Origin of the sequence: Geobacillus sp. LEMMY01 (assembly GCF_002042905.1) — a bacterium.
Lineage (GTDB): Bacteria > Bacillota > Bacilli > Bacillales > Anoxybacillaceae > Geobacillus > Geobacillus proteiniphilus.
This window is the reverse complement of the sequence record NZ_MVKA01000007.1, coordinates 57,000-113,029: the sequence shown is the minus strand read 5'-3', so window position 1 is coordinate 113,029 and position 56,030 is coordinate 57,000. Positions and strand designations below refer to the sequence as shown.

58 protein-coding genes, 1 pseudogene and 4 riboswitches (2 of these 63 cut by a window edge) are annotated in these 56,030 nt (G+C 54.7%); of the genes and pseudogenes, 27 read left to right on the top strand and 32 right to left on the bottom strand.

Annotated elements, in window-relative coordinates; translation table 11 throughout:
* From B1A75_RS05265 to menC, 6 genes are all read left to right on the top strand, one after another.
* Position 1 carries a 1-nt sliver of a VC0807 family protein gene (locus tag B1A75_RS05265; RefSeq protein ID WP_303048385.1) on the top strand. It extends 560 nt beyond the left edge of the window, so only 1 of the gene's 561 nt is visible here; the start codon falls outside the window, past its left edge; the stop codon is cut by the window's left edge — 1 of its three bases falls inside, at position 1.
* A gap of 533 nt (positions 2–534) precedes the next feature.
* Complete coding sequence (locus B1A75_RS05255; RefSeq protein ID WP_079935865.1) at positions 535–1,278, top strand: threonine/serine exporter family protein; 744 nt, start codon at positions 535–537, stop codon at positions 1,276–1,278.
* Positions 1,279–1,290: 12 nt separating this feature from the next.
* Positions 1,291–1,716 (top strand): threonine/serine exporter family protein, encoded by a 426-nt coding sequence (locus tag B1A75_RS05250; protein WP_042382592.1) that lies wholly within the window; start codon positions 1,291–1,293, stop codon positions 1,714–1,716.
* Between the two features lie 116 nt (positions 1,717–1,832).
* Complete coding sequence (locus B1A75_RS05245) at positions 1,833–3,002, top strand: M20 peptidase aminoacylase family protein (protein WP_042382593.1); 1,170 nt, start codon at positions 1,833–1,835, stop codon at positions 3,000–3,002.
* The gene (locus B1A75_RS05240) at positions 2,977–3,816 is read left to right on the top strand and encodes a GNAT family N-acetyltransferase (RefSeq protein WP_042382595.1); all 840 of its coding nucleotides are present in this window, start codon (positions 2,977–2,979) and stop codon (positions 3,814–3,816) included. Before B1A75_RS05245 ends, B1A75_RS05240 begins: the two co-directional genes overlap by 26 nt.
* The gene (gene menC / locus B1A75_RS05235) at positions 3,813–4,940 is read left to right on the top strand and encodes an o-succinylbenzoate synthase (protein ID WP_042382598.1); all 1,128 of its coding nucleotides are present in this window, start codon (positions 3,813–3,815) and stop codon (positions 4,938–4,940) included. Before B1A75_RS05240 ends, menC begins: the two co-directional genes overlap by 4 nt.
* A 189-nt stretch (positions 4,941–5,129) precedes the next feature.
* Here the strand turns inward: menC and B1A75_RS05230 are convergent, their stop codons facing one another.
* Together B1A75_RS05230 and B1A75_RS05225 are read right to left on the bottom strand one after the other, a co-directional pair.
* Positions 5,130–6,665: a solute symporter family protein gene (locus B1A75_RS05230; RefSeq protein ID WP_042382600.1), complete on the bottom strand. Its 1,536-nt coding sequence runs from the start codon at positions 6,663–6,665 to the stop codon at positions 5,130–5,132.
* Positions 6,665–7,006: a DUF485 domain-containing protein gene (locus tag B1A75_RS05225; protein ID WP_042382602.1), complete on the bottom strand. Its 342-nt coding sequence runs from the start codon at positions 7,004–7,006 to the stop codon at positions 6,665–6,667. Before B1A75_RS05225 ends, B1A75_RS05230 begins: the two co-directional genes overlap by 1 nt.
* A 322-nt stretch (positions 7,007–7,328) precedes the next feature.
* On the opposite strand from B1A75_RS05225, the gene bcaP reads away from it, so the two are divergent.
* Genes bcaP through B1A75_RS05210 form a run of 3 tightly spaced genes read left to right on the top strand, consistent with a single transcriptional unit; the run spans position 7,329 to position 10,078 of the window.
* Complete coding sequence (gene bcaP, locus B1A75_RS05220) at positions 7,329–8,744, top strand: branched-chain amino acid transporter BcaP (RefSeq protein WP_074042989.1); 1,416 nt, start codon at positions 7,329–7,331, stop codon at positions 8,742–8,744.
* Entirely contained in the window at positions 8,741–8,995 is a 255-nt protein-coding gene (locus B1A75_RS05215) for a hypothetical protein (protein WP_042382606.1), read from the top strand. The genes bcaP and B1A75_RS05215 overlap by 4 nt, the downstream gene beginning before the upstream one ends.
* Before the next feature lie 39 nt (positions 8,996–9,034).
* Complete coding sequence (locus B1A75_RS05210; RefSeq protein WP_239691173.1) at positions 9,035–10,078, top strand: anti-sigma factor domain-containing protein; 1,044 nt, start codon at positions 9,035–9,037, stop codon at positions 10,076–10,078.
* 12 nt (positions 10,079–10,090) lie between these two features.
* Here the strand turns inward: B1A75_RS05210 and B1A75_RS05205 are convergent, their stop codons facing one another.
* The gene (locus B1A75_RS05205; RefSeq protein WP_074042987.1) at positions 10,091–10,291 is read right to left on the bottom strand and encodes an alpha/beta-type small acid-soluble spore protein; all 201 of its coding nucleotides are present in this window, start codon (positions 10,289–10,291) and stop codon (positions 10,091–10,093) included.
* Positions 10,292–10,567: 276 nt separating this feature from the next.
* Here B1A75_RS05205 and B1A75_RS05200 point away from each other — a divergent pair, with 276 nt between their 5' ends.
* The 4 genes from B1A75_RS05200 to B1A75_RS19790 all read left to right on the top strand — a co-directional run bounded on the left by B1A75_RS05200 (position 10,568) and on the right by B1A75_RS19790 (position 12,496).
* A complete protein-coding gene (locus tag B1A75_RS05200; protein WP_042381302.1) occupies positions 10,568–11,815 on the top strand; it encodes an MFS transporter in 1,248 nt (415 codons plus the stop codon).
* A 216-nt stretch (positions 11,816–12,031) separates the two neighbouring features.
* Entirely contained in the window at positions 12,032–12,187 is a 156-nt protein-coding gene (locus B1A75_RS19800; RefSeq protein WP_013523245.1) for a hypothetical protein, read from the top strand.
* Positions 12,184–12,351 (top strand): hypothetical protein, encoded by a 168-nt coding sequence (locus tag B1A75_RS19795; RefSeq protein WP_011230441.1) that lies wholly within the window; start codon positions 12,184–12,186, stop codon positions 12,349–12,351. The genes B1A75_RS19800 and B1A75_RS19795 overlap by 4 nt, the downstream gene beginning before the upstream one ends.
* The gene (locus B1A75_RS19790; RefSeq protein ID WP_167367364.1) at positions 12,344–12,496 is read left to right on the top strand and encodes a hypothetical protein; all 153 of its coding nucleotides are present in this window, start codon (positions 12,344–12,346) and stop codon (positions 12,494–12,496) included. The genes B1A75_RS19795 and B1A75_RS19790 overlap by 8 nt, the downstream gene beginning before the upstream one ends.
* A 79-nt stretch (positions 12,497–12,575) precedes the next feature.
* Here the strand turns inward: B1A75_RS19790 and B1A75_RS05190 are convergent, their stop codons facing one another.
* A complete protein-coding gene (locus B1A75_RS05190; RefSeq protein ID WP_079935860.1) occupies positions 12,576–14,348 on the bottom strand; it encodes a B12-binding domain-containing radical SAM protein in 1,773 nt (590 codons plus the stop codon).
* Positions 14,349–14,792: 444 nt separating this feature from the next.
* On the opposite strand from B1A75_RS05190, the gene B1A75_RS05180 reads away from it, so the two are divergent.
* Positions 14,793–17,009: a PAS domain-containing sensor histidine kinase gene (locus tag B1A75_RS05180; RefSeq protein WP_074042984.1), complete on the top strand. Its 2,217-nt coding sequence runs from the start codon at positions 14,793–14,795 to the stop codon at positions 17,007–17,009.
* Positions 16,999–17,490 (top strand): annotated as a pseudogene (locus tag B1A75_RS05175) (methylated-DNA--[protein]-cysteine S-methyltransferase); the annotation flags it as partial. The gene B1A75_RS05180 and the pseudogene B1A75_RS05175, both read left to right, overlap by 11 nt.
* Before the next feature lie 174 nt (positions 17,491–17,664).
* On the opposite strand, the gene B1A75_RS05170 reads toward B1A75_RS05175, so the two are convergent.
* The 6 genes from B1A75_RS05170 to B1A75_RS05145 form a co-directional block, all read right to left on the bottom strand.
* On the bottom strand, positions 17,665–18,678 hold the full coding sequence (locus B1A75_RS05170) for an ABC transporter permease (protein WP_074042983.1): 1,014 nt from the start codon (positions 18,676–18,678) through the stop codon (positions 17,665–17,667).
* A complete protein-coding gene (locus B1A75_RS05165; RefSeq protein ID WP_079935859.1) occupies positions 18,620–20,170 on the bottom strand; it encodes a sugar ABC transporter ATP-binding protein in 1,551 nt (516 codons plus the stop codon). Before B1A75_RS05165 ends, B1A75_RS05170 begins: the two co-directional genes overlap by 59 nt.
* Complete coding sequence (locus B1A75_RS05160; RefSeq protein WP_074042981.1) at positions 20,167–21,327, bottom strand: sugar ABC transporter substrate-binding protein; 1,161 nt, start codon at positions 21,325–21,327, stop codon at positions 20,167–20,169. The genes B1A75_RS05165 and B1A75_RS05160 overlap by 4 nt, the downstream gene beginning before the upstream one ends.
* A complete protein-coding gene (gene mtnA / locus B1A75_RS05155; protein ID WP_079935864.1) occupies positions 21,314–22,381 on the bottom strand; it encodes an S-methyl-5-thioribose-1-phosphate isomerase in 1,068 nt (355 codons plus the stop codon). Before mtnA ends, B1A75_RS05160 begins: the two co-directional genes overlap by 14 nt.
* Before the next feature lie 81 nt (positions 22,382–22,462).
* Positions 22,463–23,653 carry an S-methyl-5-thioribose kinase gene (gene mtnK / locus B1A75_RS05150; protein ID WP_074042980.1) on the bottom strand — a complete coding sequence of 397 codons (1,191 nt, stop codon included), beginning with the start codon at positions 23,651–23,653 and terminating at the stop codon, positions 22,463–22,465.
* A 139-nt stretch (positions 23,654–23,792) separates the two neighbouring features.
* Positions 23,793–23,961: riboswitch (SAM riboswitch) on the bottom strand.
* A 94-nt stretch (positions 23,962–24,055) separates the two neighbouring features.
* Positions 24,056–24,868, bottom strand: a complete 813-nt coding sequence (locus tag B1A75_RS05145; protein WP_079935858.1) for a carbon-nitrogen family hydrolase — start codon at positions 24,866–24,868, stop codon at positions 24,056–24,058.
* Between the two features lie 97 nt (positions 24,869–24,965).
* On the opposite strand from B1A75_RS05145, the gene B1A75_RS05140 reads away from it, so the two are divergent.
* The 5 genes from B1A75_RS05140 (at position 24,966) to B1A75_RS05120 (ending at position 29,524) form a co-directional block, all read left to right on the top strand.
* On the top strand, positions 24,966–26,153 hold the full coding sequence (locus tag B1A75_RS05140) for a pyridoxal phosphate-dependent aminotransferase (protein ID WP_074043010.1): 1,188 nt from the start codon (positions 24,966–24,968) through the stop codon (positions 26,151–26,153).
* Between the two features lie 84 nt (positions 26,154–26,237).
* A riboswitch (SAM riboswitch) is annotated at positions 26,238–26,346 on the top strand.
* A gap of 71 nt (positions 26,347–26,417) precedes the next feature.
* Complete coding sequence (mtnW, locus tag B1A75_RS05135; RefSeq protein WP_079935857.1) at positions 26,418–27,659, top strand: 2,3-diketo-5-methylthiopentyl-1-phosphate enolase; 1,242 nt, start codon at positions 26,418–26,420, stop codon at positions 27,657–27,659.
* A complete protein-coding gene (gene mtnX / locus B1A75_RS05130) occupies positions 27,656–28,318 on the top strand; it encodes a 2-hydroxy-3-keto-5-methylthiopentenyl-1-phosphate phosphatase (RefSeq protein ID WP_074042977.1) in 663 nt (220 codons plus the stop codon). Before mtnW ends, mtnX begins: the two co-directional genes overlap by 4 nt.
* Positions 28,315–28,947, top strand: a complete 633-nt coding sequence (locus B1A75_RS05125; protein WP_074042976.1) for a methylthioribulose 1-phosphate dehydratase — start codon at positions 28,315–28,317, stop codon at positions 28,945–28,947. The genes mtnX and B1A75_RS05125 overlap by 4 nt, the downstream gene beginning before the upstream one ends.
* A 34-nt stretch (positions 28,948–28,981) precedes the next feature.
* Positions 28,982–29,524, top strand: a complete 543-nt coding sequence (locus B1A75_RS05120; protein ID WP_074042975.1) for a 1,2-dihydroxy-3-keto-5-methylthiopentene dioxygenase — start codon at positions 28,982–28,984, stop codon at positions 29,522–29,524.
* 45 nt (positions 29,525–29,569) lie between these two features.
* Here the strand turns inward: B1A75_RS05120 and B1A75_RS05115 are convergent, their stop codons facing one another.
* Positions 29,570–30,304, bottom strand: a complete 735-nt coding sequence (locus B1A75_RS05115; RefSeq protein WP_074042974.1) for a ZIP family metal transporter — start codon at positions 30,302–30,304, stop codon at positions 29,570–29,572.
* A 219-nt stretch (positions 30,305–30,523) separates the two neighbouring features.
* Between B1A75_RS05115 and B1A75_RS05110 the strand changes: the two genes are divergently transcribed.
* Positions 30,524–30,973, top strand: a complete 450-nt coding sequence (locus B1A75_RS05110) for a MarR family winged helix-turn-helix transcriptional regulator (protein ID WP_074042973.1) — start codon at positions 30,524–30,526, stop codon at positions 30,971–30,973.
* 87 nt (positions 30,974–31,060) lie between these two features.
* Entirely contained in the window at positions 31,061–31,627 is a 567-nt protein-coding gene (locus tag B1A75_RS05105; protein ID WP_074042972.1) for a phosphate propanoyltransferase, read from the top strand.
* 61 nt (positions 31,628–31,688) lie between these two features.
* Here B1A75_RS05105 and B1A75_RS05100 read toward each other — a convergent pair whose 3' ends face one another.
* From B1A75_RS05100 to B1A75_RS05090, 3 genes are all read right to left on the bottom strand, one after another.
* Positions 31,689–32,237, bottom strand: coding sequence for a short-chain dehydrogenase (locus B1A75_RS05100; RefSeq protein ID WP_074042971.1), 549 nt, complete (start codon positions 32,235–32,237; stop codon positions 31,689–31,691).
* A 19-nt stretch (positions 32,238–32,256) separates the two neighbouring features.
* Positions 32,257–34,278, bottom strand: a complete 2,022-nt coding sequence (locus B1A75_RS05095; RefSeq protein ID WP_079935856.1) for a S9 family peptidase — start codon at positions 34,276–34,278, stop codon at positions 32,257–32,259.
* 118 nt (positions 34,279–34,396) lie between these two features.
* Positions 34,397–35,821, bottom strand: coding sequence for an amino acid permease (locus B1A75_RS05090; protein WP_079935855.1), 1,425 nt, complete (start codon positions 35,819–35,821; stop codon positions 34,397–34,399).
* A gap of 76 nt (positions 35,822–35,897) precedes the next feature.
* A riboswitch (Lysine riboswitch) is annotated at positions 35,898–36,077 on the bottom strand.
* Positions 36,078–36,401: 324 nt separating this feature from the next.
* Here B1A75_RS05090 and B1A75_RS05085 point away from each other — a divergent pair.
* The 5 genes from B1A75_RS05085 to B1A75_RS05065 all read left to right on the top strand — a co-directional run bounded on the left by B1A75_RS05085 (position 36,402) and on the right by B1A75_RS05065 (position 41,252).
* On the top strand, positions 36,402–38,096 hold the full coding sequence (locus B1A75_RS05085) for a M3 family oligoendopeptidase (protein ID WP_079935854.1): 1,695 nt from the start codon (positions 36,402–36,404) through the stop codon (positions 38,094–38,096).
* A gap of 90 nt (positions 38,097–38,186) precedes the next feature.
* Positions 38,187–38,705, top strand: a complete 519-nt coding sequence (locus tag B1A75_RS05080; protein ID WP_079935853.1) for a GNAT family N-acetyltransferase — start codon at positions 38,187–38,189, stop codon at positions 38,703–38,705.
* A 131-nt stretch (positions 38,706–38,836) separates the two neighbouring features.
* On the top strand, positions 38,837–39,565 hold the full coding sequence (locus tag B1A75_RS05075) for an ABC transporter ATP-binding protein (protein ID WP_079935852.1): 729 nt from the start codon (positions 38,837–38,839) through the stop codon (positions 39,563–39,565).
* Positions 39,562–40,587: an ABC transporter permease gene (locus B1A75_RS05070; RefSeq protein WP_079935851.1), complete on the top strand. Its 1,026-nt coding sequence runs from the start codon at positions 39,562–39,564 to the stop codon at positions 40,585–40,587. Before B1A75_RS05075 ends, B1A75_RS05070 begins: the two co-directional genes overlap by 4 nt.
* Before the next feature lie 11 nt (positions 40,588–40,598).
* Complete coding sequence (locus B1A75_RS05065) at positions 40,599–41,252, top strand: TetR/AcrR family transcriptional regulator (protein WP_079935850.1); 654 nt, start codon at positions 40,599–40,601, stop codon at positions 41,250–41,252.
* Positions 41,253–41,279: 27 nt separating this feature from the next.
* Here B1A75_RS05065 and hepT read toward each other — a convergent pair whose 3' ends face one another.
* The 18 genes from hepT to B1A75_RS04975 all read right to left on the bottom strand — a co-directional run.
* Entirely contained in the window at positions 41,280–41,612 is a 333-nt protein-coding gene (gene hepT, locus B1A75_RS05060; RefSeq protein WP_074042966.1) for a type VII toxin-antitoxin system HepT family RNase toxin, read from the bottom strand.
* Between the two features lie 154 nt (positions 41,613–41,766).
* The gene (locus B1A75_RS05055) at positions 41,767–42,822 is read right to left on the bottom strand and encodes an RNA-guided endonuclease TnpB family protein (protein WP_079935849.1); all 1,056 of its coding nucleotides are present in this window, start codon (positions 42,820–42,822) and stop codon (positions 41,767–41,769) included.
* A 165-nt stretch (positions 42,823–42,987) separates the two neighbouring features.
* Positions 42,988–44,082 (bottom strand): GerMN domain-containing protein, encoded by a 1,095-nt coding sequence (locus B1A75_RS05050; protein ID WP_079935848.1) that lies wholly within the window; start codon positions 44,080–44,082, stop codon positions 42,988–42,990.
* On the bottom strand, positions 44,060–44,605 hold the full coding sequence (sigX, locus tag B1A75_RS05045; protein ID WP_074043951.1) for an RNA polymerase sigma factor SigX: 546 nt from the start codon (positions 44,603–44,605) through the stop codon (positions 44,060–44,062). Before sigX ends, B1A75_RS05050 begins: the two co-directional genes overlap by 23 nt.
* 113 nt (positions 44,606–44,718) lie before the next feature.
* Positions 44,719–45,435, bottom strand: a complete 717-nt coding sequence (locus tag B1A75_RS05040; RefSeq protein ID WP_074043950.1) for an AIR synthase related protein — start codon at positions 45,433–45,435, stop codon at positions 44,719–44,721.
* A complete protein-coding gene (locus B1A75_RS05035) occupies positions 45,428–45,916 on the bottom strand; it encodes an ECF transporter S component (RefSeq protein WP_074043949.1) in 489 nt (162 codons plus the stop codon). The genes B1A75_RS05040 and B1A75_RS05035 overlap by 8 nt, the downstream gene beginning before the upstream one ends.
* Positions 45,913–46,491, bottom strand: a complete 579-nt coding sequence (locus B1A75_RS05030) for a cob(I)yrinic acid a,c-diamide adenosyltransferase (protein ID WP_074043948.1) — start codon at positions 46,489–46,491, stop codon at positions 45,913–45,915. Before B1A75_RS05030 ends, B1A75_RS05035 begins: the two co-directional genes overlap by 4 nt.
* A gap of 14 nt (positions 46,492–46,505) precedes the next feature.
* Positions 46,506–46,922: a bifunctional adenosylcobinamide kinase/adenosylcobinamide-phosphate guanylyltransferase gene (locus B1A75_RS05025; protein WP_074043947.1), complete on the bottom strand. Its 417-nt coding sequence runs from the start codon at positions 46,920–46,922 to the stop codon at positions 46,506–46,508.
* Positions 46,856–47,506 (bottom strand): histidine phosphatase family protein, encoded by a 651-nt coding sequence (locus B1A75_RS05020; protein WP_074043946.1) that lies wholly within the window; start codon positions 47,504–47,506, stop codon positions 46,856–46,858. The genes B1A75_RS05025 and B1A75_RS05020 overlap by 67 nt, the downstream gene beginning before the upstream one ends.
* Positions 47,464–48,252 carry an adenosylcobinamide-GDP ribazoletransferase gene (locus tag B1A75_RS05015; protein ID WP_074043945.1) on the bottom strand — a complete coding sequence of 263 codons (789 nt, stop codon included), beginning with the start codon at positions 48,250–48,252 and terminating at the stop codon, positions 47,464–47,466. Before B1A75_RS05015 ends, B1A75_RS05020 begins: the two co-directional genes overlap by 43 nt.
* Positions 48,249–48,806 carry a bifunctional adenosylcobinamide kinase/adenosylcobinamide-phosphate guanylyltransferase gene (locus tag B1A75_RS05010; RefSeq protein WP_074043944.1) on the bottom strand — a complete coding sequence of 186 codons (558 nt, stop codon included), beginning with the start codon at positions 48,804–48,806 and terminating at the stop codon, positions 48,249–48,251. The genes B1A75_RS05015 and B1A75_RS05010 overlap by 4 nt, the downstream gene beginning before the upstream one ends.
* Entirely contained in the window at positions 48,803–49,873 is a 1,071-nt protein-coding gene (cobD, locus tag B1A75_RS05005; protein ID WP_074043943.1) for a threonine-phosphate decarboxylase CobD, read from the bottom strand. The genes B1A75_RS05010 and cobD overlap by 4 nt, the downstream gene beginning before the upstream one ends.
* A complete protein-coding gene (gene cbiB / locus B1A75_RS05000) occupies positions 49,830–50,801 on the bottom strand; it encodes an adenosylcobinamide-phosphate synthase CbiB (protein WP_074043942.1) in 972 nt (323 codons plus the stop codon). Before cbiB ends, cobD begins: the two co-directional genes overlap by 44 nt.
* The gene (locus B1A75_RS04995) at positions 50,798–52,270 is read right to left on the bottom strand and encodes an adenosylcobinamide amidohydrolase (RefSeq protein ID WP_074043941.1); all 1,473 of its coding nucleotides are present in this window, start codon (positions 52,268–52,270) and stop codon (positions 50,798–50,800) included. The genes cbiB and B1A75_RS04995 overlap by 4 nt, the downstream gene beginning before the upstream one ends.
* Positions 52,267–53,322 (bottom strand): FecCD family ABC transporter permease, encoded by a 1,056-nt coding sequence (locus tag B1A75_RS04990; protein WP_079935847.1) that lies wholly within the window; start codon positions 53,320–53,322, stop codon positions 52,267–52,269. Before B1A75_RS04990 ends, B1A75_RS04995 begins: the two co-directional genes overlap by 4 nt.
* The gene (locus B1A75_RS04985) at positions 53,288–54,247 is read right to left on the bottom strand and encodes an ABC transporter substrate-binding protein (RefSeq protein WP_074043939.1); all 960 of its coding nucleotides are present in this window, start codon (positions 54,245–54,247) and stop codon (positions 53,288–53,290) included. Before B1A75_RS04985 ends, B1A75_RS04990 begins: the two co-directional genes overlap by 35 nt.
* Positions 54,248–54,384: 137 nt before the next feature.
* A riboswitch (cobalamin riboswitch) is annotated at positions 54,385–54,583 on the bottom strand.
* 131 nt (positions 54,584–54,714) lie between these two features.
* Positions 54,715–55,329, bottom strand: a complete 615-nt coding sequence (locus B1A75_RS04980) for a PH domain-containing protein (RefSeq protein ID WP_074043957.1) — start codon at positions 55,327–55,329, stop codon at positions 54,715–54,717.
* A 185-nt stretch (positions 55,330–55,514) separates the two neighbouring features.
* Positions 55,515–56,030, bottom strand: partial view of an APC family permease gene (locus tag B1A75_RS04975; RefSeq protein WP_079935846.1) — the 3' end only. Its footprint extends 849 nt past the window's final position; 516 of the gene's 1,365 nt are visible here — the last part of the coding sequence; the start codon falls outside the window, past its right edge; its stop codon occupies positions 55,515–55,517.

Genomic DNA, 56,030 nt, shown 5'->3' with positions numbered 1-56,030 from the left:
AGGCGGAGGTGAAAGAACAATGGAACGACGATGTCCATTATTGTCAAGGAGAAAGGGCTGTTTCCCGTTCGCTTCGGAAAACAGCCCTTGCTTTAGCAACAGCTTCAAAACGGAACTTATTTTTTGTTCTTTTCTTCCTTGTCTTGTTTTCCATGGGCCGGGGAATGGTCGTTTTTCACCTGCGGTTTGGCTGTTTGTTTCCGAGGTTGTGAAACAGAGACAGAGGAGCGGAACGCTGCTTGCTGCTTCGCTATAACGATTTCGCCGTTGGCGCGCCTTTTTTCGACTGTAGGTGCGAAAAATCAGGCGAAAGAAGCAGAAAAATAGGAAAGAAAGGGAAACGGTGAGATTTCCTTCACGGTTTGGCGGTCAGCCGCCTATTTGATATAATGGAAACAAGTTTGGCAAAGACGATATCCAAGGCGGCTCCTGCCAATTTGTTTGGTGGGAGTTTGTTTTTGCGATGAGCGCCCGGCAGGGGAAAACGGGATGGCCAATGCCATGCCGAGCGAAAACGAAAGGAGCAAACCGGTCATGACGGAGCGGGTGAATGACATTGTTGATGTTTGTTTATTAGCGGGAAAATTGATGCTTGAAAGCGGTGGGGAGACGTACCGGGTGGAAGATACGATGGGGCGCATCGCCGCTGCGTTCGGTGTTTCCCGCTCTCACAGCTATGTGACACCAACGGGCATCATGTTTTCCGTTGAGGGAACGAATGTAACACGGTTTATTCGCATTTCCGAGCGTTCGACCGATTTATCCAAGGTGGCGCTTGTCAACCACATTTCCCGCCGCATCAGCAACGGCGAACTGTCACTCGACGGAGCGCGCAAAGAACTGGAACGCGTTCAGCAGCAACCACTCGGTTATCCGTTTTGGCAGCAAACTGCTGCCGCAGCGGCGGCGAGCGCTTGTTTTGCCTCGTTGTTAGGCGGCATGAATCATTTTCCCCCTTCCCTTCTTTCCGGTGGAATGGCGTTTTGGTGTTTTGAAATGATGCATCGGCTCGTGAAAATCCGGTTCTTCGCTGAATTTTTTGCCTCTTTTGTCGCCGGTGGGATCGTGCTGTTGATGGAAAGGGCTGGATTGGTCGGAGACGTAGGAAACATGATGATTGGCTCAGTGATGCCGCTTGTCCCGGGGCTGGCGATTACCAATGCGGTGCGCGACTTGATGGCCGGCCATTTGATCGCCGGTTTGTCGCGCGGTGCAGAGGCGTTTTTAACCGCGTTTGCGATCGGCACCGGCATTGCCTTTATTTTATCGATTCGTTAGCAGGGAGTATCGATGATGATTGTGCAGCTGTTGCTTAGCTTTGTGGCGTCATCGCTGTTTGGCGTCATTTTCAATATTCCGAAACGATTGCTGCCGCACAGCGGATTTGTCGGCATGAGCGGCTGGGCGATGTATATGGCCGCTGCCCGGTCGGGGATAGACGGTGTCGCCGCCACGTTTGTTGCGGCGTTTTTCGTCGCTTTTTTAAGCAGCGGGTTTGCCCGCCGCTATCGAACGCCGGCGACGATTTTTATCGTCCCTGGCATTCTTCCGCTCGTGCCGGGCGGAACAGCGTTTGAGGCGATGCGCCATGTTGTCATGAACGATTACAATGCGGCGATTTCACTAGCGGCAAAAGCGTTCATGATTTCTGGGGCGATTGCGATGGGGCTCATTTTTTCTGAGGTCGTCAACCAACTGGTAAAGCGTCGCCCTTAATTGCACGTGTCTGTTTTTTCCAATCGTTTGCCTATCGTTGTATTTGTTTGTTTGAATATTATAATGAATATAACTATGTTTTTTCTATCGATTTTTAAACAGCGGGGGAGAGCGGAATGAAAGAAATCATCGAGCAGATGAAAGCGGAGCTATGGGAGATTTTCGATCACCTTCATCGCCATCCAGAAATCAGTTGGGAAGAGTGGCAAACGACCGAATTTCTTCGGCGGGAGTTGGAGCGCGAAGGGTATCGGGTGCGGACGTTTGCCGATTGTCCGGGCGTGGTGGCAGAAATCGGCGCCGGCCCGTTTACGGTCGGGGTGCGCAGCGATATGGACGCCCTTTGGCAAGAAGTGAACGGCGTTTGGCAGCCGAACCATGCGTGCGGGCATGACGCCCATATGACGATCGTGCTCGGGGTGGCGAAACTGCTTCGCCGCATCGGCTATGAGCCGCCGGGGACGCTGCGGTTTTTGTTCCAGCCGGCCGAGGAGAAAGGAACAGGGGCGTTAAAGCTGATCGAAAAAGGGGCGGTTGACGGCGTGTCGTTTTTATACGGCATTCATCTGCGGCCGATTCAAGAAGTGAAAGGCGGATATGCGGCGCCGGCGATCATCCATGGGGCGGCGCAATGCATCGAAGGGCGGATTCGCGGCGTGGCGGCACATGCCGCGCGGCCGCATTTAGGCGTCAACGTCATTGAAGTCGGCAGCGCCATTGTCCAAGAGCTCGGCAAAATTCATATCGACCCACAAGTGCCAGCGTCGATCAAAATGACGAAGTTTCACGCCGGTGAAAAAGATGCGAACACGATCCCGGACTACGCGGAGTTTGCCCTTGATTTGCGGGCGCAAACGAACGAGGCGATGGAGCGGCTCGTCGAGGGGTTGCGCCATGTGATCAACGGGGTCGCTGCGATTTACGGAGCTGATATTGAGCTTGTTGAGCGGACGCGCATCGTCGCCGCTGATCCTGATCCAGATGCTGTGCGGCTGATGGAGGAGGCGATTATCACGACTTTGGGGACGGAAAAATGCGTTCCGCCGGTCGTGACGTCGGGAGGAGAGGATTTCCATTTTTATTCCTTTAAAAAACCGGAGCTGAAAACAACGATGCTCGGATTGGGCTGCGACTTGCGTCCGGGGCTCCATCACCCGAACATGACGTTCCGGCGCGATGATTTGCTTTCTGGCGTGGAAATTTTGGCGCGGGTTGTGATGAACACATTTGCGACGTTTGCGCCGCAGGGGGAGAACGAGCATGCCTCTGTCGCTGCAAATCCTTGAGACGATCGAACAGTTAAAAGAAATGGCCAAGCTTGAGGAGGAGATTTGGGGAACGGCGCCGGTTCCGCTCCATCAAACGCTGACGGTGGCGAAAAACGGGGGCATTATCATCGGGGCGTATGCGGACGGGAAGCTTGTCGGCTTTGTCTACAGCTTTCCTGGGTTTCGAAACGGGGAAGTGTATCTTTGTTCCCATATGATGGGGATTGCCGCTCCGTTTCGTGATCAAGGGATTGGCTACCGATTGAAAATGAAGCAGGCAGAAGAAGCGCGGCGGCGCGGCTACCGGAGCATCCGTTGGACGTACGATCCGCTGCAAAGTCGGAACGGCTATTTGAACTTGGCCAAGCTTGGGGCCCTTGGCGTCGAGTATGTGGAAAACTGCTACGGCGAAATGAATGACGCGTTGAACGGTCAACTGCCGTCCGACCGTTTCATTGTCGAATGGCGGCTTGATGAGCGCCCGACCGGGGAGCGGAGCTTGGCTAAAGCTGATCTTCTCAAGGACAGAGGTCTGACGGTGCTCGAGGCAGGTCAAAGGGCTGACGGCCTGTTGCGGCCGGTGCCCAGAGACATCGATGAAACAGCGGCGCCGTTGTTGTTGGCTGCTGTTCCGCTTGACTTTCCGCAACTGAAAGAGCGGGATCTCGCGCTGGCGCTTGAGTGGCGGCTGGCGACGCGCTCTCTGTTTCAGCGGCTGCTCACGGAAGGCTGGATTGCCGCCGGCGCTTGGCGCCGTTCCGGGGAGCCGGCGATGCACTACATATGGGTGAGGAGAAACGAATGGCTGCCGCAGAAAGGGGAAGAGGAATGACGATCAACATCGAGTACGTCATATTGCGCCATTTGCAAATGGAGTTGAAGGCGCCGTTTACAACGAGCTTTGGCACGTTTCAAACGAAAGAGTTTATTTTAGTGGAAGTCGTGGATTGCGACGGCGTTTCCGGCTGGGGCGAATCGGTCGCGTTTTCCGTCCCATGGTACAGCGAGGAAACGGTGAAAACGAACTGGCATATGCTTGAAGAGTTTCTCGTGCCGCTCTTGTTTTCGAAGCCGCTTAGGCATCCAGCGGAATTGCCAGAGCGCTTTGCCGCCATCCGCCAAAACAACATGGCGAAAGCGGCGCTTGAGGGAGCGGTATGGGATTTGTATGCCAAGCGGCTTGGCGTTCCGCTTTGTCAAGCTCTCGGGGGAACGAAAAAGGAAATTGAAGTCGGCGTCAGCATCGGCATCCAGCCGACGGTCGACGATCTGCTTCAGGTGATTGAGCGGTATGTGGCGCAAGGGTACCGGCGGATCAAAGTGAAGATCAAACCGGGATGGGATGTTGATGTCATTCGCGACGTGCGGCGCGCGTTTCCTGACGTGCCGCTCATGGCGGATGCCAATTCGGCGTATACGCTCGCTGACGCCAAGCGGCTTCAGGCGCTTGATGAATTTGGGCTGATGATGATCGAACAGCCGCTCGCCGCTGACGATCTTGTCGATCACGCCCGGCTGCAGCCGCTTCTTAAGACGCCGATTTGCCTTGATGAAAGCATTCGTTCATATGACGATGCGCGCAAGGCGCTTGACCTTGGCAGCTGCCGCATCATCAACATCAAAATCGGGCGCGTCGGCGGGCTTTGGGAGGCGAAGCGCATCCACGATCTTTGCGCTGAGCGAGGCGTTCCGGTCTGGTGCGGGGGGATGCTGGAAGCAGGGGTCGGGCGCGCCCACAATATTGCGATCACGACGTTGGAAAACTTCGCGCTTCCCGGCGACACCGCCGCGTCGTCCCATTATTGGGAGCGGGATATTATCACGCCGGAAGTCGAGGTGCACAACGGCTTGATCCGCGTGCCGAACGCCCCGGGCATCGGCTATGACGTCGACCGCCGCCAAGTTGAGCGGTATACGCAGTTTGCCAAGTTGTTCCATCGTGCGCCGACGGCATAAAGCTGATCACATCCAACCTTATGCGGAGTTTACATAAAAAGGAAGAGAAAAAGGATAATAAGGACTATTGACGTTGACGTTAGTGATGCCGAAAATTTCTTGGAGTTGAGCAAAAAATTGATGAAATACTGCTAATTGGGGCTGACCCAAAACGCATTCGCGTTTTGGATCAGCCCCTTCTTCGTTGTGTTACACGCGCCCGATCCCGGTATTCGCTTTGACGACAATTTCCGTATATTTCTTTTCATCTGCTTTTTTCGACGAGACGAGCGTGCCGACGATGGCGCCGATAAAGCCGAGCGGAATCGAGATGATGCCGGGGTTGGCAAGCTTAAAGAGCGGTTCGCCAACGAAAATGGCGGCACCCGGCTGCGGCGACCAGACGTTCGGGCTGAAGAAGACGAGCACTAAGGCGCTGATGAGCCCGACCAGCATACCTGTAATTGCTCCGGTGGTGTTAAAGCGGCGCCAGAAAATCGTAAAGACGATCGTCGGCAAGTTGGCGCTCGCCGCGACGGCAAACGCGAGCGACACGAGGAAGGCGACGTTCATTTTTTGCGCGAACAGCGCTAACAAAATCGATAATACGGAAACGCCGACCGATGCCCAGCGGGCAGCGAGCATTTGTTCTTTTTCCGTCGCTTGGCCGCGCCGCAAAATATGGCTGTAAAAGTCATGGGCAAACGCCGAGGCGGCTGACAGAACAAGCCCGGCGACAACCGCCAAAATGGTCGCAAACGCTACGGCAGAGACGAAAGCGAACAAGAAATCTCCGCCAAGGGCTTCTGCCAACAGCGGGGCGGCCATATTGCCGGCCGGGTTGGCGGCGACGATTTTGTCATAGCCGACAAACGCGGCGGCGCCAAACCCTAAAAAGATCGTCATTACGTAGAAAATCCCGATGATCCATGTCGCATAAACGACCGATTTGCGCGCAGTCGGGGCGTCTTTGACCGTAAAGAAGCGGATCAAAATGTGCGGCAGCCCGGCCGTCCCCAAAACGAGCGCCAAGTTTAATGAAATCGTGTCAAGAGGATCTTTAAACTTGTTGCCCGGGTTTAAAAACGCTTCGCCAAGCGGTGTCGCGGTTTTGACTTCATGGAACATTTTGGCGATGCTGAAATCGAATTTAGCAAAGACGATGATGGAAATGATAAACGTACCGACCATCAATAAGACGGCTTTGACGATTTGCACCCAGCTCGTTGCTGTCATGCCGCCGAAGACGACGTACACCGTCATCAAAACGCCGACGATCAAGACGGAATAAACGTAGTCTAAGCCCAACAGAAGCTTGATGAGGCCGCCGGCGCCGACAAGCTGGGCGATCATATAGAAGATCGAGATGGCGATCGTATTCAAAGCAGCGACGCCGCGCACTTTCTTATCATCAAAACGGGCGGCGATCATATCGGCCATCGTGTACTTGCCGAGGTTGCGAAGCGGCTCGGCAACGATGTATAAGACGACAAGATAGGCGACAAGGAAGCCGATGCTGTAAAAGAAGCCGTCAAATCCAGTCAGTGCGATCATGCCGGCAATTCCTAAGAAGGATGCCGCGGACATATAGTCGCCGGCGATGGCGAGCCCGTTTTGCCAACCGGTGAGGCTGCTGTCAGCGGTGTAAAATTCGCTCGTCGTTTTCGTTCGCTTTGAGGCGTAGTACGTAATGACGAGCGTCAAGGCGACGATGACGAGGAAGAGGAAAAAGGCCAACCCGTGCATTAGGCGTTTCCCCCTTCCTGCGCTTCTCGCTTCACTTGCTCGACGATTTCATCCAATTGCGCAGCGCGCTTCGAATAAAGGATGCATAAGGCCCATGTCATGACAAATTGCGCAAAGGCAAACAGCCAAGCCCAGCTGACCGGCCCGACCGCCGGCGCATTCAACGCTTTCGAGTAGGACGTCAACACTGGAAGGGCGAAGTAAAAGACGAAGAAAAAGATGGTCGCTGGAATGATAAATCGTTTCTTCGCCTGAACGAGCCCACGGAACGAAGCGGATTGGGCGATTGCTTCATAGTTGATGCCCGCCTGTCCAGCCAACGATTCCTTTTTCACTGCCATAGTGATCCCTCCTCGTTCGTGTTTAAAGCGTTTTCATAAAAGCGGAGCGACAGAACCTGTAATACAACAGGGGCAATCTTCCTCCCTTCTGTCACAAATTTGTCACACACTTATTATATATTTATCTGAAAAATTTGTAAATTGTTTTTTTTGATATTTATTAAAATAGTTTTTTTAGCTTTGCTGCGTCAAAGGGAAAAATTTTTTTGTTGTTTTTCTTATTTTCGCACTTTACAAAAAAACAAGGATCATGTAGAATGACAACTGTATTCGACAATAAAATTCAACAATTTTCTACAAAAAACGACAAGGGGAGACATCTATGAATTTGTTTCGTAAAAAACCGATTCAGTTGCTCATGAAAGAATCGGGAGTGAAAGGAGCCTCGCTGCGAAAAGAGCTAGGCGCCTTCGACTTGACGATGCTCGGCATCGGCGCCATTATTGGGACAGGCATTTTCGTCCTGACCGGGGTGGCGGCGGCGGAACATGCCGGTCCAGCTCTTGTTCTTTCGTTCATTTTATCCGGATTGGCATGCGTGTTTGCGGCGCTTTGTTACGCTGAGTTCGCCTCGACGGTCCCAGTGTCTGGGAGCGCATACACATACAGCTATGCGACATTCGGTGAATTATTCGCTTGGATTTTAGGCTGGGATTTGATTTTGGAATACGGGGTTGCTTCGTCGGCGGTCGCCGTCGGTTGGTCCGGCTATTTTCAAGGGCTGCTTGCTGGTTTTGGCATCGAGCTGCCGAAGGCGTTGACGAGTGCGTATGATCCGGCGAAAGGAACGTTCATCGATTTGCCGGCCATTCTCATCATTTTGTTCATTACATTTTTGTTGAACTTGGGCGCAAAAAAATCAGCCCGTTTCAATACGATCGTCGTCTTTATTAAAGTGGCTGTCATCTTGCTTTTCTTGGCGGTTGGCGTTTGGTATGTCAAGCCGGAAAACTGGACGCCGTTTATGCCGTATGGATTCTCTGGCGTGGCGACCGGCGCCGCGACGGTGTTTTTCGCTTACATCGGCTTTGATGCAGTGTCGACTGCGGCGGAGGAAGTGCGCAATCCGCAGCGCAACATGCCGATTGGCATCATCGTCTCGTTGCTTGTGTGCACATTGTTGTATATTGCGGTTTCGCTCGTATTGACAGGCATCGTTCCGTACGAGCAGCTCAACGTGAAAAACCCGGTGGCGTTTGCGTTAAACTATATCCACCAAGACTGGGTCGCCGGCTTTATTTCGCTTGGAGCGATCGCCGGCATTACGACCGTGCTCCTTGTGATGATGTATGGGCAGACGCGTCTCTTCTACGCCATCAGCCGCGACGGTTTGCTGCCGAAAGTGTTTGCTCGCATCAGCCCGACCCGCCAAGTGCCGTATGTGAACACGTGGCTGACTGGAGCGGCCGTTTCGGTATTCGCCGGCATCATCCCGCTCAACAAATTGGCGGAACTGACGAACATCGGTACGCTCTTTGCCTTTATCACCGTCTCGATCGGCGTGTTGGTGTTGCGTAAAACGCAACCGGACTTAAAGCGGGCATTCCGCGTTCCGTTTGTCCCGGTCGTTCCGATTTTGGCTGTCTTATTCTGCGGCTACCTCGTTCTTCAGCTTCCGGCGACGACATGGATCGGTTTTGTCTCGTGGTTGTTGATCGGTTTAGTTATTTACTTTATCTACGGCCGCAAGCATAGTGAGCTGAATGAAATGGCACGGACTGAAGAAAAGGCTGGATGAGCGGCCAAACAATGAAAAGGGGGCTGTCCCAATGGGGAAACAGCCCCTTTTTCCATTTCGTCAAACTTTTCGGCAACACCGCGTTTCACCCCTTTTTCATTAAGATGGGAAAAACACCTGATTTTTTGCCGCTGGAAGGCGTGTGCTCGGCGGCGTTGGGTTCTTTTGGGGACCTGTGTTCACTTGCACATTTTGAAAAAATTCCCTTTGAACGACGGCCATATTTGGTTTACGATGTGCGAATAGTATAAAGAACGAGCGTCAGTCCGGCTTGTATAAGTGTTCTGGAGTTGGATGAAGAGTTCGTCACTGTATTGACGCCGGAAGGGGAATTTCTCCGATTGAAAAAAGAAAAAGAATGCGAGATTGGAGAAGAGGTCAAAGCGAATGCGGTTGGCCGTCCTTTTCCGTTTCGCCGCCGTTCGTTTCGATATGCGCTCATAAGCGTTCTAACGGCGGCCACGGTGCTTCTGGCGACTTGGATTCAATGGCCTTCCAATGCGGTGTACGCATACATGTCGATCGACATCAACCCAAGCATGGAAGCGGGCGTCGACGCGGAGCTGCGCGTGTTGACGCTGAAGGCTTACAATGAGGAAGGAAAGAAGGTGCTGGCGGCGCTTCCTTCATGGAAACGTCAACCGTTTTCTTCGGTAACGAAACAAATCATTGCGTTAAGCGAACAAAAGGGGTATTTAAAGAAAGGCGGGGAAGTGCTTATTACGACGGTGGAGAGGGAGCGCGACGCCTCTTCGGCGCGGAAGCTGTCTGCAGCGCTCGCGGAAATCCAGCGGTCAGTGGCGGATGACCGGATTGTCATTACCACGGCCAATAGTACGATGGCAGTGCGCAACCAAGCTGTCAAACGGGGGATGACAACCGGAAAACTATTGCAAATCGAGAAAAAGGTGAAACCGGCTGCGCCAGCATCTGTCCGCTCGGCAGATGGAAACGGCCGGAAAGGAGAAGATTGGAAAGATAAGGCCAAAGGCGGAGAAAAAGAAAACAAAACGCCAGCGGCCAAAGAACAACCGACACAACAGCCGTCAAAGAAACAGAACCATAACGAGTCAAACCCGAAGCCATCAAAAAACGAAAAACAGCCGCCGCGCAAGCAGAAACATTCTCATCCGACCAAAGGAAGCCTTTCTCCTGAAAAAGAGAGTTATGCGAAATGGAAAAGCCATGGGAACGCCCGTCCGCTGCGGCCAGGCGCTCATTATGAAAAGAAAAAGGAGAATGGGGGCGACAGCGGCAAGGAGGGACATCGCCGCCCAGCCGACGCCCACCGCCATTCGAAAGCGATGGATGCCAAAACGAAAAAAGCCGAGTGATTCCGCTCGGCTTTATTCCGTTTTTCGGCCTGCCAGCTCGCTTTGCGCTTGGGCGACAAGCCGTTTCGTAATTTCTCCGCCGACGGAGCCGTTGGCGCGCGAAACCGTGCCAGCCCCGAGCTGTACGCCAAACTCTTGGGCGATTTCGTACTTAATTTGTTCCAACGCTTGTTCGATGCCTGGAACAAGCAGTTTGTTGCTTCCGCGTGCCATAGTGTCTGCCTCCTTTATCATTATTATTTTGGTGTGGCATGATTAGTATAGGCGAATGGACCACAAGGTATTGGTGGGAATTAAAGGGGGAGGAGCCAAAACGCGATTCACAAGCTTCCATCCCTATTTGTTTTCGGCTCACTCATATGCATGCAGAGAACAGACGATCAGTCATTTGAGTGAGGGCCATTTACACTTTTAAGCCGCATGCTGTACGAAAAAACGTACATCATATTAGGTGAAATATAGACTCAAGTAGGAAAGGAACCTAAAGCGATGGAATGGACGATGCGGCTGCCAAAACGGACGGAAAGACAGACTGGGCGGGGATGGGCGGTCGCTGCGCTCGCCTCAATTCCGCTTGTGATGACGTTGGGCAATTCGATGCTTATCCCGGTGCTGCCGGTGATGGAAAGAGAGCTCGGCATTACGCCGCTGCAATCGAGTTTGTTCGTTACGATGTATTCCGTTGTCGCCATTTTATTGATTCCGCTGACCGGTTATATGAGCGACCGCATCGGGAGGAAAAAGGTAATCATTCCGAGCCTCTTGTTGGCGGCCGCTGGCGGGGGGCTGGCCGGGTGGGCCGCTTGGCGGATGGAAGACCCGTACGGATGGATGATTGCCGGGCGCATGTTGCAAGGGCTCGGGGCGGCAGGGGCGTTTCCGATCGTTTTGCCGCTTGTTGGTGATTTGTTTCCGGATGATGATGAGGCGAGCCGCTGGTTGGGAGTGGTTGAAACGGCGAATACGTTTGGCAAAGTGTTGAGCCCGATTCTCGGGGCGATGCTGGCCGGGATTGTTTGGTTTTTGCCGTTTTTTTCGTTTCCCGTCTTTTGTCTGCTGTCAGCGGCGCTGATGATTTGGTCCGTCCAAGCGTCGGTGCGGCGGGAGCAGCCGCAGCCGTTTCGGGATTTTGCCGCAGCGGTGGCGGCGATTTTCCGCCGTGAAGGGCGCTGGCTTGTTGGTGTTTTTATGATCGGTGGTTTATTGATGCTCGTGTTATTTGCCTTTTTGTTTTTTCTTTCCAACCGTCTTGAAGACGTTTATCGCATTGATGGAATCAAGAAAGGATGGATGCTCGCCATCCCGCTCGGAGCGCTCTGCCTCGCCTCATTTGCCGCTGGGAAGGCGATTGGCGACCGGAAAAAACGGATGAAATGGGGAGCGGTCGCCGGTTGCCTCTTGTCAGCTGCATCGTTGGCCATCATTTCGTTTCATCCGTCTCTCTCTGTTTGGATGGCGTTGTTTTCGGCTGCCGGCATCGGCATTGGCGCCGCGCTTCCATGCCTGGATGCGCTGATTACGGAAGGAATTGAGAGAAGCGAGCGTGGGACGGTGACGTCATTTTACAGTTCACTTCGATTTATCGGGGTGGCTGCCGGACCGCCGCTGGCGGCATGGCTGATGAAAAATGGTGCAAGTTGGCTTCTTTTGGTGCTCAGCGCACTAGCACTGATCGCCGGTAGCATGGCTGTTTGGCTCATTCATCCAGAACACGCTCAAAGAGAAAAGCTGTCATGAAGGGAAATATGGGACAGTGGGGCGTTTTCAATTTCCCTCTTTCTTGCCGAATGAAAGCCTCTGGATCAGATGATGACAGACGGAAGATGTACCGGCTATGGAGACGCGTGAACTACTCCCGCTTCGCTTTGCTTGAAGCGGGAGTCTTCTTTCGGAACTATGATAAAACGCACCTGAACGAGGCATGATAAGAAAAAATGCGAAAGGAGGATGGGTGTGGCCAACGTCGCATTTCCAGTCGCCCGTCTTCATGACGGGACGCTTCGCCAACTCCAGCAGCTCGAACAGCGGCTGCGTGAAGAAACAGGAGAAGAAATTGTGCTTGTCGCTTATGAGCGGAAAACGGTTGATGAGGAGGAGACGAAACGATGATGAAGCGAAAAGTGAAATTTGACGCAGCGAAAAACAACAATAAAACGCCAACGGAAAGTTTGCCGGATACCGAATTTGCGGCACAATACGCCGGCGAGGAGGACATGATCCGCGGCGCGAACCGCAATTCGAAAAAAGGGCGCCAAGGAGGCGGCGATGGGTAAAGAGCATAAGGAGCGGCCCGCTCGAACGAATGAAGAAATAGCGTTTGAATGGGGCGATTTCGCTGCTTATCAGCCGTTTTGGCTGATCGAGGAGCAAAAGCAAGCAAAGGAGAAGGAGACAAAACAAAAAGAGCCGCCGCGGTGAGGCTGCCGTTTTGATGGGATTGGATCGGTGGGCGGACAAAGAAGAGCGCTGGAAACAGCGCTCTTTTTCGCTTGGGCGTTCAAGCCGATGCGGATGACGTGAACAGGGTGGAAAGCGGTGCAGAAAAGACCGTAGCTCCTGTGCCAGACGGGTCGAAATAGGCGACGATGGCCGTTGGCGCAAACGAGAGCTGCTTCGCGGCGATATAGCGGCCGACATCGACCGGCACGATTTCAACGACCGTATGTTTAAACAATTCCTTTTCCCCGAGCCCGAGGGCGGCAAAGTCCTCCCCAAGCGCCTCGGGGCGCTCAAGCAGCGCGCGGTAGACGGTCGTGCGCGTCGTTTTCTCCGTTTTTTCTTCCCACCACGGCTTGCGCGGCTTATGCTTTTGTCCACGCAAGTAGTCGTATTTCATGAGCGATTCGGCGACAGGCAAGGCATCTGACGCACACGTACGTAAAAACTCATGCAAGCGGCGGAATAAATCCTCAAGCTGATGGCCGATGCGCGCCCAGCCGCGCTCATCCCAATACGCGCCAAACTGCTGGAAAAAGTCAAACGGCGATGGGAACACATCGGTCACCAAGTACTCGATCGTTTCGTTCATTCGATGGGCGTTCCAATACTTTTCGAGCACGTCTTCCACTTGCTTGATGCGGATGACGTCATCAAACGACAAGACGTTGTTGGCGAGCACTTCGTATGGCGCATGGTCCATATACACATAGCCGTACTCCTCGGCGCGCAGGCGCAGCCCAGTGCCGCGCAGCAGTTTCAAAAAGCCAAGCTGCAGTTCTTCCGGGCGAAGGGCGAACACGTCGTTAAACGTCTTTCGGAACGAGTTGTAGTCTTCTTCGGGCAGACCGGCGATCAAATCCAAATGCTGGGCGATTTTCCCGCCTTCTTTAATCATCGTCACCGTTCGCGCCAGCTTGGCGAAGTTTTGCTTGCGCATAATGAGACGGTTCACTTCGTCGTTTGTCGACTGGACGCCGATTTCAAAGCGGAACAGCCCGGGCGGCGCCTCCTTGTTTAAAAACTCGATGACCTCCGGGCGCATAATGTCGGCGGTAATTTCAAACTGAAATACCGTTCCCGGTACATGTTCGTCAATTAAAAAGCGAAACATGTCCATTGCATAGCTGCGGCTGATGTTGAACGTCCGGTCGACGAACTTGATCGTCCGCGCTCCGTGCTTCATTAAATAGCGCAAATCATCCTTAATTTTTTCACGGTCAAAATAGCGGACACCTACTTCAATCGAGGACAGGCAAAATTGGCAGCTGAACGGGCAGCCGCGGCTTGTCTCCACATAGATGATCCGGTTCGGAAGATGTGGGATGTCTTCCGGAAAGCGAAACGGCGACGGCATATCAGCAAGGCGGAGCTTGTTCCGTTGTGGATTCATGACGATGCGGTCTCCATCGCGAAACGCCAGCCCCGCGACATCAGCCACTTCTTTGCGGCCTTCTAAGGCAAAGAGCAGCTGTTTAAACGTTTCTTCTCCTTCACCGATGACGATAAAATCAAACTCCGGCACTTGTTCCATCCATTCGCGCACATCGTACGACACTTCCGGGCCGCCAGCGACGATGATGACGTCCGGAGCTGCTTTTTTCAACAGCTTAACGACTTTGATCGTCTCTTCAATATTCCAAATGTAGCAGCTGAAACCGACGACATCCGGACGGCGTTGGTACAAATCCGTCACAATGTTCAGCACCGGGTCTTTGATCGTATATTCAACGAGCTTGACGTCAAACTCTGGCTGTGCGTATGCTTTTAAATAGCGGATGGCCAAATTCATATGAATGTATTTCGCGTTTAATGTTGTACAGACGATGTTCATCGCAGCAAAACCCCTTTGCTGATAGATGCAATTTGAAACTTTTTCATTTGCAGCTTTTACAGAGCCAATCGGCCTTTGATTGACTGTCGGGCGGGTGAGCAACAACGCTTCCTGACCGACGCATAGGGCGTAAAGTGGGTGATTGTTCGATCTTCCATCGCTTCTTGGCGCGACGGAGGAAAGTTACAGGTTTGGTTTTGTCAGCCGAGAAAATAGACAAAGTTGTTTTTTCGTCAAGGATCTGTTGCCCTTTTTCGCTGCATCTATGATTCATACTAACCTTATTATTATAATGCAGTTTAGCCAAACAAAGAAGCAAAAAAACTTGTCGAACATTGCGGAAAAGATTTTTCGAAAATCTTCGTGAATTAAAGGAGGAGTAAATTTTTCCATAGCGAATATATATTTAGTTGATATGGTTTGAATAGACAAGGAGAGATGGATATGGCCCAAAGCCTTTCTCCTCGGGAAGAACAAAATGCATCGCCGGATGTGCGGTTGCTTGAAGAGGAAAATCGGCGGCTAAAAGAGCGGTTGAACAGCTATTCGGTCATTTTCGAGCGGTCGCTCGATGCGATCGTTATTTTAAATAAAAACGGTGAATTTGTCGATGTGAACGAAGCGGCGTGCAAGCTGTTTGAGATGGATAAGTTTTCGTTGATCGGCCATTCGTTTTCTTCGTTCCTCGAACTCGTGCCGCCCGATATTTTGCTGTTTCAGCGCTCGATGCTGCAAAAGTTCGGTTCGTTCAGCGATGAACTGCTCATCAAGCTGCCGGACGGCAAAGTGAAGCATGTGGAATTTTCGATGAAAAAGGATGTGTTCGACGAATTTGACCTTGTCATGATGCGCGACATCTCAGCCCATAAGGCGCTTGAGCGCGAACGCATCATTCATGAGTTTTTGTTTCGCGACGTATTCAACCGCGCCGTTGACGGCATCGTCATTTTCGATGAATTTGGGCGGTTTATCGATGTCAATCCGGCGTTTTCGATGAGCTTGAACTTGGAAAAAGGCAAACTGCTCAATTTGTCGTTTCAGCAGTTCGTCGCCCGCGAATGCGCCAATGAGTTCGCTCGGCTGCTCGCGGAAGTGAAAGAAAAGGGAACGGCCAAAGGCGAGTTGTCGCTTGTCCGCCCGGACGGAACGGTGAAAATGTTTGAGCTGACGGCGACTTCCAACGTCTATAGCGGGTTTTACATGGCCATTATGCGCGATGTGACAGAAAGAAAAAATATGGAAATCAAGTTGCAAAAAAGCGAAGAACGGTTCCGGGCTATTTTCGAACAAGCGCATGAGGCGATCCTCATTTGGGACGATTTTGGCTACATATTGAACGCCAATCCGGCGGCGAGCCGGACGTTTGAGCTGCCCTTGAATTTGCTTGTGCGCCGCAATTTGTTTGATTTTGTCGACTATGGGGACGAAAAGGTGAAACGCATTTTCAGCGAGTTCCGCCGCAAAGGGGAAATCCGTGACGAGCTGACGTTTCATATGCCGAACGGTGAGGATAAGCAGCTCGAGTTCACAATGAAAAAAGGAGCGATCGACGGGTACCACCTGACGATTTTCCGCAATGTGAGCGAGCGGCGGAAAATCGAGCGCGAGTTGCGCGAAAGCGAGCAAAAGTTCCGGAGCATTTTCGATCATGCGATGGATGGCATTTTGCTTTGGGATGCGCAGCATCGGATCATCGACGCCAATCCGGTTGTCTGCGGCATTTTTTCCGCCGAAAAGGAGGCGCTGCTTGGCCGGATGGTGGTCGAGCTCGTTCCGGAGCGGGCGCGCCGCCAGCTCAATAAGCTGCTTCAACAATGCCAACGCACCGGCGAAGCGAGCGGCGAGGTCGAATTTTTCGACGAGGGAAAAGGGAGAATTATTGAGTTTTCACTGAAAAAGGAAGTGATTCCCGGCGTCGGGATGATGATGCTGCGCGATGTGACCGAGCGCAAGGAGATGGAGCTGCAGCTGCGCAAGTCGGATACGCTCAACGTCGTCGGGGAATTGGCTGCCGGCATCGCCCATGAAATCCGCAATCCGATGACGGCGCTAAAGGGCTTCATTCAGCTGTTGCAAGGAAGCATTGACGGCGACTATTCGATGTATTTTAATGTCATTATGTCGGAATTGAAGCGGATTGAGTCGATCATCACCGAGTTTCTTGTCCTAGCGAAGCCCCAGGCGGTGCAGTACAAACAAAATGATATCTGCAAAATTATGCAAGATACGATCGATTTGATCAGCGCCCAAGCGATGATGCACAACGTGCAAATCATCGCCGACTTCGAGCGCGGGCTGCCGCCGGTGTATTGCGAGCCGAACCAGCTGAAGCAAGTGTTCATCAATATTTTGAAAAACGCCATCGAAGTGATGCCAAAAGGCGGGGACATTACGGTGCGCATCACCCGCGCCGGGTGCTATGTGCGCATCTCCATCACCGACCAAGGATGCGGCATTCCAAAAGATAAAATCAAAAAGCTTGGCGAGCCGTTTTATACGACGAAAGAACGCGGCACCGGCCTCGGCTTGATGGTCAGCTATAAAATCATAGAAGAGCACCAAGGGAAAATTGAAGTGGAAAGCGAAGTCGGCGTCGGCACGACGTTCCATATCACGCTGCCGATCGAACGAATGGAAAGAGAGGACGACGATGACGATTGAATATGCAGTATACCGCTCAGAGCTGCTCGGCGACATTTACATCGCCTCCGACGGCGACGCGATTGTCAAAGTCGAGCTGTTTCCAGAAGAATGGCGCGCGTTCGCCGGCGAACATCCGGCTGTCAAAAGCCAGTCGCCGCTTCTTGAACGCGCGCTTAGGCAGCTGGATGAGTATTTCCACGGTCGACGCCAAGCATTTGACTTGCCGCTGAAGTGGAAGGGAACAGCCTTCCAAGAAGAGGTGTGGGCGGCGCTTTGCCGCATCCCGTATGGCGAGACGGCGACATACGCTGACATCGCCGCGCAAATCGGCCGCCCGAAAGCGGTGCGCGCCGTCGGCCAGGCAAACCGGGCGAATGAACTGTCGATTCTCGTTCCGTGCCACCGTGTTGTCGGCAAAAACGGCGCTCTCATTGGCTATGCCGGAAGCCGCACCGATGTGAAGGCGAAGCTGTTGGAGCTTGAGCGGCGCTACAAGCAGAGAGGCGGTTGCTTTTCAGTTCGCGGAACAGGCATCGGTTCGGGCGGCGTTGCGCGCAGACGAGGAAAGACACAGACGCTGCGTTGAGCAGGCGGGAAGGAAAGTGCCTAGCCGCTTGCCTAGAAAAACGCGTCTGCCCCCGGGGGCGACATCCACGGGGGCGGAGATCGGGCGTTATTTTTTTTGCCAATGCGACAAGGCGAGGGCGCCGACTAAAATGGCGCCTTTTATAATGTCTTGGGCGTAATACGGAACGTTCATCATCGTCAAGCCGTTCAGCAACACGCCCATTAAAATCGAGCCGAACAATGTGCCGATGACGTTCGGCTTGCCGGCGCCAAAGACGGAAAAGCCGATGTAGGCGGCGGCGACGCTGTCCATTAAAAGCGAGGCGCCGGCCGACACTTGCCCGGTGCCGATGCGCGAGGCAAGGACGATGCCGCCTAAGGCCGCAAAAAACCCGCTGATGACGTATGCATATGTCCGATAGCGGTTGACCGGGATGCCTGAGAGCCTTGCCGCCTCGCGGTTTTCCCCGGTCAAATAAAAGAGGCGGCCGGGTTTCGTGTACGTTAAAAACAGATGAGCGGCAATGACGACAAACAGCATAAGCAAGACAGAAAACGGCACGCCGAACAGCTCTCCTTGGCCGATAAATAAAAAGGAAGGAATGAATTTGCCCGGCGCCGTGCCGCCATCGGGCAGCGGCATGTCGTTGTAGATCGAAAACCCTTTCGTATAGGTGAGCTGCACGCCGTTAATGGCGTACATCGTCGCCAACGTCGCGAGCAAGTCCGGCAGCTTGAATTTGACGATCAATAGCGAGTTCAAAAGCCCAACAGCAATGCCGAGCAACAGCGGCACGAGCAAGGTGACGAAAATTTCTTGGCGATATAAAACGAGCGCCGCTGCGCTCGCGATCGTTGCTAGGCTCACCGTCGAGCCGACGGACAAATCGAAGCCATCGACGATGAGCGAAAACGTAATGCCGATCGCCACGAGCGTCACGATCGAAATGGACCGCAAAATGTCACTGAAGTTTTCATACGTAAAAAATCGGTCTTGCGTGATGCCGAAGTAGGCGATAACGGCAAGAATGGCCAACAAGGTGCCGTGTTTATACAACAATTCAAGAATGGACGGCGCCGTTTTTTTCGACGGCGTCGCGGAAACGGCTGGCTGGCTCATGGATCTCACCTCCGCTGCAATAGTAAACGAGCTGTTCATACGTCAGTTCAGCGGCCGGCAGGCGGGCGAGCAACCGGCCATCGACCATGATATAAACTGTGTCACAAACTTCCAGCAGCTCATGAAATTCGCTTGAGAAATACAACACCGTTTTCCCTTGATCGGCGAGGGAGCGAATGATGGAAAACACCTCTTGCTTCGCATGGACGTCGATCCCTTTGGTCGGTTCGTCAAACAAAAAGACGCGTGCGTTTGTGTTGAGCCATTTGCCGATGACGACTTTTTGTTGATTGCCGCCGCTCAAGTGGCGAACGACGGTGGTGCTTGACGGCGGATGAACACCTAGCGAGCGGACGAGCCCGTCGGCTTCAGCCGCTTCTTTCGCCCGGCTGATCCATTGCCAGCGCGACAGGCGGGAAAGAAGGCGGACGGTCAAGTTCGTTTTCACTGACTCGGGCAAAAACAACCCTTGTTTGCGCCGTTCTTCCGGGATGAGGCAAAGGCCGGCGTCGATGGCTTCATAAGGCGATGAGAACACATAGCGTCTGCCATCAATCTCCCACTCGCCGGATGTGTTCCGGTGGGCGATGAGGCTTTCGGCAAGCTCCGTCTTGCCGGCGCCGACGAGGCCAGCGATGCCGACGATTTCGCCGCGGTGGGCGTATAGGTCGACTGTTGTCTCGGTTTTGTCGATCAAAATTCCGCGGGCGGCAAACGCGATGTCGCTTCCGTATGTGCGTGCTTGTTTCGCGGCGGCGGTCCGCTTCGTTCCAGTCATATGAAGGACGATGTCCTCAAGCGGCAGGCTGCGGGCGCCGCCGTGATAGACGACGCGGCCGTCGCGCAAAATCGTCAGCCGGTCAGCGATCTCCTGAACTTCTTTCAGCTTATGAGAGATGTAAATAAAGCCGACGCCTTGCTGCTTCAGTTCATCGATGATGGCAAACAGACGCCTTGTTTCCGCCTCGCTTAAGGCGGCCGTCGGTTCGTCTAGGATGATATAGCGCGCGTTGGATGACAGCACTTTGGCGAGCACAATCAGCTGCTTTTCATGGAGCGAGCAGTCGCGAACCAATTTCGTCGGCGGCAACGACAGGCCGACGCGGCGAAGCAGGGCGGCGGCCCGCTCTTTTTCTTGACGCAACGAGCGAATCGGCCGTTGCTTCACATGGACGAACTCGTCCGCCGCTACATTTTCGTAAATCGGCAAGCCGGGAAAGAGCGCTGTGTCAACTTCTTGAACGACGAGGCCGATGCCGGCTTGTTTTGCTTCGCGCGGCGATGAAAACGTGTATATCGTACCGTCGATCGTGATCGTACCAGCATCGGGCGGAATGGCGCCGGCTAAAATGTTCATGAGCGTGCTTTTGCCGGCGCCGTTCATGCCTAAAAGGGCGTGAACTTCGCCCGGGCGGACGTCAAAGTTCACGCCGTCAAGCACGCGCACGGCGCCAAACGATTTTTCCATGCCCCGCATTGACAACCCGTTCATTTTTTGTTCACCTGAGCCTCCAACGTTTTCATCCACGGCGAGATGGCGACATTCGATTGCCCCCAGCCCGGAATGTATTGCGATAGCTCATTCATCGACACTTGTTTGTCCGGAAGGTCGGACCGTTTCACTAAATGCGGCTCGAGCGAGTAAATGTTCGGCGTTTTTTCGCCGGCAATTTTTTGATACGCGAAGCGCACTTGGACGCGGCCGACTTCGGCTGGGTCGGTCGCCGTTGTCGCCACCCACGGGCTGTTCGGTTTTTGGATCATTTGCAAGTCTTCATCGCTTAAATCGATGCCGTACACTTTAATTTCCGTGCGCCCGGCTTGCTCGATGGCGCGCGTCGCCCCTTTGGCGAACTCGTCCCAAGTTGCGAAGACAGCGTCAATGTCGCCTTTGTTCGGATATTTTTTCAAAATCGCTTCCATCTGCGTTTGTGTGTCCAAAGCTGTGTTGGCGCTCGCCGTGCCGAACTTGGCGATTTCTTTAATGTTCGGATAGCGTTTTTTGAACGCGTCATAAATGACATGGCGGCGTTCCATCGGGGTAAAGCCGCCGACCCAAATCGTGACGATGTTGCCTTCCCCGTTTAAGTCTTCCGCGAGCGTTTTTAATGTTTTCCAAGCGAGGCTGTAGTCGTCTTGGTCGATGACGGTGACGCCCGGAATGTTTAGGTCGTTATCAAATGCGACGACCGGGATTCCTTTTTCGACCGCTTTTTTCACCGGACCCTCGAGCGCATCGGCGCGGCCGTGGTCAAGCAAAATGGCGTCAACATTTTGCGTAATGGCCGTCTCGACGTACGATGCCATTTTCGTCAAATCGTTGTCGGCGTTGTAAATTTGCACTTCGCCGCCGAATTTTTGCACTTGTTCTTTGACGCCGGCGATGTATTGCGATGAGAACGTGCCGATCGACATTTGCATAATGGCGGCGATTTTCACCGGCTTTTTCAGCTTTTCCGGAATGGACGCTTGCTCGTCGCTTGTTGCCGTCGAGTGGCTGGATGTCGTTTCCGTTTTGTTGTTTGTGGTCTTCGCTTCGTTGGCTGGCTTGGAGCTCACGGCATCTTGCTCGTTTGTGCAGCCGGCTGAGATCGAGAACACGGCAAAGAAAAGAAGAAAAAGGAAAGATAAGGCCTTAAATCGCTTCATGTTGCTCCTCCTTTGTGAATAATGATGGCAGTGTTGCGTTGTAGTCGCCGCGGACGATGCCTTTTTCGGTGATGATCGCGGTAATGAGTTCGTTTGGCGTCACGTCAAACGCCGGATTGTATACGTTGACGCCTTCCGGGGCGATGCGCACGCCGGCGATGTGGGTCACTTCATCCGGATGGCGCTCTTCGATCGGGATGTCCGCACCTGTTTTCGTCGCCAAATCGATCGTGGACAACGGCGCAGCGACGTAAAACGGAATGCCAAACGACTTCGCGAGCAAGGCCAGGCCGAACGTGCCGATTTTGTTCGCCGTATCGCCGTTTTGCGCGATCCGGTCGGCGCCGACGATGATGGCGCCAATGCCTTTCGCCTTGATCGTTTGCGCTGCCATGTTGTCGGTGATGAGCGTCACATCAACGCCCGCTTGCATCAGTTCCCAAGCGGTCAGGCGCGCCCCTTGCAACACCGGCCGCGTCTCGAGAGCGTAAACGGATAGTTCAATTCCTTTTTCTTTCGCCAAATAAAACGGGGCGAGCGCCGTTCCGTAGCGGGCGGTGGCGATCGAGCCGGCGTTGCAGATCGTCATCACCCGATCGCCCGGACGAAAGAGCGACAACGCGTATTCGCCGATGCGGCGGCACACATCCTCATCTTCCACTTGAATGCGGATCGCCTTATGGATGAGCGCCGTTTTTGCCTCGTTGACGGAAAGGGCGTCGGCCGCAACGGTGACGAGCCGATCGAGCGCCCAAAACAAGTTGACGGCGGTCGGCCGGGCGCTGGCTAGGTAGTCACGATCTCGTTTCAAGCGGCGGCGGAATTCATCGAGCGATTCGGTGTCATAGCTTAAAGCGGCAAGCGCCAGGCCATAGGCGGCGGTGATGCCGATCGCCGGCGCGCCGCGCACTTTCAGCGTGGCAATCGCCTCATAGACGTCTTCCAGAGTGTGCAAGTCGATATATTCGATGATGGACGGAAGCTTTTGTTGGTTTAAAATCGTCACATGTGTCTCGCGCCATTCAACGGAGCGTGGGATGGCAAAGGTGCTCATCGCCATCTTCCTTTCTCTTTTTTTGGTTTGTCCGGGTCAGCGCCGCGCATCTTGCATCGAGACCCGGACGATTGTATGTCATTATCGTTCCGTTTCGGCAAACAGCCGGCGGAAGCCGTCTGTTCCCGTCAATTCAGCCCGCTCTACGATCAAGCGGCGGCCGAGGCGGAGCGCATGCCGCTTGGCAGCAAGGCGCACCTCTTTTTGCTCAATGCCGTCAAGGTCGGCGACGTGGGCGAGGCCGATCGTCCGGCGGATGACTTCGCAGCCGGCAAAGCCGACGGCGTCGATGAACGCGTGCCGAAGCACGTCCTCGAGCAAGCCCGGCGTCGCGGCGTACGTTTCCACGCTCTCGGTGCGCCAAAGGTTTGAGAACACGGACGCAAAGACGTCCCATGTCCGGTTGATGTGGTCAAAGAGCGGTTGGCGCTCTAATTCAGGGCGGGACAACGCATTTAACAGCAAATTGGCGAAAAATTGGCCAAGGTCAAACCCGATCGGACCGTAAAAGGCGAATTCCGGGTCGATCACTTTCGTTTCGTCATCGCTGGCGAAAATGCTGCCGGTATGCAAATCGCCATGCAAGAGCACATCGGCTTCGGTTAAAAACTTGCGCTTCAGCTTTGCTGCTTCTAGGTGGAGGCGGTCATCGCGCCAAAGCGCTTCAACGTCTGGGCGCAATTCGTCTTCAAAGTTGTTCGTTTCATGGTCAAAAAACGGGTCGGTGAAGACGAGGTCTTCGGTAATTTTGCACAGTTCCGGATTGACGAAGCTTTGCGCCAATTTCTTTTTCTCTTGCTGGTTCATGCCGAAGTCAGACGTATAAAACGCCGTTTTGGCGACAAACTCGCCGATATGCTGGGACAAAAGCGGATACGTTTTCCCTTCGATCAGCCCTTTGCGGGCGATTTGCAAACGGGATAAGTCTTCCATCACCGTAATGGCGAGCGATTCGTCAGAATAGTAGACTTTCGGCACGTATTGCGGCACGTAGCTCGCAAACGTGCGCAGCGCGTTGCTTTCAATGACGGCGCGCTTTAACGTGAGCGGCCAGCTTTCGCCGACAACTTTGGCGTACGGCAACGCTTGTTTGATGATGACGCCTTGTTTCGTTTCTTGATCGACGATATGAAAGACAAGGTTCAAGTTCCCGTCGCCGATCTCGCGGCATGCAAGCGGCGCCCCGTCGCGGAATAAGCCGAGGCGGACAGCGAGCGCCACCGCCTTCGGTTCGGTCAGCGGTTCGTAAACCGATGTTTGAACAGTGGTCATTTCCTTGTTCCCCCTTTTTTCATTTCGCTCGTTTTCAAATGCCGGTTCTGACGCGCGCTAAAAACTCGGCGTTTCCGGCAAATGAAAAAGCCTCTTTCGCATACGGAAAGAGGCTTGAAGATTCATTCGTTCTTCGCGCCTCTTATCTTTCAGAAAGACATCGGTCTTTCTGTTGGACTTAGCACCGTGCCCTGCGGAAGCATGACGCTTCCGGCGCCGCCCTTGGCGTGCGCCCTATCTCACGATAGTATTACGGTCGGTTGCTGGGCTTCATTGGGCCAATTCCCTCAGCCAACTCTTGATAAGAGTACCGATTTCTCGTATTCAGTTTTTGCAATTTTCACGATGTTATCAATCGTTTGGTTGTTTGATTCGAATGATACATGGTCGATCAATCGATTGTCAATACGTTTTGAAAAATTTTTTTGCCGCTTCGTAGTCATGCGGCCGGCGGTCGGCAAACACCGGGATGCGCGTACGGACGTCCGCAACGAGTGCAGGATCAATGTCCGCCGCGACAATGCCAGGCTTCTCATCCGCCTCGGCGATCACTTCGCCCCATGGGTCGATGATGAGCGAATGGCCGGCGAACACGTTGTTCGGGTCGCGCCCCGCCCGGTTGCAGGCGATGACGTAGCATTGGTTTTCAATCGCCCGCGCCATCAGGAGCGTCCGCCAATGGTGCAGGCGGGGAAGCGGCCATTCGGCGACGACAAAAAGCACTTCCGCCCCAGCCAAAACATGGGCGCGAATCCACTCCGGAAAGCGGATATCATAGCAAATGACCCCGGCGCATGAAAGCCCGTCGAGCGAAAACAAGCCTAAGCTGCTTCCCGGCTGCAAATACAAATGTTCATCCATCAATTGGAACAGATGGAGTTTGCTATATTCACTGACGATTTGACCGCTCCGGTCAGCTACGATCATCGTGTTCGTCACGCCGGTTGTTGTTTTTTTAGCGACCGAGCCGGCGACGAGATGGATGCTGTGTGCTTGCGCTAGGCGGGAGGCGAACGCTTTCGCCCGTTCGGCGCCTTCGTCGGCAATCTCATCTAGGCGCGTCAAATCGTAGCCGGTCGTCCATAATTCCGGCAGCACGATGATATTCGCGCCGTCCTTGACGGCCGATTCAATGGCGCTTTCCGCGCGCCGTTCGTTTTCGTTCGGGTCGCCAAACGCAATGTCAAGCTGAAGGCAGGCGATGCGGATCGTCATGAGTTTTCACCTCGAAAAAATTTTGCTTTACATTTTGCTTTTTACGATATATGATGTTGCACTAGAATTTCAAGAATTTTTTAAGAAGGTGTGGGCGATGACGATCGAAATTCCTTTTTCCGAGCTGCTTGAGCAGTTGCCGAAGCAATTTTTCGCCTCGCTTGTCGCGAAAGTCGGGGAGAAAATCAAGGCCGGATGCGACGTGATCAATTTAGGGCAAGGCAACCCGGATCAGCCGACGCCAAAGCATATCGTTGAGGCGATGCAGCGGGCGGCGGCCAATCCGAAATATCATAAATATTCGCCGTTTCAAGGCTACTTCTTTTTGAAAGAAGCCATCGCCGCGTTTTACGCGCGTGAATACGGGGTGAACATCGATCCAGACCGCGAAGTCGCCATTTTGTTCGGCGGCAAGGCCGGGCTTGTCGAGCTGCCGCTTTGCCTCGTCAACCCGGGCGATGTGGTGCTTGTCCCGGATCCGGGCTATCCGGACTATTGGTCGGGGATCGCGCTTGCCCGCGCGCGGATGGAAATGATGCCGCTTGTTGCGGAAAACGGTTTTTTGCCGGACTATGAAGCCATTCCGGCGGCAGTGGCCGACCGAGCGAAGCTCATGTTTTTAAACTATCCGAACAATCCGACCGGCGCGACGGCGACAAAGGAATTTTTCGCGGAGACGGTGGCGTTTGCCGCCAAGTACGGCATTGCCGTCGTGCACGATTTCGCTTATGGGGCGATCGGCTTTGACGGCCGGAAACCGGTCAGCTTCCTGGAAGTCGATGGGGCGAAAGACGTCGGCGTCGAAATTTATACGTTTTCGAAAACATACAATATGGCCGGCTGGCGTGTGGCGTTTGCCGTCGGCAACGAGCGGATCATTCGGGCGCTTGAGCTGCTTCAGGATCATTTGTATGTCAGCTTGTTCGGCGCCATCCAGGAAGCGGCCGCTGCTGCGCTCCTTGGTCCGCAAGATTGTGTCACGGAGCTGGTCGCATTGTATGAGGCGCGCCGCAATGCGTTCATCGCTGCGCTCTGCGAGATCGGCTGGGAAGCGCCGGCGCCATCCGGGTCGTTTTTCGCTTGGCTTCCGCTGCCAAAAGGCATATCATCCGCACAGTTTGCCGACATGCTGCTTGAGCGGGCGCATGTCGCCGTCGCACCGGGCATCGGGTTCGGCGAGCACGGCGAAGGGTATGTGCGCGTCGGCCTCTTGACCGATGAAGCGCGGCTTCGCGAAGCAGCGGAGCGGATCGGCCGCCTCGGATTGTTTGAAAAAAATTTTTGAAAAATGATTGACAACGCCAATCGGTGATGTCATAATTCAAAGTAAATTTGCCAATCGTTTGACAAGTGCATAAACAAGCAGGCTTTCTTATCAAGAGCAGGCGGAGGGACGAGCCCAATGAAGCCCGGCAACCGGCTTGGCGCGCGCCAAGCACGGTGCTAATTCTTGCAGCGGAAACGCTGAGAGATAAGAAGAGCGCCATGGATGAGTGACGCCTCTTCTTATGAAGAGGCGTTTTTATTTCGAGATTGAGAGGGATGAACGATGAGTGCAGTGATTGCAACGTATTTGCTTCATGATGAAACAGACATTCGGAAAAAGGCGGAAGGGATCGCGCTCGGCTTGACGGTTGGCACATGGACGGACTTGCCGGCATTAGAGCAAGAGCAGCTCCGCAAACATAAAGGGGAAGTCGTTGCGATCGAAGAGCTTGACGAAAGCGAGCGGGTAAACGCGTATTTCGGCAAGCGGCTGAAGCGGGCGATCGTGAAAATCGCCTACCCGACAGTCAACTTCAGCGCCGATTTGCCGGCTCTGTTGGTGACGACGTTTGGCAAATTGTCGCTTGATGGGGAAGTGCGGCTGCTTGATTTAGAGTTTCCGGATGAATGGAAGCAACAGTTTCCCGGGCCGCGCTTTGGCATCGCCGGCATTCGCGAGAAAGTCGGGGTGCATAACCGCCCACTGTTGATGAGCATTTTTAAAGGCATCATCGGCCGTGATTTGGCGTACTTGACGTCGGAATTGAAAAAACAGGCGCTCGGCGGCGTTGACCTGGTCAAAGACGATGAAATTTTGTTTGACAGCGAGCTGTTGCCGTTTGAAAAGCGGATCACCGAGGGCAAAGCGGCGCTTCAGGAAGTGTACGAACAAACGGGCAAGCGGACGTTGTATGCCGTCAACTTGACCGGCAAAACGTTTGCGTTAAAGGACAAAGCGAAACGAGCCGCCGAGCTTGGCGCCGATGTGCTGTTGTTTAACGTCTTCGCTTATGGGCTTGACGTGCTGCAAGCGTTGCGTGAAGACGAGGAGATTGCGGTGCCGATTATGGCTCACCCGGCGTTCAGCGGCGCCGTTACGCCGTCGGAGTTTTATGGGGTGGCTCCTTCACTTTGGCTTGGAAAGCTTTTGCGGCTCGCCGGCGCCGACTTTGTCCTGTTCCCGTCGCCGTATGGCAGCGTCGCCTTGGAGCGTGAGCAGGCGCTTGGCATCGCAAGGGCGCTCACCGACGACCAAGAGCCGTTCGCTCGGGCGTTTCCGGTGCCGTCGGCCGGCATTCACCCGGGATTGGTGCCGCTCATCATCCGCGATTTCGGCCTTGACAGCATCGTCAACGCCGGCGGCGGCATCCACGGCCATCCGGACGGGGCGATCGGTGGCGGACGGGCGTTTCGCGCGGCGATCGACGCGGTGCTGGCCGGCCGTCCGCTTCGTGCGGCGGCAGCAGAAAACGAAGCGCTGCAAAAAGCGATCGACCGCTGGGGCGTCGTTGAGGTGGAAGCATGACGAAACAGCTCGTTCTCTTTTGTGATTTTGACGGCACAATTACGGAAAACGACAACATCATCGCCATTATGAAACAGTTCGCTCCGCCGGAGTGGGAGGCGTTAAAAGACGACGTTCTCGCTGAGCGCATTTCCGTTCAGGAAGGAGTCGGGAAGATGTTTTCCCTCCTTCCGTCCACGTTGAAGGATGAAATTGTGGATTTCCTGCGGTGCACCGCCCGGTTGCGCGCGGGATTCCGAGAGTTTGTCGCGTTTACGAAAGAGCGGGGAATCCCGCTTTATATCGTCAGCGGCGGCATTGACTTTTTCGTCTATCCGCTGCTTGAAGGGCTCATTGAACCGGAGCGCATTTTTTGCAACGGCTCCGATTTCAGCGGCGAGACGATTCGCATTACATGGCCGCATGCGTGCGACGGTGAGTGCCAAAACGGCTGCGGCTGCTGCAAGCCATCGCTCCTTCGCAAGCTTGCCCGCCCGGACGGGTACCATGTCGTCATCGGCGATTCGATTACGGATTTAGCGGTGGCGAAGCAAGCGGATTACGTGCTGGCGCGCGATTTTCTGCTCCAAAAATGCCAAGAGCTCGGCTTGCCGCATGCGCCGTTTGCGACGTTTTTTGACGTGATTGATGCGTTGCAGCGAATGGAGGTGATCGTATGAGCATCGTCGTGAAAAAGTGGAACGAGCTCGCGGAAGTGAAAGCCGAGCTCGCCGCCCGCGACTGGTTTTTCGCGACAAGCGGCAATTTGTCGATCAAGGTGACGGACGACCCGTTGACGTTTTTGGTGACGGCGAGCGGCAAGGATAAGCGGAAGCAAACGGACGAGGATTTTCTGCTCGTTGACGCCGCCGGAAAACCGGCGGAGGACACGCACTTGAAGCCATCGGCCGAGACGCTCTTGCACGCGGAAATTTACGGACGGACGAATGCCGGCTGCGTCCTGCACGTTCATACCGTGGACAACAACTTGATTTCTGAACTGTATGCGCAAAACGGGGAAGCCGTTTTTTCCGGCCAAGAAATCATCAAGGCGTTCGGCATTTGGGAGGAAAATGCCGCAGTGCGCATCCCGATCATTGACAATTACGCCGACATTCCGACGCTCGCTCGGGAGTTTGCGAACTATGTTCATGGCGACGCCGGCGCCGTGTTGATCCAAAACCACGGCATCACGGTCTGGGGGCGTACGGCGTTTGAAGCGAAAAAACATTTGGAAGCATGGGAGTTTTTGTTCCGCTGGCAGGTGAAACGGCTGCTTTTGCAGCGGACCGGCCTGCCGGTTGGCTAATCCATATGCATTTTTCCAAAGGGGGATGTGAACAATGGCAGTCATCAAAGTGAGAAAAACGGGCCAAGTGATTGAAGGGGAAGAGAATGTGCGCGCGTTTTTGAACAGTCAAGGGGTGTTGTATGAACATTGGGACATCACGAAACTGCCGGAGCACTTGCGCGACAAATACGTACTTACGGATGAAGAAAAAAATGAAATTTTAGCGACGTTCAAAGATGAAATTGAAGATTTGGCGGCGCGCCGCGGCTACAAAACGTGGGATATCGTCGCCCTGTCCGACGCGACGCCGAACTTGGATGAACTGCTGAAAAAATTTGAACAAGTGCACATCCATACGGAAGATGAAGTGCGCGCCATTACGGCCGGCCATGGCATTTTCATCATCAAAGGCGACAAAGAAACCGGCTATTTTGATGTAGAGCTTGAAGCCGGCGACGTCATTTCCGTGCCGGAAGGGAATCCGCACTACTTTACGCTCATGGATGACCGTCGGGTCGTTGCTGTCCGCTTGTTTATCGACCCGTCCGGCTGGGTCGCTCATCCGTATGAAGAAAAAGAGGAAGCTGTCCAATAACAACGAACGCCCCGCTGCTTATATACAGGCGGCGGGGTGTTTTCGTTAAATCGATTGTGTTAGAAAAATCATAAACAAAATGCCGACAATAAACGCATACGTCGATGTCCGTTCATTTCCATCGCCATGGCTTTCGGGAATGAGCTCTTTGTAAATGATAAACAGCATCGCCCCGGCGGCAAACGCCAACCCGTACGGAACGAGCCCGCGAAAGAGGGAGGTTAAGTAAAAACCAAGCAACGATGTGACGATTTCCACCGCTCCGGTCAACGTGGCAATGAGAAACGCTTGAAAGCGGCCGATTTGCTGGTTGACTAAAAACAAAGCGACCAAAAACCCTTCCGGTGCATTTTGCAAGCCAATCGCCAGGGCGATTAAATTGCCGATTTGCGAAGAGCTGTCCGAGGCGTAGCTCACCCCGACCGACAGTCCTTCCGGAAGATTGTGCAAGGCAATGGCAGCAATGATGAGCATCGCTTTTTCATCAAATTGTAAGCCGCTTTTCGTATGTTCCAAGTCGATGTGAGGGACAGTCATTTCAAGCAGCGTCAATACGAGCACACCTGCCGCCAGTCCGATGGCCAGCGCACCAAAGCCGCCGGTACGCAATGCTTCGGGGATGAGGCTTTCCATCGAAGCCGCCATCATAATGCCGGCGGAAAAGGCCAGCAGCACGTCACGCCACCGGTGGGTGAGCGATTTGGCCATAAACAAAATCGGCACGGCGCCAAGCCCGGTTGATAAGGCGGAGAGCACGCTTCCGGCCAACACTTGGTTCATCCACTTCCCTCCCTGACACCCTTTCTCCTTCTTCACATATGCATCGTTCAGTGGAATGTGACAGTCGCCCAAGCGCCGACATATAATAAATTATCATAGCCGAAGCGAAAGCCGTTGGCGAGGAAAATGCATCATCGCGAACAAAAAACGGTTGCCCGGGAATTCGCTGTTCCAGTATAATGAAAGTAAGAAAATGTCAACTTTAAAGGGTTGGATGCTATGGAACAAAAGGAGCAGGCGTTGCAGCAGTCATTAAAATTATTCATCGTGTTATCGCGGGCATACCGGTCGATCAGCGACCAAGTAAACAAGTCGATTCAATCGTTCGGCGTCAATCCGACCGAATTTGCGGTGCTCGAACTGCTTTACCATAAAGGCGATCAGCCGCTCCAGCAAATCGGGGAAAAAATTTTGCTCGCCAGCGGCAGCATCACGTATGTCATCGACAAGCTTGAAAGCAAGGGGCTGATCATCCGCCGCGCCTGTGAGCGGGATCGCCGCGTGACGTATGCGTCGATCACCGACAGCGGCCGGCAGTTCATCCAGCGCGTGTTCCCCGAACATGCCGAGACCATCCATGAAACGGTGGCGGCGCTGACGCCGGAAGAAAAGGAACAGGCGATCGTGTTGCTGAAAAAATTAGGCTACGGCGCAAAAAGCAGAGACTGACCTCGCGTCAGTCTCTTTAATTTTGCTGAAAATGGATACGTTATATAAAGAAAATAACACTGCAAGAAAAAGGAGAGATCGCCATTGATGATTCCCGTTGGGGTGTCCAACCGCCACATTCATTTATCGAAAGAGCATATGGCGGCGCTGTTTGGCGAAGACGCCGAGCTGACGATGCTCAAGCCGCTGTCGCAACCCGGTCAGTTCGCCGCCAAAGAAACGGTGACGGTCGAAGGACCGAAAGGGAAAATCGAAAACGTCCGCGTCCTCGGCCCGGTCCGTTCGCTCACCCAGCTCGAGATTTCAAAAACGGACAGCTTTAAGCTCGGTGTCGCGCCGCCGGTCCGCTTATCCGGCGACATTGACGGGACGCCGGGCATCACGATTCACGGGCCGAAGGGGACAGTGACCGTCGACAAAGGGGTGATCATCGCCAAGCGGCACATTCATATGACGCCGAAAGATGCGGAAACGTTTGGCGTCCGCGACAAACAAGTCGTGAAAGTGAAAACACAAGGGGAACGGGCGCTCATTTTCGATGAAGTCATCATCCGCGTCAGTGAAGATTTTGCTTTAGATATGCACATTGACACGGATGAAGCGAACGCAGCTGGCTTGAAAACCGGCGATTATGTCGAACTGCTTCCGTCGTGAAATCATCCGCAGCAATGGGAGACAATGCGCCCTCTCGTTCGTCCCGAGAGGGCGCTTCCCGTTAACGCGGACGCTTCTTGGATGGCTCTAGTGTGCCGACAAGATGAAACGGCGCATCATGCCGGATGGCATCGATGATGCCGCCGCTGATTTCTTGATGGGTGAGCCAGCGCGAACCATGTTCTTCCACGACAAAGCCGAGCTGAACTTGCCGGTACAGGCAAGCGGCAGGCAAACAGAGTTTCTGTTTCATCTCGGTTGGATCGGCGCGGCTGCCGAGCACGTGAAACAGCCGCCAAGGACTGGGGTGTCTGCTATTTTTCCAAATGATGGAGGACAGCGCCTGCGTTTCATCCGTATGCACCCACGCGATGATCAGATCAAATGTTCCATTTTCTCTGATCGTTTGGCAAATAAAAGAACATAGCGTTTCTTGATCGCGATAATCGACAAGAAGCGGGGTGATGGACGCCATCTGTCCAGTGCGGTCGATGAGCTGCTTCATCCGTGCGCGGTGGCGGGCGATGACGGACACATGATATCCTTCCCGCACAAGCCAAAGCGACACGTCAGCCAACATGCCTGTCCCACCGATGACGAGTGCGTGCATGGCGGCTCCTCCTTTCGGGTTAATGCAGCGATCCTTTCAAATAACGGTCAAACCATTCGACGATATGGCGAAGCCGCTCAAGCCGGAGCACCGGGTTGCCGGTGCGCGACAAATCATCGTGGTTGGCGTCCGGGAAGCGGACAAGTTTTGTTTCCCGCCCGAGTTGTTTCAATGCGATAAACAGCTGTTCCGCCTGCTCGATCGGGCAGCGGTAATCGCGCTCGCTGTGCAAAACCAACAGCGGCGTGCGCATATGTTTGACGTATTTGAGCGGCGAGTGATGCCAAAGCCGCTCGGCGTCTTCCCAGATGTCGCAGCCGACTTCCCATTTCGTAAAAAAGTAGCCGATGTCACTCACTCCGGAGAAACTGAGCCAGTTGGAAATGGAACGCTGGGTGACAGCCGCTTTGAAACGGTCGGTATGCCCGACGATCCAATTGGTCATAAACCCGCCGTAGCTGCCGCCGGTGACGCCAAGCCGTGTCTCGTCAATGAAGTCGAACTTGCTGATCGCGGCGTCGACGCCGGCCATAATGTCTTCATAATCCATGCCGCCATAGTCGCCGCGCACGGCATTGACGAATGCCTGTCCATATCCGTGGCTGCCGCGCGGGTTCGTGAACAAGACCGCATAACCACGCGAAACGAGCAGTTGAAATTCATGGAAAAATGTAAATCCGTACATCGCATGCGGTCCGCCGTGAATTTCGACGACAAGCGGCGCCTTTTCCCCTTTGCCAAGCCCGGGCGGTTTCATGATCCAGCCTTGAATCTCCCAACCATCCGTCGATCGATACGTAAACGGTTCGGCATCGGCGAACACCACTTCGTTTTCGAGCGCTTCATTGGCACGCGTAAGCCGTGTTTTCGTTCCGTCTTCGAGCGAGATCATATACAAATCGCCAATGACCGTCGGCTCGCTCATGGCGGCGATGGCTTGCTGTTCGCTTGGGTGGATGGCTAAACCGTATAAATGGAAGTCGCCTTCGATCATCGGAACGATCGGGCCGTCGTGCGGGACGAAATACAAGTTGACGCGTCCGCGCTCCGAGGCGGTGACATACAGGCCGCTCCCGTCGCTCGCCCAAATCGGGCCCGGGCCTTTCGCATCAGCGTGTGTGTCGCCGACCATGGCATCGCCGAGATGGACGTCCCAATCGGCGGTCAGCACCCGCTTCGTTCCACGCTCCGGCTCAAAGACGTAAAGCCGGTGAAGCGTAGCCCCGAGATAAGCAAGATCATGGCCGATGGCGGCGAGCTTCGTTCCGTCCGGCGACCAGGCGAGCGAAGCGAATGTACCGCATCCGTTCGTCAAGTTCGTTTCCGCTTTCGACTCGAGATCAAGCAAAACAATGTCGCGCGTAAAGGTTTTGTCCGGATCATCGTTTCGGTTGGCAACAAAGGCGAGCGTCCGTCCATTGGGTGAAATCGCAAACGAACCGATTTCTTCCTCGCGGCCCGTCAACGCTTCGGTTTTTCCTGACGCCGCATCGATGCGCACCAGCACGTCCCGCTTGCCGTCAAGAAAACCCGACGCGTCTGATTTATAATAGAGACGCTCCACAACGCGCGGCTTCAGGTCAGCTGGCTTCGTTTCCTCCTTTTTCGATTCTTCCCGGTCTTCGATCGTTTCTTCGTCGCCAAGCGTCGTTAGGACGATGAGAAACGTCCCGTCCGGCGACCAAACGTAATCGCGCACACCGTTTTTGAAAAACGTCAGTTGGCGTGCCTCGCCGCCATTGGCGGGCAAAAGCCAAAGCTGCGTGCGCCCGGAGCGGTCAGACAAAAACGCGATCGTTTCGCCGTTCGGGGAAAAGCGCGGCTTCATGTCGCGCCGCGGCCCGAACGTCCATTGACGGACGGAGCCGTCTGCCGTCCATAACCATAAATGGGAGCGGTATTGTTTTTCCTCATCAATCGATTTTTCCACAAACACGACGCGCGTCCCGTCCGGCGCGTAGTGCGGGTCGCGCACCGAGCGGAGGCGAAGCAAATCTTCCACCGTTATGCCGCGGCGTTTGGATTGATGTTCGTTGTTCATGCCTCATCCCTTCTTTCACAAAAAATGCACGGTCAACCTATTACTTCGTTTTTCGAAAGAAAAATCCTGCCCCTCAATAAAAAAACGAACGCCGGATGGACCGGACGCCCGTTTTTGGTTATGCTGATAATTTTTGTTTTTCGTTCGCCTGCCGTGCTGCTTTTCTCACTTGTGGGTAGAAGATCAAGCCGCTGGCGAGCAAGGCGACGCCGAGCAGAAATGTTTTTAAGTCCGACGTGCCGGCGATGACGACCCAGATGGAATACACCGTCGCCAGCGCCGCAATGATGCCGTCAGCCAGCCGCTCGCGCGCCGCCATGTACGTTTCGCCGGTGAGCGTGAGTTTCAACTGAAAGACGGAAGCGATCAAATACGGAACGAGATAGGCGAGCGTGGCGATGTAAATGACGAAGTCAAACGCCGCGGCCATCGAGTGGGAAACGGTCGAGAAAATAAACAATTGCGCCAAGACGTTCGACAACGTAAGCGAGAAGCTCGGTACGTTTTTCTTGTTTTCCTTCAAAAACACCGGCAGAAACAGCCCTTGTTTTGCCGCTTGGTACGGCACTTCGGCGCTCAACAATATCCAGCCGAGCGTTGAGCCGAGCAGGCTGATGAGCCCAAGACCAGCCAGCACGTAGCCGCCCGCCGGTCCGACGATGGCAATGATGGCGTCAACGAGCGGTTTTTCCGATTGAATGAGTTTATTTTGCGGCAAGATGCCCATCACCAAAAAGCTGATGCCGATGTAAATGGCTAAGGCGATGAGCAGGCCGGCGATTGTCGCCCACTTCACATCGGCCTGTTTGCGCGCACGGGAAGCGAACACCATCGCCGATTCGACGCCGACAAACGCCCAGAGCGTCGATAAAGCGGCGTTGTTGATTTGCCCAAGCAAACCGATCGGCTGTCCGTCCCCGTCATAGCGAGGAGCGTCAAGCGGGCCGATGACTGCTTTGTCAAACGCAAACAGCGTGATGATGATAAACAGGAAAAAGCCGAGCACTTTCGCTGCTGTCGCCACAAAATTCAGCTTCCCGGCGTCTTCTACACCGCGCAAAATGAGGAAATGCATCCCCCAAAGGAGCGCCGTGCAGACGAGAAACGTCAGCAAATTCCCCAGTTTCAGCGCAAACGAGCCGATCTCAAGCACCGTTTTACTGCTTGTCAGCACCGGGAAAAACGTCGACAAGTAGCTTGTAAATGTCGTAATGATCGCGACGTTGCCGGCAAAGTTGCCGACCCAGTAGCCCCATGATGACATAAATCCCGATAAAATCGAGAGATTGGAGCCTTTCGGAAACAGCTCCTTCGCGTAAATTTGCGGTCCGCCGCCTAAGTCGGGCTTACGGATCGCCAAGTTGCCGAAAACAAGCGCCGTCATTAGGACGCCGGCTCCGGTCAGCAGCCAGGCGAGCATCACGCCGATGGGGCTCGCCGCCTCCGCCAACGAGCGCGGCAGCATAAAAATGCCGGAACCAACCATATTGCCAACGACGAGCGCCGTTAATACCCAAATTCCAAGTTTTCGCTGATTGTCCAAGATGAAAACGCTCCTTCCATAAAAGAAAGCACCCGCGCCTCTTCAGCGGGTGCATGATAGATTCGCATCCACACTGAATGGCGATAGCGCTCCACCGCCGCAGGCGATGGCAGTCCTGCGCCTGTTCGGCCGCAGGCCCAGCTTGCGCCGCCGGAGCGCGACGCAAACTTCGGCGGTGAACCCTTTCCCGCTGCGTCATGGACCGCTCCGGGCCTCGGCAGCGCTACTTTTGTTCACCGCAACCTCTATCCCATTAAAGTGGAGAGGGGGTATATGGTTGCCGACATTATATTACTTAATTCGACAAATATCGTCAATATCTTTTTGTTGGAAAGAGTGGATCAAGACGTTGGATGTTCATAGACACTCTTTTTTACTACCATACATGATTATTGCTCAGTATGGTTTGTGTGGGGTAAAATGGAAATGTATTTTAGGGTTTGGAAAAAGAGGATATTTTTGAACTCCGACGAATATACAATTGGTCGGTGAAACATGGAAAAGGTTCATTTCACTGGGGATGGATCTTTTCCCATCATCATATTCCGTGAAAAGGTGATCAGGAAAGAAGGGGATGAGCATGAAGTTTTCTGAGTTTCGTTATGAGCGGCCGGACATCACTCAATTGCAGGCATCGTTTCAAGAAGCGCTCGATTCGTTCCGCCGTGCGGGGAGCGCCGCCTTGCAGCACGAGGCGATGAAGCGGATCAATGAGCTGCGCCGCCGCTACAGTACGATGGCGAACCTTTGCCATATTCGCCATACGATCGATACGAACGATGAATTTTATAAAAAAGAGCAAGACTTTTTCGACGAAACGGAGCCAGTCGTCAAGGGGCTTGTCAACGACTATTACCGTGCGCTCGTCGCTTCGCCGTTTCGCAGTGATCTTGAAGAGGTGTGGGGGAAACAGCTGTTTGCCTTGGCGGAAACGCAGCTGAAAACGTACGCGTCGGCGATTGTCGAGGATTTGCAAAAAGAAAACAAGCTGGCAAGCGAATATACGAAGCTCATCGCATCGGCGAAAATCATGTTTGAAGGCGAGGAGCGGACGCTCGCCCAGCTGCAGCCGTTTGTTGAGTCGCCGGACCGCACGATGCGCAAACGGGCCAACGAAGCGCGGTTTTCGTTTTTCACTGACCATGAAAAGGAGCTCGATGAGCTGTATGATGAGCTTGTCCACGTCCGCACGGCGATCGCCCGGAAGCTGGGGTTCAAAAATTTTGTTGAGCTCGGCTATGCCCGTTTAGGCCGAACCGATTACAATGCCGACATGGTCGCCCACTTCCGCCGGCAAGTGAAAACGCACATCGTCCCGCTCGCTTCAAAGCTGCGCGAGCGCCAGCGGCAACGGATTCAGGTGGAGAAGCTTTACTATTATGACGAGCCGTTTATGTTCCCGACCGGCAATCCAGCGCCAAAAGGGGACGCCGATTGGATCGTCAAAAACGGCCGGCAAATGTATGAAGAGCTGTCGACGGAAACAGGCGAGTTTTTCCGCTATATGGTCGAACACGAGCTCATGGATCTTGTGGCGAAAAAAGGCAAGGCTGGCGGCGGCTATTGCACCTATATCGATGACTATAAGGCGCCGTTTATTTTCTCCAATTTTACCGGCACCTCGGGCGACATTGACGTACTCACCCATGAAGCCGGGCATGCGTTCCAAGTGTATGAGAGTCGCCATTACGACATTCCGGAATACAACTGGCCGACGCTTGAGGCGTGTGAAATCCACTCGATGAGCATGGAGTTTTTCACATGGCCGTGGATGGAGCTCTTTTTCGCCGAAGACGCCGACAAATACCGGTTCGCCCATTTGAGCGACGCGCTGTTGTTTTTGCCGTACGGCGTTGCGGTCGATGAGTTCCAGCACGCTGTCTACGAGAATCCGGGCATGACGCCGGCTGAGCGGAAGAGAGTCTGGCGTGACATAGAAAAAACGTACTTGCCGACAAGAGACTACGACGGCCATGACTACCTTGAGCGCGGCGGATTTTGGCAACGGCAAGGGCACATTTACACCGACCCGTTTTATTACATTGATTATACATTGGCTCAAGTGTGTGCGTTCCAGTTTTGGAAGCGAGCGCAAGACGACCGGTCTTCGGCGTGGCGCGACTATGTGGCGCTTTGTCGATTGGGCGGCAGCCAGCCGTTTACCGAGCTCGTCAAAAGCGCAAACCTCCAGTCGCCGTTTGCTGACGGGGCGGTCGCTTCGGTTATCGGCCATATCGAGCGGTGGCTGGACAGCGTCGATGACGAAGCATTGTAAAAAGAAGCAAAGAAGGCGGGCTGGAACAGCACCGCCCTGCCTTTCTTTATTTTGAAAACTTCTACCAAACTGGGGCAAAGGGGGAAAACGATGATCCGTAAAGCCACATGGGCCGACGCACCGGCCATCGCTTCGGTCCACGTCGAAAGTTGGAAGACGACATACAGCGGCATTGTGCCGGACGCGTACTTGGAGACGTTGTCAGTGGGAGAAAAACAACCCCTATGGGAGAAGGTGCTCAGCCAATCGGATCATTCTGTGTTTGTCGCCGAGGAAAACGGGCGCGTCGTTGGATTTGTCTCCGGCGGACGAAATCGAGCATCCGACGGTCCGATAGCGAAGTATGACGGGGAGCTGTATGCGATTTATTTGCTTAAAGAGGCGCAAGGAAAAGGGCTCGGCCGGCAGCTCGTTCAAGCGTTGACCCGCGATTTGGCGCAAAAGGGCATTCAGTCCATGGCTGTTTGGGTGCTTGCCGACAACCCGTCACGCTGTTTTTATGAACGGCTTGGCGGTGAAAAAGTGGCCGAGGAAAGGGTGGAAATCGGAGGGAAAGCGTTATTGGAGTCGTGCTACGGCTGGCGAGACGTCCAATTGATGGAACAGTAGGTGGGCTGCCGAACCGTCGGCAGCTTAAAAAAATTCGTTTTGTGAGTGATTACTCACTTTACGAAAAGGTTTATCTTTTTTATACTATATATGAGTGATTACTCACTACTATGCAGAGGGGGAGAAAAGCAATGACCGCCAATCCATGTATTCAAGTAGAGCGTGTCTCCAAGCGGTTTGGAAAAAAAGTGGTCATCGACGATGTGTCGTTGGATGTCCGGGCGGGAGAAATTTTCGGTCTGCTCGGCCCGTCGGGTGCAGGAAAAACGACGTTGGTGCGCATGATCGCCGGCATTGATGCGGCGAGCGAAGGCACGATTCGCGTGCTCGGCGTGAATATGCCCAATCTTGGCGCCATGAAGCGGATCGGCTTTATGGCCCAGTCGGATGCCCTGTACGGAGAATTGACCGCGCTGGAGAACATGCAATTTTTTGCTTCCATCTACGGGTTGCGAGGGAAAAAACAAAAAGAGCGGATCGATGACATGCTGGAGCTTGTCAACTTAACGAATGATCGGAAAAAGCCGGTGCACCAATATTCAGGAGGGATGAAGCGTCGGTTGTCGCTGGCGATCGCCTTGCTTCATGAACCGGACGTGCTCATTTTGGATGAGCCGACGGTCGGCATCGATCCGGTGCTGCGCCAATCGATTTGGGCGGAGCTCGAGCGGATTCGCCGGCGCGGCACAACCATTGTCGTCACGACCCATGTGATGGATGAAGCGGAAAAGTGCGGGCGGCTTGGCATGATTCGCGAAGGCCGTTTGATCGCCGTCGGCCGCCCGGATGAATTGAAACAGGAAGCAGGCGCGGAAACGATTGAGCAAGCGTTTTTGACGTTTGGAGGTGTCCGTCGATGAGAGTGTTGGCCATTGTCGTCCGCATCATCCGCCAGTTTTTCCGCGACAAGCGCACGCTGGCGCTCATGATTGTCGCGCCGATGTTCGTCTTGTTGTTAATGGATTTGGTGTTTAATGGAGAAGAATACAAACCAGCCATTGCCGTCAGCGAACACGTGCCTGAGGCGGTTGTTGACAAGTTGAAAGAAGCAGGGGCGAAAGTGAAAGAGCTGTCGGAACAACAGGCGCGAAAGCAGCTGGACGATCAAGACATTGACGCATGGCTTGACATGAACGGAAGCGCTCCGCACGTCACGCTGGAAGGAAGCGACCCGACTGCCAACCAGGCGGTGATGGCCACGGTGCAACAGGCGTTTCAGTCATTGGCGCCAAAGCCCCCGTTTCAGCTGAAAACAACGTATTGGCACGGGTCGAGCGATATGGCGTCATTCGATTATTTTGGTCCCGTATTGATCGGATTTTTCGTCTTCTTTTTCGTCTTTTTGATTGCCGGAGTGTCATTTTTGCGCGAGCGGACGAACGGGACGCTCGAGCGGCTGATGGCGACGCCGCTCAGGCGCTGGGAAATGGTCGCCGGCTACATGATCGGGTTCGGATTGTTTACGACGATTCAAGCAAGCTTAATTTCATGGTTTGCCATTGATGTGCTTGACATGATGATGGAAGGTACGTTCGGGTATGTGCTGCTCATTACGTTTTTGCTGGCGATGACGGCGCTTGCGCTTGGGATGCTGCTGTCGGCGTTCGCCAACAACGAGCTGCAAATGGTGCAGTTTATCCCGCTTGTCGTCGTGCCGCAAGTGTTTTTCTCCGGCTTGTTCAATCTTAACACGATGGAAGAATGGCTTCGCTCGCTGAGCGTCATCATGCCGCTCACATACGGGGCGGACGCGCTGCGCGATATTATGGTGCGCGGAGAGGGCTTTGGCGCCATCGCCGTTGATGTGTACGTGCTGCTTGGCTTTACGTTGCTGTTTATGGTATTCAATGTAGTAGCGCTGAAAAAATATCGCAAGCTGTAAGGAGTATAGCCATGAGGGAGCATCCATGGATTCAAGAGCTGCTGCAAATAGGCGGCAGGAAAGAGCAGTTCAGTGAAAAGCAGCTGAAAATTTTGGAAGCCGCCATTGAAATGTTTGCCGAAAAAGGCTATGCGGCGACCTCGACGAGCGAAATCGCCAAAAAGGCCGGGGTGGCGGAAGGGACGATCTTCCGCCATTATAAGACGAAAAAAGACTTGCTGTTGGCCATCGTCACGCCGACATTGTTTCAGTCCGTCGCCCCATTTTTGGCGAAAGAATTCGTCCGCGAAGTGTTTGACAACGAATATGAGACGTACGAACAGTTTTTGCGCGCGGTGTTCGCCAACCGCTATGCGTTTGTGAAAAAATATTTGCCGGCGATTCGTGTGCTTTGGCAGGAGCTCGCCTTTCATTCCGAGATTAAACAGTGCTTTCAACGCGTGTTTACAGAGCACGTGTATCCAAAATTCGCCCGCATTGTCCGCCATTTTCAAGAGAAAGGGGAGTTGGCCGAGTGGCCGGTTGATTCGGTCATTCGTTTGACGATCACATCGCTCGCCGGCTTTTTGGCCGCTCGTTTTCTCCTTTTGCCTGACCACAATTGGGACGATGAGGCGGAGATGGAGCGGACGATTCACGTGTTGATGAACGGTCTGCGGCGCTAAACGGCCGGCTTCCGCGCGGAAGCCGGCCTAGCTGTTTTTCTTGGCATAATCGAGGATGGCTTTCGTAAATTGTTTGAAATCATCAAGATGGTGTTCGACGATGGCTTGCAAGATGCCAAGGTTCAGTTGTTGGTAGTCGTGAACGGCGATGTTGCGGAATCCGACCATCGCCTTCATCTTTTTGCTTACAGCGGAAGAGATCACGCCGTGTTCTTCAAGAAGGGAGAACGCATCGCGGCTATGCTGCGGCAGTCCGAATTTCTGCTCGGCCACGATATGCATGGCCAAATCGATGCAGGCCTCGCACGCCCGCTGTAAATTGAGAATGATCGAGTCTTGCTTTGTATAATTTTTTGACACTCCACACGGCTAAAGCCGTGGGATTCTTGGGTCGTTGGCGCCCTCCTCCATTTCTGGTTCGGGCCACGCCCAAGTTTAGGGGTGTGTCATCACCCCGTCCCATCGGGTTACGATGTACCCCCATGGGCGGCGCACCTGTGACCAGTGCGCTAGGTTAGGAGGCGAAGCCCGAAATCGCTTTGGCGATGTTGATCGCGCCATTCAAGTCGGCGTGGATGGTGTATCCGCATGTTTTACACTGAAAGCGGATGCCGTTCCGGTTCGCTTTCTCTCGATGTCCGCATTTACACGTTTGGCTCGTGTAGGTCGGCTTCACCCACTCCACCCGAATGCCTGCCATTTCGGCTTTATAGGCAATCATCGTTTGCAGTTGATGAAACGCCCAAGCATGAAGACTTCGCCCCGTTTCTTTGGCCGATGCTGCCCGCTTGCGAATCCCTGTCAACTCTTCCATCCGAATCACGCCAACACCGTTGGCGAGCGCAAAATGGACAATTTGACGGCTAATTTTGTGGTTGACATCCTTCATCCAACGGGATTCTTTGTTTCCGATTTTTCGCACCGCGCGAAGTTTCTTGGCTTTTTGCCATTTGCGCCGCAAAGCCGCATATCGTCGGCGCACAAAGGCGCATTGGTTCCCTTTGAAAAACAACGATTTCGTTCCCACGCTGGCCACGGCGATATAGCGAAGCCCAAGGTCAACCCCCATCACCTTTGTTTCGTGACGCGGCTTGACTTCAAAGGTGATCGCGATCGCTAAATACCATTTTTTTCTCTTTTTGTACAGCTTGGCGGCCCCTTGTTTGGCGGTTCCATTGATCAGCCGGTTCAGCCATGCTTCTTGATAGGAGCGCGTGACGACCGGCACGCCAATTCGCTTCTCCAGTGTGGGGAAGGAAACCGTGTAGAACGCTCCTTTCTTTTCCACCTTCACGTTTTGATTGTTAAAGCAACACCAKAATGTTCGRAACTTCTTTGTTTTCTGGTTTTTCTTTTGRGACTTCACTTCTCGAATCGTCTGATTCACGACGGCAGAAGGRAACCGCTGCGAYGAAAAYTCTTTAAATMGTTTGCTCGTCGCTTGATTCAGCTCGGGATGATTCAACAGCCAATTCGCAAACGCGGTATTCACTTCTGTCATCCGTTTATACATGTCTTGTTTGACTTTCGTTGGGTTGTACAGCTCCAGCCTTAGTGTGATCGTCGGCATGGATTCACCTCCTTGTGGCGATGACAGGATACCGTTTTTTTCATAATCATTCAATATAAGAAAACGGCTCGCTTTCATCCCACCCCTAAAGGAGTGGGCTTTCTCGCTCGCGGGTCTGTAACAAAATGATACCGTCTAAAAACCGCTAAGAGCTCACGCTGGCGGCTACGGGTCGGCCGCCAACAACGCGGCGTTCGGTCCGGCCGGCACGTTGATCGGCTTCCCAAGCGGATACGGGCCAAGAGTCGATAACCCGCTCGACTCGAATGTGACGTCAAGCAGCCCAAACTCTTTCGCCGTCAGCAACACCGCCTCTGCCATGCTCGCCGCTTCTTCCGCGCTTGGCCGAGCGGACAAATGAAGCCGGACCGTAGCATGGCGCGCATCGACATCGACCGAATCAACTTCCACCCCTGATGGAATGGCCGGCTCAAGCCCGTGGATCGTCGATTTTTTCATCTGCTGCAGCGCCTCAGGAAACGAGCGGGCGCTGCCTGGCGCCGGGATGAGCACCGTATAGCCGAAGGAGGAGGAGCGGTTTTGATAATACATTCGCTTCTGCTGGTTGATTTTTGTCGTTTTTAGACGACCAAACACTGGCAAATCGAGCCCTTCTTCCTCCCCAGTGAAAAAGCGGATGCTTCGCCCGCCCATCTGCCGCACTGTTTCCATGACCGCGTCGAAAAAGAGGCGTTGTTCCTCATGGCTGGCGGCAAACACGCGATGGCTCGCTGGAACGCGAACAACCCATACGCGCCCATCGCCTGTCGCCGGGGCCATCTTCACACCGTCGAGCCACGCGGACGCCTCACGCAACGGGGAACGGGCAAGCTCACTCAGCGCCGCGGACAGTCGTTCTTCCGACGCGGAACGGCCAAGAAGGGGAACAACCACTGGCACCACTTGGCCGATCCGCTCATCGGGCAAGGCAATAACCACTGCATTCGCCGGTTCGCTGACGGCCATCATCGCTTTTGGGTGAGAGGAAGCGCCATCCGCCTGCAACGTCTGAACAGGGGATGAGGAAGCCTCGTTTTTGTCCGAACGTGTTGGAACGATGAAATGCGGACTGGCATAAACCGCCGATGCAAGCACGGCCGCCGATGCAACCGCTGGGAGCCAACGCCGCTTCCAGCGCGCCATCCGCTGAGCGCGCACCAGCCGGGCATACACTTCTTCTTTCGTGCGCCGGTCTTTGATGACGGGCAACTGTTCAAGGCCATGTTCAATGCATCGCTCATTCCAATTGAGCTTTTTCACACCGCCACCCCTCCTGTTTTGCCTCTTCCTCCATATATTGCTTGAGCGCCTTTAGTGCGCGGTGCTGCGTTGTTTTCACTTTGCTTTCCGTCCAGCCGAGCGCTTCCGCCGTTTCCGCGATCGACAGCGACTGGATGAATCGAAGGACGAGCACAAGCCGCTGATCAACCGTGCAGCGCGCCAAACCACGGTACATAAGCTGAATCTCCTCTTTTTGAATCGCCATTTCCTCAGGAATCGGCTCGTCGGCGCCGATTTGTTCCTCGCTCCATTCCGCCGAACCAGCCCATTGGCGTCGGCGTTTTTGCTTGCGGAAAAAGTCAATGGCCACATGGCGCGCAATGGACAGCAGCCACGTTTTTTCGCTACACTGCCCTTTAAATCGTTTGTATGAGCGCAGCACTCTGACGTACACTTCCTGAACCAAATCTTCGGCCTGCTCTCGATTCCGCACCATGTAGAATAAAAAATTAAACAAATCATTATGGTACTTTTCATACAACTTTTCAAAGACGGGGTCCATCGCTTCTCTCCCCCTATCTCCCCCATGGACCGCGACAAAAAAATCCCATTATCTTCATGATAACGGGTTCGAGCTAAAAAGGGAATGATTTTTTCACCAAAAGCAGCCGGCTTTTACCACTCGACGTGCAGTGGAAAAAAGAGAGAGCCGGCTTGCTTTTTGATTTCACTTTCGCCATCCGGATCGTAACTGACAAGCACCGACGTCGCCGGGCCGCCGGAGGAAAAGAGCGGAAGCGGGCATGCGCAGGCCCGCCCTTGGCGGCCGTTAGCGGCTAACAGCTGTGTCCATTCGTAATAAATACCTTTCGAGCCGATGGGAATCAATTCGTAAATGTATGGTGAGCGAAGAAGAGCGGCAAACAGCGAAAGCGGCGCAACCCATTCCGGATGCGCCAACACGGCCGAGCCGACGAGAGGACGGCCGATGACGGCAAACTTCGCCTCTTCCGGCGTGATGCCGATTCGTTTCCGTTCGTTGGCCACCGTCCCGATGGCCGTCACTCCAAGCGCCGACTGCACGGTGGGAAAATTCGATTCCGTGCTGCCGGTGATCGGGGGATCGATCCCCAGCTCGCGGCACGCCCGGCCGATGCCGCGGCAAAGGGCTTCCCACCGGTCATCGGCGATGAAGTTTTGCAGCACGATGGCCCTCGCTTCCGCTCCGACGCTTACTAATTCCATTAAAGCGACGCGGGCGGCAAAATAAGCGACCACATCAGCCGGAGCAGATACGACGTCGCCCGGCTTGTCCCCGACCGCCGCCGAACCGTCGGCGGCAACGGCGATCTCCATGCCGTCGGCAAATGGAAGGAAAAGCACATCACGCATGCGGCGCCTCCACCCCCGCTTTCGCCGCCAACCGGGCGACAACCGGCATGACGGCCAAAGCGATCAACACGTTGACCGCGGCAGCTGCCGAAAGCGGCGGAATGACGGCAAAAACAAACGGCCAGCCGAACGAAACGGCAAGCGGCAGCGGCGCCAAAAACGCATTGCCGATGAAAAAGGCCGCGGCGCTGCCTATTTTCCATCCCCGCCGATGCAACACGGCGAACAGGGCGCCAAGCCCCGCCATTTCAAGAGCGACAAACCAATGAATCGGGCCGAGTGGAAAACCGCCGATCAACGCCGAAACCAAATGCCCCAGCCCAGCGACCGCCGCTCCGGCGCGCGGACCAAGAACCCCGGCGGCGACAAGCGCCGGTGCGCTGTCCAAAGCGATGCTGCCGACAAACGTCGGCAGCTTGATGAAGGATCCGATCACCGAAAGCGCCAAACAAACGGCCGTCCAAGCCAAGCGGCGGTTCATTGTTTCTCCTCCTTGTTGCGGAACACAATAGCGCTCCGTTCATACTCGATGTCCTTTACCCCTAAACGGGCGTTCACGACCCGGGCAGCGGCGAACAAATAATCGGACAGGCGGTTCATATATTTGAGCACAACATCGTTGATCGGCTCCGCTTTTTGCAAGGAAACGATGCACCGCTCCGCCCGTCTTGCCACCGTACGCGCCATATGGAGCGCCGCAGCCGCCTTGGAGCCGCCCGGCAAAATGAATTTTTGCAATGGCGGTGCCTCTTGCACGTGCGCATCAATGCGCTCTTCTAAAAATGTGACCATCGCCTCGGTCACCTTATACGGAAGCTTGCCGTTGACGATGGCCAGGTCGCCGCCGCAGTCAAACAGCTCGTGCTGGATTTTTTGCAGCTCGGCGCAAAGGTCGCGAAACCGTTCATCGCCGGCCAATAACGCAAGCGCCCATCCGATGAACGAATTCGCCTCGTCAATCGTCCCGTACGCCTCGACGCGCAAATGGTCTTTGTCAACGCGCCCGCCGACTAAACTCGTTTTCCCTTGGTCCCCGGTTCGCGTATACAATTTCACTTTTCCTCTCCCCCTTATTTCAATCGTTCCGCCAGTCCGCACCAAAGCCGGTCGACGCGGCAACACAAGGAAGCTAGTCGCTGGTAGCACATTCCCACTGCGTCGCGCCAGCGCCGCTCTTCCGGATCAACCGGAACAACGCCTTGCGTCACATCGGTGCCGATCCAAACGACCGTGCGGTTAGGCGCTGCCGCTTCCCATCGTTGCCAAGCGCGGAAATAGGATTCCCACTCGTCTGCGTCCGGACGGAGGCGGATGGCGGCTTCCAACCCGTCAAAGACGACCGTTTTTGCCGTTTCGATGCCATCCGGCGACCTATACGGCTCCAAATAACCGTTATGCCATACAATATGAACTCCATCATTTATTCCATACCGTTCCCGCACCCATTTTCGTTTTCCTTGAAACGCACCGCCGATAACGAAATGCACCGCTCTCCCCCTTTCCAACGCTCGATCGTCGATTCCAACGTATATCCGCCGGCAAATGGCACCTCCCATTCCCAGAACGAACGGGCATCCGGCGCATACTGCTCGAGCAGGAGGCGAATTGGGCCGCCATGGGTGACGATCACGACATGGCGGGCTTCGCTTTGCTCGGCCAAAGCGATCGTCTCCGCGAGCGCCTGTTTGATGCGCGCTTGAAAGTCGGCATAACGCTCTCCTCCAGGCGGCGCCGCGGAAAAGGGCGACGCAAGCCATTGGCGGTAGGCGGGCTCTTCTTCCAGCTCAGCAAACGTTTTTCCTTCCCAAGCGCCAAAGTGAAACTCGCGCCAGCGGCTGGTGCACCAATCTGCCCTGCGTCCGCCAAACAGCAAGGCGGCCGTTTCTCGACAGCGGTGAAGGTCGCTTGTGACCATGCAGTCGACCGGATACGGCCGCTCAAGCTGCAAACGGCATAGCCGATTGCGCTCCGCGGCCGCAAGCGGCGCATCCGTCCAGCCGATATACGCCCGACGTCGGTTTTGTTCCGTCATCCCATGGCGGATGAGTGTAACAGCCAAATGACGCCCCATAGCACCGTCTCCCCTCCTTCGATCAGCGCGCCGAGCACATCGCCGGTGATGCCGCCAAACTGTTTTTCCGCCCACGGCTTCGCTGCCGCCGCCAAAACGACAACCGCTGCAGCCAGCGCCGCCCCTGTTTGCACCGAAATGGCGGTGGATGCACAAAGAAGCGAAAGCAATACAAAAGCGAGTCCAAGCGCCCAAATGGCATCACGCCATGAACTATATTCGCGAAGCGATGCGGCCATTCCTGTCGGCTTTGCCAGCTTGCCGACGGAAAGAAGCCAGGCAGCTCCGGCCCGCGACAACAGCGGAACGGCGGCGAACAGCGCCGGCGGAACGCCGGCTTGGAGCGATTCGTACAGAAACAGCCAACGAAATGACAACAAACAAATAAGCGACAACACCGCAAACGCACCGACACGCGAATCGGACATGATCTCTTGCCGCCGCTTCACATCGCGGTATGAAAAAAACGCATCGCTTACATCCATAAACCCATCGGCATGCAGCCCGCCGGCTATCCAAATGCCGAGCCAAAGAAGAAGAAGCGCCCAAACAAGCGGCGAGCCAAATGAAAATAACGAAAAGAGCGCATACACTCCGGCTGAAAACGCCCCGATCAGCGCCCCCGCAAGCGGCATACAGCGTACGAGCCAGCGGACATGGACGGCGTTCCATTCAATCGAGCGCCGAATCGGGATGATGGTAAACAGCTGCAGCGCCAACAGCCATCCGTTCCATGCTTGCTTCATCGCGGCCACCGCCCCTTTTTCACGCGGAGAAGGCCGCATTCAACGACCGCGGCGGCCGCTGCTTCCGCGACCAACTGTTGGTGAAGCGAGCCAAGCGTTTTCATGTAGCGAAATGTGCCAGGATCATCCGGCACGCCCCCGGAAAACAGCTCGTTCGATACAATCACAACCGCGCGGCAGGCGGCATCCCACGCCCGCACTCCGTCAAGCAAGCGGCGGGCGGTGGCTTGGGCGGTTGCGTCTGTTTTCCAGCTTTCCCCGGAAAACAATTCGTGGGCGAGCCAAGCGGTCAAGCAATCAAGCAGGACGACATCATTAGGGCGCAGGGAAGCGGCAATCTCCCGAGAAGAGAACGGGGCTTCCCACACCGTCCAATGCGCGGCCTGCGCCGCACGCCGCTCTTGATGGCGGCGGATGCGCTCCGTCATTTCTTCATCCACTGCCTGCGCGGTAGCAATATAGTGAAGCCGACCTCCGCAAGAAAGCCGGATGGCGCATACTTCCGCCGCTTCACTTTTTCCGCTGCGCGCGGCTCCGCTGACAAACACAATCATCCGCTCCACCTCGCAAGCGCCTCAAGCAGCCGATCGTTTTCCACCTGCGTTTTGACCGCGAGCCGCACGTAACGTCCATCCAGTCCAGGAAAATTCATTGTATGCCGCGGGACGATTCCTTGCTGCAATAAATAGAAAAACAAATCCTCTGTCCGTCCGGAGAGCGGACGCAGCAAGTAAAAATTGACCACCGACGGCGAGACGGCATACCGGCCGGCCGGCAGCGACCGAAACACGCGCTCCCGCTCGGCGGCGATCCGTTCTTTCGTCCACTTGACAAACGATTCCATCGCCATGAAACGAAGCGCCAATTGTTGGGCGATGCAGTTTGTGCTCCATGGCGGCTGATGCGTTTTCAGCGAAGCGATCACCGCCTCGTCGGCAGCGACATAACCAAGGCGCGCGCCGGCCAGATGATGGATTTTCGTCAACGATCGAAGCACAATGAGGCGCGGATAGCGATCCAGCCACCGCATGGCTGTAAATCCGCCGCGCCAAAACGGATAGAACGCCTCATCCACCACGATATACGTCCCTGCTTGATCCGCTGCAGCGACGAGCGAGCGGAGATCACGCTCCGGCATCACGGTTCCGGTCGGGTTGTTCGGATGACAGAAAAAAACCGCGTCGCATTCCGCTGCCCATGCCGCCGCTTTGTCGATGTCGTACGAAAAACCGTGGCTTTCCTCTGCCAGCAAAGACTTGACTTCGCATCCGTAAGCAAGGCAGGCGCGCCGATACTCGGAAAACGTCGGCTCTAAGATGCCGACGCGCCGGCCGGCAAGCAGCGCGGCCAACAAATAAATCGCCTCCGCTGCCCCGTTCGTCACCAGCACTTGCCCGGGGCGAATCTGCTCCTGCTTGGCAACGAGCTCCCTGAGCGCCTTCGCTTCCGGATCCGGATACTCACCGGCCCAGCGAATCCATTCCTCGCCGTTCGGCCAAGCCGACGGCGGCAGGCGATATGGGTTCGTATTGACGCTGAAATCAATGTATTCTTTCGGAGGGGCCAATCCGCATTGCTCATACAACGCGCGCGGATTCGCCCCATGCGCCGGCCAACGCAACGATCATCCCCCCGATCCATAGCAATAACGTAAAGGCGAGCACCGTTCTGATCATGATGCCGACCGCCTGGCGAATATGAACCGAGCGCAGCGGAACATCGGGATCGCCGAGTGTCGGCCGCTCAGAGACGACGCCGCCATATGTATTCGTCCCGCCCAGCTGCACCCCAAGCAATCCAGCCATCGCCGCCTCGAGCCAGCCGCTGTTCGGGCTTGGGTGGCGGCGGGCATCGCGAAACAATATCGACAGCGCCAAACGAAGCCGGCGGCCGCCGCAGACCAACACCATCACGAGCGCCGTCAGCCGCGCTGGAATATAGTTGAACACATCATCCAACCGAGCAGCTGCCCAACCAAATTCGCGATACGTTTCATTTTTATAGCCGAGCATCGAATCGCACGTGTTCACCGCCCGGTACAGCATGGCAAGCGGCGCGCCGCCCAAGGCCGCGTAAAAGAGCGGAGCAGTGATGCCGTCGCTCGTATTTTCCGCCACCGTTTCGACGCAGGCGCGGGTGATGCCGGCCTCATCGAGCCGCTCGGTGTCGCGGCCAACGATCATCGACAGCGCCCGCCGCGCCTCGGGAAGATCGCCCGCTTCAAGCGGCCGGCGCACATCCTCAGCCGCTTCAGCGAGGCTTTTGGTCGCAATGGTGGTGAAAATAAGCGCCGCCTCGACCGCCACCCCCACGTACACGGACAACGCATAGCCTACATAAACGACCAACGCCGACAACCCGTAGACGGCGGCCAGGACCGCCGCTACGGCCGCCGCACCTTTCGCCCGCCGCCTTGTTCCCTGGTTCCAGCGCCGATCAAACCAGGCGATCCACTTTCCCATGCCCCGCACCGGATGCGGAAGCCAATGCGGGTCGCCAAGCAACGCGTCAAGCAACAAGGCCAATGCCATCGCGAACAGGTGCGTCATCGCCGCCCCCTCCGCCGCTTGTAGCGGTCAAGCGCCTCGATCGTCGCTTCATACACGAGCCGACCGATCGCGCGCCCCAGTTCCGTCGCCGTTCCGGCATAGGCAAACGTCCGCCCGGTTTGCGTCGCCGCCACGGCGAGCGAATCGGTCGACGTGCCGGTGGCAAGCGTCCCTGTTTCCGGGTCGCAAACCGAACGGTCGGCGAGCGCTTTCGCCTTCGCTTCCGTCGCCGTCATCATCGCCTGGACAAACGCCGCTTCCGTCAGCATTCCGTCAATGACAATCACCATATTGATCGTTCCCGGCCTTGCCACAAGCGGCTTATGCTGCCATGCCCGAGCGGCATCAACCGCATTGCCGACGCCAGCGGTCGTCATGACCGCAACCGAAAACGCTTCCCCTTCTTCCTGAAGCCAAACGGCATCATGGACGTCAACCGCCGTCATCATGCCGATCGTTCGTTCCGGCGAAAACCCGTGTTGCTCCAAATAGCGGCGCATGTCTCCTTCCGCATCGCGGCAATCGTAATCCAACCCGACATGGCGATTGACAAAATGGGTCGCCCATTGAAACCCAGCGCCGATCAATGCCGAGGACAGGACGCGAAGCGGCTGGCAGGAGGCAAGAACAGCGGCGTCATCAAGAAAGGACAAACGCAGCCCGCCGGCCGGCGATTCTTCTTGTTTTCCTTTCGGCACAAACGAAAACATCGGCTTTGCCGTCGCCGGATGGGCCAAACGCACAATCGGCGCGGCAAACACTTCCTCAAGCAGCGCCGGCGTCATCACATCTGTCGGCGTTCCAAGCGCCGCTGTTTTTCCTTCTTTTAACACAAGCACCCGGTCGCAATATAAGCTAGCGACGTTCATATCGTGAAAGACGGCGACGACCGTCAAATCGCGGGAGCGGGCAGCTTCCGCGAGCCGGTCCAAAAGCCGGACTTGGCCACTCATATCCATATGGTTCGTCGGTTCATCCAAAAGCAGCAGCCGCGGCTCTTGGGCGAGCGCCCGCGCCAAATAGGCGCGCTGCCGCTCCCCGCCGCTTAGCCGCTCAAGCGGCTCATTGATTTTGTCGGCCAAGCCGACCGCACGAAGCGCTTCTTGAACCGCGGCTTCATCCTCTTTCGTCCACGCCGGAAACAAGCCGCGCTGATGAGCATAACGGCCGAGTGCCACCGTTTCTCTCACCGTGTAGCCGGGCGCCGTCTCCGCTGTCTGCGGCAGGACGGCGGCAAACCGCGCCCATTGCTTCGCAGACAGCGCCAAAAGCGGCTGGCCATGAATCTTGATCTCACCGCTGGCAAGCGGAAGCTCTTTGCAAATGAGTTTCAGCAGCGTCGTTTTTCCACTGCCGTTCGGCCCGACGATGCCGAACAGCTCCCCTTTTTCCACGGAAAACGTCACACGATCAAGCACTTGCTTTGGTCCATACCGATGCGATACGGCCCGCACCTCAAGCATCATCATCCCATCTTTCGCTTCGTTTTTCGGAAAAACAAGACGGCAAATAGCGGGGCGCCGATCAGCGAGGTGATGACGCCGATCGGCAGTTCGCGCGGTTCAATGATCGTCCGCGCCGCCACATCGGCGAGCACAAGAAACGCCCCGCCATACAAGAGCGACAGCGGCAGCAGCATCCGATAGTTTGGCCCGCACACAAGCCGGACCATATGCGGAACAACGAGCCCAACAAAACCGATCGTCCCGGACACCGACACCGCCGCGCCAGTGAGTAGCGCGGCCGCCGTCAAAATGATGACTTTTCGGCGCGTAACATCAACGCCGACATGAAGCGCCGCCGCCTCGCCAAAAGCAAACGCGTTCAACTCGCGGCCGTTGGCGAGAAGCACCGCCGCGCCGATGAGAAAAAACGGCAACAAAAGCCCGCTGTACTTCCAGCCGCGCATCGCCACGCTCCCCATCAGCCATGAGATGATTTGCCGCAATTCTTCCCCGGTCAAAGCGATCATGAGCGAAATGAAGGCGCTGAAAAACGCGCCGAAGATAATGCCGGCTAAAATGATCGTCTCAACCGACAGCTGCCGCTCAACCGCGCGGGTGAACGCCAAAACGGCGGCAAGCGTCGCCATGCCAAACAAAATGCTGACCACCGGCAATGTAAACGTGCCAAAGAGCGGCCATTGCCAACCGAGAAACATGACGAGCACCGCTCCGACCGCAGCGCCGGATGAGACGCCGAGCGTGTACGGATCGGCGAGCGCATTTTTCAGCAACCCTTGGAACGCCGCGCCGGCCATCGCCAGCGAGGCGCCGACCAAAAACGCGAGCACAACGCGCGGCAGGCGAATCGCTATGACAATCGGCGCCCAATCGGCCGGAATGTCAGACGGAAGCGGCATACCAAACCATTCGGACGCAAGAATGCGAACAATAGAAGAAAAGGGAATCGACAGCGATCCTGTCGATATCCCTACGAGCAACGATAAAATGGCCGCCATGACGGCCAATATATACATCCACGTTTTACTTGAACACATCCGGGTAAATGGCTTTGGCAAGTTCCTCGACCCCTTCGGCAAGGCGCGGACCCGGCCGGCTCACTAAATCGGAGTTGACGTCATACACCCGCTTGTTTTTCACCGCTGGCACGTCTTTCCAAGCGGTGCGCGCAAGCACTTGCTTCGCTCCGCCGTATGTCGTGATGATAACGTCCGGCTTATAGGCCACTGCTTTTTCTTCTGTCACCATCGGCCAGCCTTCCAAGCTGCCGGCGACGTTTTTCGCTGAAATCACTTGGAGCATCTCATCCATAAACGTCCCTTTGCCGGCCGTATACAGCTGCGGCGGCGGCGACACTTCAATCCAGACGTTCGCCTGCTTATCCGCCGGGATTTGTTTCGCTTTTTCTTGAATTTGCGCAAGCTTCTCTTTCATATCATTAATCACTTGCTTCGCTTTGTCCGTCGTCCCTGTCGCTTTGCCGATCAATTCGATGGACGCATACACATCGTCAAACGACTTTGCATCATTCACGACAAGCACGGTGATGCCGGCGTCTTTCAATTGCTTGAGGCCATCGCGCGAGTTATGGGCGCTTGACGCGTGAGCCAAGACGAGATCCGGCTTGAGCGAAATGATTTTCTCGACGTTAAACTCCATGCCGCCGATTTTCGTTTTCGTTTTGACGTCTTCCGGATAATTGTCAAAATCGCTGACGCCGACGATTTTCTCGCCAAGCCCCAACGCATAGGCGATTTCCGTATTGCTTGGGATGAGTGAGACGATTTTTTTCGGCTCTGCCTTGATGGTTACATCTTGGCCAAGCCCGTCTTTCACCGTCACCGGAAACGCCGCTTGTTCCGTTTTCGGCTCTTCTTTTTTCGTTGGTTGGGCGTTGCTATTGGTCCCACTGCTGCAACCGACCAGCACGGCGGCCAGAAGGAATAGAGCAGCCAACGCCGCCGTCCATTTCCAACGCTTCATCGGTCGTTCCCCCTTTCGCTATGTAAAAATAAAAACGCCCATTCCGCCTAAATCTGGGAATGAGCGCGAAACAGACCGCCAATGGGCACAACAATGCCCTGTACGACTGTTTCCGCGTCTCACCCCCCGAAGATTCGGAAACTGCGGCAAGCAAGGCAGGTCTACTGACTCATGCTTCATCCTACTCTGAAGCCTTCCCGTACGGAAAACAGCGCAAGCCATCTGTCCGTACAGTGGCGATTTCATTTCGTCCGCATTGACAGTTGCGGGGACAGCTCCGGATTCTCACCGGATTCCCTATTAAGCCTTTTCGGCACCTTGCTGCGAATCTATTCAGTTATCGGATATGGACATTTTTATATTAAAGCAAGGCTTGGTGTTTGACAACTATTTTTGTAGAAAGAAGTCGGTCCACCACCTAGATAGATGAAGAAAAGGCGCTTCCTTTTGACGCCTTTTCGATCCCTTTACTGCCCGATATATTTTTCAAACACAAACCCGAAATCCTTCACCGTATAGTTCTTTTTCGCTTCCGCCAGCCAGCGAAAAGCGTATTCATTCACGGCCTGAAAATCCGCCGACACATTGGCGCCGTCGCCGCGCATGTTGGCAAACACCTTGGCCGCCAGTTCCAAACTCCGCTCCGCATAGTTGAACTTCGTTTCGTTTTCATGGCAAATCTCCGCGATCGCCAGCAGCGATTTATACAAATCTTTCAATTCCTCAATATGCTTTTTATGCACATCAATCGAGTAGGAGTGCGACCCGATTTTAAATTTGATTTCCGCGTCCAAGTCGACCGTCCCGGCTGTTTCGAGCGACACGTCGGAAATCGGATGCTTATAGTAATCGTAGCGGCGCAGCGTCCGTTTTTTGCTCGTGGCGCTTGTGCCGTCTAGATGAATGAGCGCGCGGTTTGTGAAGCAATATTCATCGGATTTCGATTTAATAAGGAAATAGATTTTTTCCCCATCCTCGTGCATCACATAATCATCGGCATCCACTTTGTCGTAATCTTTCGGCTGAATAACCGAGCCGATGTCGCTTAGCCCAAGCACATCGGCGGCGACTTTTCCAAACATGCTCATTTTCCTCCGGCTCCTTCCATGTTTTATCGGCGCCCGCCTATTGCGGATGAACGGCGTTTTGCCTTAACAAGGCGCCGTACTCTCATTCTGTAATACGTCGCGATCGAAAAAATGTTTCATCGTCGGCAAAAAACGAAAGACCCAACGCCTTTTATGACGGCGTCAGGCCATACAAGCAACTACAGTTCCCCGCTTAGACGGGAGTCTTTGTTAGTGAGTCGCAAAAAGATCAAATAAACGAGTCCAATCGCGATCCAAATCAATCCTAGCTTTTTGCTGAGCGGGTCCAGATTCATCCATACATAGCCGATGATAACAAAACCGATGAGCGGAAACAAGAGATGATTGATATAATCGTTACTCTTTTGTTTGCGCAAGAAATAGTTCATCACCGACACATGCAAAAAGAGGAAAGCCGTCAGGGCGCCAAAGTTGACAAGCGAAGCGAGCTTATCAATTTGCGAGGCGAACACCGTCGTGACAATGAGCGAAATCACAGCGACAAGCAATGTGCTGACGTATGGCGTTTGAAATTTCGGATGCACTTTGGCCAGCACACTGGGCAGTTTACGGTCGCGACCCATGCTGTACAAAATGCGGGAGATGGCTGCCTGGGCGACGAGCGCGTTCGCGATCCCCCACGAAAGCGCGGTGGCGACGATCGTTGTCCATTTCAGCCATGGTCCGCCTGCCAG

Coding starts and splice junctions, on each gene's coding strand:
- B1A75_RS05255 (WP_079935865.1), top strand. CDS start 535: ATGACGGAGCGGGTGAATGACATTGTTGATGTTTGTTTATTAGCGGGA.
- B1A75_RS05250 (WP_042382592.1), top strand. CDS start 1,291: ATGATGATTGTGCAGCTGTTGCTTAGCTTTGTGGCGTCATCGCTGTTT.
- B1A75_RS05245 (WP_042382593.1), top strand. CDS start 1,833: ATGAAAGAAATCATCGAGCAGATGAAAGCGGAGCTATGGGAGATTTTC.
- B1A75_RS05240 (WP_042382595.1), top strand. CDS start 2,977: ATGCCTCTGTCGCTGCAAATCCTTGAGACGATCGAACAGTTAAAAGAA.
- menC (WP_042382598.1), top strand. CDS start 3,813: ATGACGATCAACATCGAGTACGTCATATTGCGCCATTTGCAAATGGAG.
- B1A75_RS05230 (WP_042382600.1), bottom strand. CDS start 6,665: ATGCACGGGTTGGCCTTTTTCCTCTTCCTCGTCATCGTCGCCTTGACG.
- B1A75_RS05225 (WP_042382602.1), bottom strand. CDS start 7,006: ATGGCAGTGAAAAAGGAATCGTTGGCTGGACAGGCGGGCATCAACTAT.
- bcaP (WP_074042989.1), top strand. CDS start 7,329: ATGAATTTGTTTCGTAAAAAACCGATTCAGTTGCTCATGAAAGAATCG.
- B1A75_RS05215 (WP_042382606.1), top strand. CDS start 8,741: ATGAGCGGCCAAACAATGAAAAGGGGGCTGTCCCAATGGGGAAACAGC.
- B1A75_RS05205 (WP_074042987.1), bottom strand. CDS start 10,291: ATGGCACGCGGAAGCAACAAACTGCTTGTTCCAGGCATCGAACAAGCG.
- B1A75_RS05200 (WP_042381302.1), top strand. CDS start 10,568: ATGGAATGGACGATGCGGCTGCCAAAACGGACGGAAAGACAGACTGGG.
- B1A75_RS19795 (WP_011230441.1), top strand. CDS start 12,184: ATGATGAAGCGAAAAGTGAAATTTGACGCAGCGAAAAACAACAATAAA.
- B1A75_RS19790 (WP_167367364.1), top strand. CDS start 12,344: ATGGGTAAAGAGCATAAGGAGCGGCCCGCTCGAACGAATGAAGAAATA.
- B1A75_RS05190 (WP_079935860.1), bottom strand. CDS start 14,348: ATGAACATCGTCTGTACAACATTAAACGCGAAATACATTCATATGAAT.
- B1A75_RS05180 (WP_074042984.1), top strand. CDS start 14,793: ATGGCCCAAAGCCTTTCTCCTCGGGAAGAACAAAATGCATCGCCGGAT.
- B1A75_RS05170 (WP_074042983.1), bottom strand. CDS start 18,678: ATGAGCCAGCCAGCCGTTTCCGCGACGCCGTCGAAAAAAACGGCGCCG.
- B1A75_RS05165 (WP_079935859.1), bottom strand. CDS start 20,170: ATGAACGGGTTGTCAATGCGGGGCATGGAAAAATCGTTTGGCGCCGTG.
- B1A75_RS05160 (WP_074042981.1), bottom strand. CDS start 21,327: ATGAAGCGATTTAAGGCCTTATCTTTCCTTTTTCTTCTTTTCTTTGCC.
- mtnA (WP_079935864.1), bottom strand. CDS start 22,381: ATGAGCACCTTTGCCATCCCACGCTCCGTTGAATGGCGCGAGACACAT.
- mtnK (WP_074042980.1), bottom strand. CDS start 23,653: ATGACCACTGTTCAAACATCGGTTTACGAACCGCTGACCGAACCGAAG.
- B1A75_RS05145 (WP_079935858.1), bottom strand. CDS start 24,868: ATGACGATCCGCATCGCCTGCCTTCAGCTTGACATTGCGTTTGGCGAC.
- B1A75_RS05140 (WP_074043010.1), top strand. CDS start 24,966: ATGACGATCGAAATTCCTTTTTCCGAGCTGCTTGAGCAGTTGCCGAAG.
- mtnW (WP_079935857.1), top strand. CDS start 26,418: ATGAGTGCAGTGATTGCAACGTATTTGCTTCATGATGAAACAGACATT.
- mtnX (WP_074042977.1), top strand. CDS start 27,656: ATGACGAAACAGCTCGTTCTCTTTTGTGATTTTGACGGCACAATTACG.
- B1A75_RS05125 (WP_074042976.1), top strand. CDS start 28,315: ATGAGCATCGTCGTGAAAAAGTGGAACGAGCTCGCGGAAGTGAAAGCC.
- B1A75_RS05120 (WP_074042975.1), top strand. CDS start 28,982: ATGGCAGTCATCAAAGTGAGAAAAACGGGCCAAGTGATTGAAGGGGAA.
- B1A75_RS05115 (WP_074042974.1), bottom strand. CDS start 30,304: ATGAACCAAGTGTTGGCCGGAAGCGTGCTCTCCGCCTTATCAACCGGG.
- B1A75_RS05110 (WP_074042973.1), top strand. CDS start 30,524: ATGGAACAAAAGGAGCAGGCGTTGCAGCAGTCATTAAAATTATTCATC.
- B1A75_RS05105 (WP_074042972.1), top strand. CDS start 31,061: ATGATTCCCGTTGGGGTGTCCAACCGCCACATTCATTTATCGAAAGAG.
- B1A75_RS05100 (WP_074042971.1), bottom strand. CDS start 32,237: ATGCACGCACTCGTCATCGGTGGGACAGGCATGTTGGCTGACGTGTCG.
- B1A75_RS05095 (WP_079935856.1), bottom strand. CDS start 34,278: ATGAACAACGAACATCAATCCAAACGCCGCGGCATAACGGTGGAAGAT.
- B1A75_RS05085 (WP_079935854.1), top strand. CDS start 36,402: ATGAAGTTTTCTGAGTTTCGTTATGAGCGGCCGGACATCACTCAATTG.
- B1A75_RS05080 (WP_079935853.1), top strand. CDS start 38,187: ATGATCCGTAAAGCCACATGGGCCGACGCACCGGCCATCGCTTCGGTC.
- B1A75_RS05075 (WP_079935852.1), top strand. CDS start 38,837: ATGACCGCCAATCCATGTATTCAAGTAGAGCGTGTCTCCAAGCGGTTT.
- B1A75_RS05070 (WP_079935851.1), top strand. CDS start 39,562: ATGAGAGTGTTGGCCATTGTCGTCCGCATCATCCGCCAGTTTTTCCGC.
- B1A75_RS05065 (WP_079935850.1), top strand. CDS start 40,599: ATGAGGGAGCATCCATGGATTCAAGAGCTGCTGCAAATAGGCGGCAGG.
- sigX (WP_074043951.1), bottom strand. CDS start 44,605: ATGGACCCCGTCTTTGAAAAGTTGTATGAAAAGTACCATAATGATTTG.
- B1A75_RS05040 (WP_074043950.1), bottom strand. CDS start 45,435: ATGCGTGATGTGCTTTTCCTTCCATTTGCCGACGGCATGGAGATCGCC.
- B1A75_RS05035 (WP_074043949.1), bottom strand. CDS start 45,916: ATGAACCGCCGCTTGGCTTGGACGGCCGTTTGTTTGGCGCTTTCGGTG.
- B1A75_RS05020 (WP_074043946.1), bottom strand. CDS start 47,506: ATGGGGCGTCATTTGGCTGTTACACTCATCCGCCATGGGATGACGGAA.
- B1A75_RS05015 (WP_074043945.1), bottom strand. CDS start 48,252: ATGAAGCAAGCATGGAACGGATGGCTGTTGGCGCTGCAGCTGTTTACC.
- B1A75_RS05010 (WP_074043944.1), bottom strand. CDS start 48,806: ATGATTGTGTTTGTCAGCGGAGCCGCGCGCAGCGGAAAAAGTGAAGCG.
- cbiB (WP_074043942.1), bottom strand. CDS start 50,801: ATGACGCACCTGTTCGCGATGGCATTGGCCTTGTTGCTTGACGCGTTG.
- B1A75_RS04995 (WP_074043941.1), bottom strand. CDS start 52,270: ATGATGATGCTTGAGGTGCGGGCCGTATCGCATCGGTATGGACCAAAG.
- B1A75_RS04985 (WP_074043939.1), bottom strand. CDS start 54,247: ATGAAGCGTTGGAAATGGACGGCGGCGTTGGCTGCTCTATTCCTTCTG.
- B1A75_RS04980 (WP_074043957.1), bottom strand. CDS start 55,329: ATGTTTGGAAAAGTCGCCGCCGATGTGCTTGGGCTAAGCGACATCGGC.